Source organism: Vibrio cholerae, assembly GCF_008369605.1.
In the GTDB taxonomy this organism is placed as follows: domain Bacteria; phylum Pseudomonadota; class Gammaproteobacteria; order Enterobacterales; family Vibrionaceae; genus Vibrio; species Vibrio cholerae.
Map to the genome: position 1 here is coordinate 1,741,615 of NZ_CP043554.1, position 57,671 is coordinate 1,799,285.

Sequence of the window (57,671 nt, forward strand, 5' to 3'; positions counted from 1 at the left end):
TTGAGTGGGTTAAGTGTAAGACCGGATAACGCATCAACCAAGCTATCAGCGGAATAGCATAAATCGGTGTGATCAGTGCTGTGATGATTTGAAACGTTGGCAAATTATTCTCGGCACTCACCGAAGCTGAGGAGACCACCAAATAAATGATGCTCAATAGCGCAATCGGGGGACGTGGCAAATGCCAATGCATGGCCAGTAGATATGAGATGGTGGCCGTCATCAAATAAGGAAAGGTTTCGGCGATCACTTGGTTCGCGCGATACAAAATCAAAACCCATTCAGGACGGCCACCGCTAAACAGCTCGCCCATGCTGGCAATAAACAGGACAAAGGAAGAGATCATTAAGCACGGGATCAGCCACACCATCCCTTCACGAATCGAATGCATCGCTGAAACAAGGTATTGAGAAACCTTGGTTAACTCATTTTTTCTCACCGTGGGTAAGTACTTATTAAAACTCAGCATGCTAAAGAGGCTCAAGTGACGCGTATTAAAAACTTAGCACACTAATTTCTTTATCAATAAATGATTCAGCGGTTAAAACTTATACTTACTGCTTATTCTCAAAAAAGACTAACCAATTCGAAACTCGGTTTTTTGATATTGAGACACCAGCCAAGGACCAAAACTATCGAGTAAACCAACCACCGAGCGTTTGGGAATTGCACGGGGTTTTAGTAGCAAGCCAAGGCGGTCAATCTCAAGCTGCTTCTCTGGGTGATAGCGTAGGAAATGGGTACCGCATTCGATCGGGTCATCAAACCACTGCTTGTCGCGGTACATAATCAGCGAATAGCTGGCACGCAGTAGCTTTTTGGCCACCATCTGCTGAGCCATGATCTGCTCTTGCTCAGTTGCGGCTTTGGCAATTTTATCTCGGTAATAGGCAAGCCAATCCCCCACATCCATATTCCAATGCTTAGCAATTTCCCAGCTTGGCTCGTAATGGCCAAAACATTCGGCCAGATTATCGCCATACACACAAACACAGCAGTGGCGCAGCATGAAACCCCAAGAAAAAATCGCCTCTAAGGTCGCAACTTCCTCAACGGCTGCGATCTTAAAGGAGACATCGGTGATCCACGGGTAGCTTTTTTGAAAACGCCAACGGATGGTGTTGATTAAGGTCGCGCGGTTTTCTTCAAAAGAGCCATAGGTCACTACCACGACATCGAGGTTGGAGCGATTCGGCTTGGCCGTTTTTCGCGCCACGCTGCCGTAGAGGTAAATGCTGTGTAATGCCTGCCCTGCTCCTGCGCGCCAAAAGCGCACCAAATCGGCAATCGCGTTTTGATATTCAGGTTGAAAAGGTTGCTTGGGGTCAATCACCGGCAGAGTCATACCGCTCCATACTCGCTTAATTTGTACAGGCCTTATGTTCTATGATGCGTGACCATCAATCAATAGCAGACTTACCCCACTGGCGAGCAATCAACCAGTCAAACCTTAATTCTTAGCCACGGTGCACGCACCACGTCACGTAGCAGGGGGAGAGATATTCCTTTTCTCCCCTTCCTTTAGTTATAATGCTGCCACTTTTTACACGAAGGATATATTTCATGCCAAAGGCAAGTGAACTCAAAAAAGGTTTTGCCATCATTTCTAACGGTAAGACTCTGCTGATCAAAGATATCGAAGTGACCACTCCTGGTGGCCGCGGCGGTTCAAAAATCTACAAACTACGTTGTACTGACCTAAACACAGGCGCACGCGTAGATGAGCGTTACAAATCTGATGACGTTCTGGATACCGTAGAAATGAACAAACGTCCGATCTCTTTCTCTTACATTGATGGCGATGAGTATGTCTTCATGAACAATGACGACTACACCCCATACAACTTCAAGAAAGATGAAATCGAAGACGAACTGCTGTTCATCACTGAAGAAATTCAAGGCATGAGCGTAGTATTGGTTGACGGTGAAGCGGTTGCGATTGAACTGCCATCTTCTGTTGAAATGGTGATTGAAGAGACGGATCCATCAATCAAAGGTGCTTCTGCCTCTTCTCGTACTAAACCAGCGCGTATGCCAACTGGATTAGTGGTTCAAGTTCCAGAGTACATTGCAACGGGCGATCGTATCGTTATCAATACTGCTGAACGCAAATTCATGAACCGAGCGTAATCTTATGGCTGAGCTTATTTCTATCGACGACACCATTGATACCGCATACGACATTTTCTTGGAAATGGCGCCAGATAACCTTGAACCTGTAGACGTGATTCTGTTCACGGCGCAGTTTGATGATCGCGGCGCGGCTGAGCTGGTCGATGTCGGCGATGACTGGGATGACCAAGTGGGTTTCGAAGTCGATAAAGAAATCTATGCCGAAGTACGCATTGGTCTGGTGAACGAAGAAAATGATGTGCTGGACGATGTGTTCGCCCGTATGTTGATCAGTCGTGACCCAGATCAGAAGTTTTGCCATATGCTGTGGAAGCGTGACTAAACTTCTCAACGCCAGCTTTCGAGCTGGCGTTGCTCTTTATTGACATTCCAAGATGTTAGATTGAGACATAAACCCAAGCCTTATCACAAAAAATTCCGCTAAACTTAACTCAAGTGCAATCAAACTGTGAGTTAGACGATGCGATTCATCCCATTGCTTAGCCTTATTTGTACTCTGGTGACTTTTCCTAGTCTGGCGAATGAATACCGTTACGGCCCATTCATCAATTACGCCCAAGCACCTCTCGCCAGCCATTCCCTTACTCCACAGCTACGCGACGGATTTTCACTCCCGCGGGATAGCCAAGAGCTGTTTGGTGGATTTTCTGCTGCCAGTATCTGGAGTGATAGTCCGGGTTATGAGGGGGATTACTACCAAAACCAGTTCACCTTAGGTCTTAAATGGCAATTTGCACCCCGTTGGCAGGCGGAGCTGAGCTATCGGTTTAGTCAGGCGTGGGATAACCAGTTGGATTCGCTGACCATGGGCTTTCATGATCTATTTGGTCTGGATCAAAATGGGCGTGATAGTGTTGACAAACACCGTTTTCATATTGCCGTTCCAGAGCACAAGATTGCATGGGATGATTTTTCTGGCTCCACTCTCAGCAGCGCCTTTTCTGTTTACACGCAGTACCAAATCCACACTTCCGAGCAGCATGGTCTTTCACTCGGTGCTACGCTCTATTACAACCAAAATGGCTTATTACGCTTAAACCGTTTTGAGCAAGCACTGCAACTGAACTACACCTATCAGCAGGACGCGCATCGAATTTATGGCCTGCTCGGCGTAGTTCATCACAACAGTGCGACAGGCACGCTACCAACGAAAAAATCGACCCTCACTCTGGCAGCGGGTTATGAGTACCAACTCAATACCAAGCACCACTTGTTTAGCTCTTTTCATTTTTATCAAGGCACAGTGGAAAGCCCCAAGGAGCTTGAGAAACCCGCAACAGAATATGTGCTGGGTTATCGCTACGTAATGCCATCCAGCGCCTTGGAGCTTGCGTTAACTGAAAACGTCTTCAGCACCGATAACAGCACGGATATTGCGCTGCACATCAGTTATCGCTATCGCTTGTAGGCGTTATCACTCAGTAAAATCTGCGCAATGTGGCAACTTACACACAAAAAGTTGCAAAACTTCGATTTCAAAGAAATGATTTGTCTATGCAAATGATTTTTGAAAGAGTTGAAACTTGTCTCCACGCTATCTGCAAATCAAACAATTTATGCTCGACAACATCGAGTCGGGTCGTTGGCCAGTCGGTTATCGTACCCCCACTGAATTAGAGTTAACGGAGCAATTTGGTGTCAGCCGCATGACGGTCAACAAAGCGCTGCGCGATCTGGTCAGTGAGGGAAAATTACAGCGCCGCCCACGTTTAGGCACCTTTGTTTGTGCGGCAGAAGAGAAAGCCGAATCGCCTTTGCTGGATATTCGCAACATCGCGGATGAAATCCTCAGTCGCGGTAAGCAGTATCACAACAAAGTGGTTGAACAGCGTGCGCTGAACGCCGACGAAGCTGTCGCCATCAAGCTCGGTGTGATGGTGGGTAGCCCAGTGTTTTACAGTGAAATCATTCACTACGCTAACGATATCCCGATGCAACTGGAAGTGCGTTGGGTGAATAGTCGTTCGGTGCCACACTATTTGGATCAAGATTTTACCCAAATTACGCCCAACCAATATTTGTCGCAAAACTGTCCACTGAGCGCGATTGAGCATACTGTAGAAGCCATTGTGGCCGATGCGCATGTCAAACAAGCCCTTGCACTTGCGGCTAATGAACCTTGCTTGCTACTCAATCGCCGTACTTGGAGTGGTGATAAGCTGATTAGCTCTGCCCTGCTCTATCATCCGGGTTCGCGTTATAAACTCAGCTCGAAAATTCTGTTCAACCAATAGCCCCACATGATCACATTTTCGCAACATTCAAGTTGCGAACTTTCACGCTTTCCACTATTTATTTGTATATACATTTGAATTATCGATATCTGGATGGAAAGCGATGAATTGTGTGTTGACCGAAGCGCGTTTAGTAACCATGCAACCGGGCGTGCAAGGTTATCAGATAACCGAGCCGCAAACCCTCATCATTGAGCAGGGGCGCATTCAGCACATAGGCCAACATATTGACCTTCCCAGCGATGCGCATTCTATCTCGTGTGCCGGCAAATTAGTCACACCGGGATTGATTGATTGCCACACCCACTTGGTTTATGCCGGCAGCCGCGCCAACGAATTCGAGCTGCGTTTACAAGGCGTGCCCTACCAAGCCATCGCCGCCCAAGGTGGCGGCATTCTTTCTACCGTGAATGCCACTCGTAAGGCCAGTGAAGAAGCGTTGATCGAGCTGGCGCTACCGCGTTTGGATGGTCTGCTGCGTAGCGGTGTCACTTCCGTTGAAGTGAAATCTGGCTACGGTTTAACGCTCAAGGATGAGCTGAAAATGCTGCGCGCCGCCAAAGCGCTGGAGCAGCATCGCCGCGTCAAAATCACCACCACATTACTTGCCGCGCACGCACTGCCTCCTGAATTTCAAGGCCGTAGTGATGACTATATCGCGCATATTTGCCAAGAGATCATTCCTCGGGTTGCCGAAGAGCAACTGGCCACCAGCGTGGATGTGTTTTGTGAGTCGATTGGCTTTAGCGTGGCGCAAACTGAACGCGTGTTTCATGCTGCGCAAGCGCATGGCTTGCAAATCAAAGGTCATACCGAGCAGCTTTCCAACTTAGGCGGCAGCACACTCACCGCTCGCATGGGTGGGCTCTCCGTTGACCATATCGAATATCTTGATGAAGCGGGCGTGAAAGCATTGGCGCAATCGAGCACGGTTGCCACCTTACTTCCCGGCGCATTCTACTTTTTGCGCGAAACCCAAAAGCCGCCGATTGAATGGCTGCGCCAATATCGCGTACCCATGGCCATCTCTACCGATTTAAACCCCGGCACCTCACCATTTGCCGATTTGTCCCTGATGATGAATATGGGCTGTACCTTGTTTGGCCTAACGCCAGAAGAGACGCTGCGCGGTGTCACTTGCCATGCAGCGCAAGCCTTGGGTTACGCCGCAAACCGTGGACAAATCGTAGAAGGCTACGATGCTGATTTGGCGATTTGGAATATCGAACACCCTGCCGAGCTGAGCTATCAAGTCGGCGTTTCTCGCCTGCATGCTCGCATGGTGAATGGAGAGCTAAGCTATGAATCCTAATTTCACCACAGAGCACACTTGGCAAGGCCGCCATGATGCCGAAGATGGCCAAGCTGGGCGTCGTGTGCACTATATCGCTTGTCCCATTCAAGTGGGCGAGCTAGCGAACCAAGAGCCGGGTGTGGCGTTGATCGGTTTTGAGTGTGATGCGGGTGTGGAACGCAACAAAGGTCGCATCGGAGCCAAACACGCGCCCAACCTTATTAAGCAAGCACTGGCCAATCTCGCGTGGCACCATCCCACCCCCATTTACGATTTGGGCAACATTCGCTGTGAAGGTGATGCATTAGAGCAAGCTCAGCAAGAATGCGCGCAAGTGATCCAACAGGCTTTGCCTCACGCGCGGGCCATCGTACTCGGCGGCGGACACGAGATTGCTTGGGCAACCTTTCAGGGTTTAGCACAACATTTTCTAGCAACAGGCGTAAAGCAACCTCGGATCGGCATCATCAATTTTGACGCGCATTTTGACTTGCGCGCGTTTGAATCTGGGGTTGAAACAGCGTTCGTTCCAGTACGCCCAAGCTCAGGCACGCCGTTTAATCAAATCCACCATTTTTGCCAGCAGCAAGGTTGGGATTTTCATTACGCCTGCTTGGGAGTGAGCCGCGCCAGCAATACGCCCGCGCTATTTGAACGCGCAGATAAGCTAGGGGTTTGGTATGTTGAAGATAAAGCCTTTTCGCCTTTGTCACTCAAGGATCACCTGACTCAATTACAACACTTTATTGATGATTCTGATTACCTCTATCTCACCATTGATCTGGACGTGTTTCCGGCGGCCAGTGCGCCCGGCGTCAGTGCCCCTGCCGCGCGCGGTGTGAGCATAGAAGCGCTTGCCCCCTATTTCGACCGAATTCTTCATTACAAAAACAAACTGATGATTGCCGATATCGCCGAATACAACCCGAGTTTCGATATTGATCAGCACACCGCGCGCTTAGCCGCTCGTTTGTGTTGGGACATTGCTAACGCGATGGCCGAACAAGTGCAATCTATCCGTCACCCGTGAATCAAAAGGAGTCTCAACATGACACAGTCATCTGCACAAGGAACAAGACTGGACACTCAGCGCACCATTCGCGCCCCTCGTGGCACGCAGTTGCGCGCCAAATCTTGGCTCACTGAAGCCCCACTTCGCATGCTGATGAATAACCTCGACCCCGATGTGGCTGAACATCCTCATGCGTTGGTGGTGTATGGTGGCATTGGTCGCGCCGCGCGTAACTGGGAGTGCTTTGATAAAATCGTCGAAGTGCTGGAGCGCCTCGACGATGACCAGACTTTACTGGTACAGTCGGGTAAACCGGTTGGGGTTTTCCCCACCCACAAAAATGCGCCACGCGTGTTGATTGCCAACTCCAACTTAGTACCACACTGGGCAAACTGGGAACATTTCAACGAGCTCGATAAGCAAGGCTTGATGATGTACGGCCAGATGACGGCAGGTTCTTGGATTTACATTGGCTCACAAGGCATAGTGCAAGGCACTTACGAAACCTTTGTCGCGGTTGCGAAAAAGCATTTCAATGGCGATGCCAAAGGCCGTTGGGTTTTGACTGGCGGATTGGGCGGCATGGGCGGCGCGCAACCTTTAGCGGCGACGATGGCAGGATTCTCGATGATTGCGGTGGAATGTGATGAATCGCGCATCGACTATCGTCTGCGCACCGGTTATGTCGACAAAAAAGCCAACACGCTTGATGAAGCGCTGGCGATGATCGCCGATACCGATCGCCCAATTTCTGTCGGCTTACTGGGTAATGCCGCTGACGTCTTCCCCGAATTAGTCAAGCGCAACATCACGCCTGATGTGGTGACGGATCAAACCTCGGCACACGATCCACTCAATGGCTATTTACCACTCGGCTGGAGCATGGAAAAAGCCGCGCAGATGCGTCAACAAAATGAAGCTGAAGTCGTCAAAGCTGCCAAAGCTTCGATGGCGATCCAAGTCCGCGCCATGCTTGATTTGCAAGCTCGCGGCGCTGCAACGCTGGACTATGGCAATAACATTCGCCAAATGGCGCTGGAAGAAGGTGTTGCCAATGCGTTCGATTTCCCCGGTTTTGTGCCGGCCTATATTCGTCCACTCTTCTGTGAAGGGATAGGTCCCTTCCGTTGGGCGGCACTCTCTGGCGATCCGGAAGACATTTACAAAACCGATCAAAAAGTCAAAGAGCTGATCCCTGACAACCCACATCTGCATAACTGGCTGGATATGGCGCGTGAGCGAATCCACTTCCAAGGTTTACCGGCTCGTATTTGCTGGGTGGGTTTAAAAGATCGCGTTCGCTTAGGCTTAGCCTTTAACGAAATGGTGAAAAATGGCGAACTTAAAGCGCCAATCGTGATTGGCCGTGATCACCTCGATTCAGGCTCAGTCGCTAGCCCGAACCGCGAAACGGAAGGCATGCTCGATGGTTCAGATGCAGTCTCTGATTGGCCCCTACTCAATGCGCTACTCAACACCGCAGGCGGAGCCACTTGGGTTTCTCTGCACCACGGTGGCGGCGTCGGTATGGGGTTCTCACAGCATTCCGGTATGGTGATTTGCTGCGATGGCAGTGATGATGCCGCCGAACGTATCGCTCGTGTACTGCACAATGATCCAGCCACAGGCGTAATGCGCCATGCTGATGCAGGCTATGACATCGCCAAACGCTGCGCGCAGCAGCAAAAACTCGATTTACCTATGCTCAACGCCGAGCTGGCCAAACTCAAGTGAGGAAAGAAACCATGTTGCACCTGATGATCAAACCCGGCCAACTCAGCTTAAAACAGTTGCGTCAAGTGAGCCGCTCACCCGTGGTGTTATCCCTCGATCCAGAAGCGATTCCGGCGATTGCCGAAAGCGCCCAAGTCGTCGAACAAGTGATCAGCGAAGGACGTACCGTTTACGGCATCAATACCGGATTTGGCTTGCTCGCCAACACCAAAATTGCCCCGCAAGATTTGGAAACGCTGCAAAAGAGCATCGTGCTTTCTCATGCTGCGGGCATCGGCGAGCTGATGTCGGATGAAACCGTTCGTTTGATGATGCTACTTAAAATCAACAGCTTGGCGCGTGGCTATTCTGGTATCCGTCTTGAAGTCATCCAAGCTTTGATCGAGCTCGTCAATAACCAGATTTATCCTTGCGTACCGAAAAAAGGCTCGGTTGGCGCATCGGGCGATCTTGCGCCGCTGGCTCACATGAGCACAGTGTTGCTCGGCGAAGGCCAAGCACGTTACAACGGCAAAATCATTTCCGGTCTGGAAGCGATGAAAATTGCGGGGCTAGAGCCAATTACCCTCGCGCCGAAAGAAGGGCTCGCGCTTCTGAACGGTACTCAAGCCTCGACCGCATTTGCGCTCGAAGGACTGTTTGTGGCTGAAGATCTATTTGCCTCCGCCACTGTGTGCGGTGCGATGTCGGTCGAAGCCGCTCTGGGAAGCCGTCGCCCCTTCGATCCGCGTATCCACCGCGTGCGTGGGCACCGAACCCAAATGGATGCTGCAACGGCGTATCGTCACCTGCTCGATGTCAGCAGTGAAATTGGCCAATCCCACAGCAATTGTGAAAAAGTGCAAGACCCATACTCTCTGCGCTGCCAACCACAAGTGATGGGCGCTTGTTTGCAGCAAATTCGAAGTGCCGCTGAGGTGTTGGAAGTCGAAGCCAACTCGGTTTCTGATAACCCACTCGTGTTTGCCGATGATGGCGACATCATCTCTGGCGGCAACTTCCATGCTGAACCTGTGGCCATGGCAGCGGATAACTTGGCGCTGGCGATTGCTGAAATTGGCAGTCTCTCCGAGCGGCGTATGGCACTGCTGATTGACAGTGCGCTAAGTAAACTACCGCCCTTTTTGGTCGACAATGGTGGGGTTAACTCCGGCTTTATGATTGCGCAAGTCACGGCCGCCGCCTTAGCCAGTGAGAACAAAACCCTCGCGCATCCTGCGTCAGTCGACAGTTTACCCACTTCAGCCAACCAAGAAGACCACGTTTCCATGGCAACCTTTGCCGCACGCAGACTGCGTGATATGGGCGAAAATACTCGTGGTATTTTGGCGGTGGAATACCTTGCAGCCGCACAAGGATTGGATTTTCGTGCGCCATTGAAGTCCTCACCACGCATTGAGGAAGCAAGGCAGATACTGCGTGAAAAAGTACCGTTTTACGATAAAGACCGCTATTTTGCGCCGGATATCGAAAAAGCCAATGCTCTGCTGCAACTTGCCGTACACAACCGTTTAATGCCCGATCAACTGCTACCAAGCCAGCACTAACTGACTGAAAAATCGACATTTCAAGAGCCCTGCGGGGCTCTTATGCTTAAATCACTTGAAGTGGCAACTTTAAATAGCAAGAACATCTCCACTGGATAGACCAATGATCGTAAGATTCTGTCCTATAATGCGCGCAGTTTAGTTGAGATAGCGATAACCATGTTCCTGACTGCATACCATTCAAATCAACAGCACCAATTTCAATTTACTCGCCAACAGGCTAGCCACTTTGCCAAATTGGTCGCGGGTGATTTCAACCCCATCCATGACGAAGATAGTAAACGCTTCTGCGTACCGGGCGATCTGCTGTTTGCTGTATTGCTGCAAAAAGAAGGCATTAGCCAAAAGATGCATTTTGATTTCTCTGGCATGGTGAGTGATGGCGTTGCTCTACACATTGAAAATAAGTGTCAGCGTGAAAGCGCAGTCGTGGATGCCAGCGGCAAAGAGTATTTGCACATGTCACGTGAAGGTGAAGTCAACCGAAACCCTGCTTTTATTGAGCATGTGGTGACCAGCTATGTGCAGTTTTCTGGCATGAACTTCCCGCACATCATGGTGCCTTTGATGGAAGAGCAGCAGATGATGATCAACTGCCAGCGTCCACTGGTGATTTATGAATCGATGGAAGTGGAATTTACCCGTCTTGATCTCACTCATCCAGAAGTAGAATTTGCTGGCGCGACCTTTGATGTGGATGGCAAACGCGGCTTAGTGACACTCAACTTCGTATTTAAAGATGAAGGACAAGTGGTCGGTAAAGGCCTAAAACGTATGGTCGCCAGCGGTTTAAAACCTTACGACCAAGCGGAAATCGATGATCTCGTCAACCGTTTCAATGAGCGCAAAGAAGCCTTCCTTAGCCAGATTGAGCAAGCGGCATAATTCGCAGATCATCTAAATCTAATGCAAAAAAATAACCCGCGCACAGCGGGTTATTTTTTATTATGGTATTGCTAATCAAGCGTTTTTCCGTCTCATCAACAACGGGGCACAAAACAGCAAACCAAACCAGCCGATGGAACCGCCAGAAGAGGCACTTGGGGCAAAAGGCGAAGTATCCAGTTGAATACGAGACGTTGCACGTTTAGAACCTCCCGCATAGCTAAAGATCAACTCAAAGTCATACTGATATTGACGGTAGTGTTGCGCATCAACAGCCACTTCTACACTACAACTTTCACCAGTGGCTAGCGTCACTTTAGTACTGCACCCATCGGATAGCACACTAAAATCAGCGGGCAGACTTGAGAATGTGTTTCCTGTATAGGTCAGCGCATTAGCATCAAGGTTGGTATATGTAAATGATTGACTCACTTTACCTAATGGACGAATACCGAGATTGGCGACTTGATCATAGCTAAGCTGGTTAGTGTGCTTTGTGATCCAATCACGAAAATAACTGACGTTGGTATACACACCATAAGTGCCTGTTTTAGCGCATTGTTCATCACCCCAACTCACAATACCCAGTTGCTCTCGGCCCGTTTTAACTACAATTGGGCCACCAGAATCTCCCTGACATGAATCTTTCGTAAGACGAGCGGCACAAAAGTTGGTTGAATTAGGATCAGAAGAAATACCATTCTGCATAACAATTTGGCAAAGCGACTGCGAAATCAGGTCAACATCTACCTCTTGCAGTATCGGAGTAAATTGTGGCGGTTTTGATTGCACGGTAATCCCCCATCCAGCCACTGTTAAAGGAGTTAATGCTGGTAAAGACGTGCGTGTTGCAGGACCCGCTAAAGTGATAGCAGGCAAATTACTGGTTTGTACTAACTCGACAATCGCAATGTCATTCAATAAGTTACTGGGACTATAACTCAAATGACGGTAAATTTTTTGCGCGGCAATCCTTTCTCCTTGAGAAGAGTTATTCAGATCATACGCACCAATAATGATATCCACACTAGCAGCACTACGACTATCAAAACAGTGAGCAGCAGTTAAGACATATCGTCCACCTAAGAAACTGCCGCCACAAAATTGCCCTTGATAAGCATCTGCACCGCGTTTAACCAGAGCCACAATCGATGGCCATTCGGCAGAGTTTGCATTTGAACCATTAATAATACGAGATGAAATATCTGCTGTGGATTCCGCATAGAGCAGTGTAGAGAAAAGAGAAAAACCGATAAAACACGACAGCAATTTAGAAACCTGATGCACAACTCAATCCTTTCATTAATCAGAAATTATCATTTGATAGCTCGTTATATCCCAACGACTTGGAACGATAGGTAGGCGACAAGTCAGTGACAAGTTTGTTGGGAACAAATTGCGCCGCGCGCCAGCCACTACCACTGCAACGTCAAGTAGGAAGGTTATCCTACGCACAAATCTATAAACCCCAGAAATGTTTCAAACTCTTTTTTCACAAATATGTGAATTTTAGCTAAAAATGCTAAGTAATCGGACATTACAACCAGCGTCTCACTCGCTTTTTGTAATGTAGATAGGCTTCGCCAAACTTGGCTTCTAGAATCCGCTCTTCAGGCTCGATTTGGTATTGATTCATGTACAACAGAAAGCCGCCAACTATCACCAAGCTAAGAGCGTTCTCTTGCCAGTAAGCAAGCCCAAACAGCAGGAGCAGTAAGCCGAGATACATAGGATTGCGGCTGAGTGCAAAAACGCCGCTGTCTACCACAGTGGCCGCGAGATCCGGAGCCATGGGGTTCACCGTCGTTTTAAAACGACGAAACTCCAACAAACCTGCAATCCCCCAGAAACCTGAGCTGCAAAAACAGAGCGCCATGACTAGGCTTGGCCACGGTAGTGTAATGGTTAACGTTGGAAAGAGAATGGAAGAGAGATGGATGAGCGCCAAGGCCACCAGAAAAACCGCGACTGGAGGAACCTTTAATTCTAAATTTTTCATAATCACCTCAATTCAACTGAATGAAAAAGCCCAGTGGAGTCACTGGGCATTCTGTTTATAGCAAGTGTAACAGAGCCTGCAACGGATGCTTAGGTTTGATTTGCTCAAACCGTTTCACTTGGCTACGACACGAGTAACCAGTCACCAAACAGCGTTCTTTCGGTAGCGACGCTAATGCGGGTTGCCAACTCAAATCGTAAATATCGCGAGACATGGTTAATTTATCCACCTCATGCCCAAAGGTACCCGCCATACCACAGCATCCTACCGCCACCGCATTGAGCTGCGTACCAAAGTGGCGGAAGATTTCCACCCACTCTTTTTCTGCATTCGGCAGCTTAGTTTTCTCCGTACAGTGCGCTAATAGATACCAAGGCTGTGCATCGGTTGCCTGAGGCGTAAACTGCGACAGGCGTGGTTTGAGCCATTCATGAACCGTCAGAACCGAAAACTCACCGCGATCTTTGCCTAATATTTCAACATACTCATCGCGATAACAAAGCACCAAAGCAGGATCTACACCCACGAGCGGAATATTGAGATCCGACACTTGAGTCAGAAATCCCGCGCTATTCGCTGCCGTCGAACGAAATTGGCGTAGAAAGCCTTTAATATGTTGCGCTTTGCCATTGGGTTTAAACGGCAGCAATACTGGTTTTTTGCCTAATTTAAGCAGTAGGGCGACAAAATCTTCGACCACATCCGCATCGTAATAACTGGTAAACGGATCTTGCACGATCAACACATGTTGCTCGCGCTCTTCTTGCGATAACCCCGCCAAACGCTGCATATCAAACAGGACGACGGGATGACGGCGTAAACGCTGTGCGAGTGTCGGTACCGACAAGAGTGGCGCATCAACATAACCCACCGTTTTAGCGGTTAATTTTTGCACCGAAGATTGTGCTAACACGCTATTTACCAGTTGCGGAGCCTTCGCCATCACAGGTAATAAGGTTTCGATATTCGCGACTAAATAATCTTTGACTGGGCGCGGATAACGGCTGTGATAGATATTCAGAAACCGCGAGCGGAAACTGGGCACATCCACCTTAATCGGACACTGGCTTGCACAGGCCTTACAGGCCAAGCAACCATTCATCGCTTCGTACACTTCATGCGAAAAGTCGTACTCTTTATCTTTGCTAAAAGCATGACGAACCCGATCCAGCATAGATTTAATTGTTGGAGAGGATTCGAGCGTGGCTTTTTCAAGATCGAGAATATCAATGCCTTGCTCTGTCAGTTGGCGTAACCATTCCCGCACTAATCCTGCGCGCCCTTTCGGCGAGTGGCGACGATCCGCCGTCACCTTCATTGAAGGACACATCGGGGAGCTAGTTTCGTAGTTAAAGCACAAACCGTTACCGTTACACTCCATCGCTTGCTTAAAGCTGTCGCGCACTTTGACGTCAATTTGGCGATCGTAAAAACCGCGTTTAGTGTCGGAGACTTTCACCAGCTCAAACGGTGTATCGAGTGGGGTACAAATCTTGCCCGGATTCATCTTATTGTGCGGGTCAAACGCCGCTTTCACACGACGCAGTTCAGTGAACAGCTCCTCACCAAAAAATTCAGGGCCATATTCCGAACGATAGCCTTTGCCATGCTCACCCCACATCAAGCCGCCATATTTAGCGACGAGCTTAACCACTTGGTCGGAGATTTCACGCATCAACAGTTCTTGTTTGGGATCGCACAAGTCAAGCGCAGGACGCACATGCAATACGCCCGCATCCACATGCCCAAACATGCCATAAGCCAGATTTTTGGAATCGAGTAGCGCGCGAAATTCAACGATAAAATCGGCTAAGTTCTCTGGCGGCACACAGGTATCTTCGGTAAAGGCTACCGGTTTAGCGCGGCCTTTGGCTGCGCCGAGCAAACCCACCGCTTTTTTACGCATATTGTAAATGCGGTTGATGCTCGCTAAATCACTACAGACTTGATAGCCAATAATTCCCGCTTGTTGGTTGGCCATCATCTCATCAAGGCGCGCGGTTAATTGTGCGACTTGCTGATTAATCTGCGTGCTGTCTTGGCCAGCGTATTCGACCATATTGATGCCTTGCATCTCTTTGCCCGGCACATCGGTCAGCAAGTCTTTTACGCTGTGCCAAATAATGTCTTCTTTGGCAAGATTGAGCACTTTCGAGTCAACGGTTTCTACCGACAAAGCTTTCGCTTCAACCATCAAAGGCGCATTACGCAGTGCGGAATCAAAGCTGTCGTATTTCACATTCACTAACGTGCGTGCTTTGGGGATTGGCGTTAAATTGAGTTTAGCTTCGGTAATAAACGCCAGTGAGCCTTCAGCGCCACACAACACCCGGGTGATATCAAAGCGATCTTCGGCTTCATTCAGGGCATTTTTTAAATCGTATCCGGTCAAAAAACGGTTGAGCGGCGGAAATTTCGCGACAATTTGCTCACGTTTGGTACGGCAAACCTGCTCCGTGACTTGCATCGCTTGCGCAGCAAAGGTATTGGGAGCAGGCAAACCTTGCGAAAGATCGGTTTCCAGCAAAGAACCATCGGCAAATACCGCTTGCAGCGAGAGTACGTGATCCGACGTTTTGCCATATTGTAGCGACCCTTGCCCTGAAGCATCGGTGTTAACCATGCCGCCAAGCGTCGCGCGATTACTGGTCGAAAGATCGGGAGAGAAGAAAAAACCGTGTGGGCGTACCGCATCATTGAGTTGATCTTTAATGACGCCCGCCTGCACTCGTACCCATCCCTCTTGCGGGTTAATTTCTAAGATACGATTCATATGCCGAGACAAATCAACGACCACCCCTTTGGTCAGCGATTGACCATTCGTGCCCGTACCGCCACCACGAGGTGAAAAAGTCACTCTCTCAAATTCTGGTTTTGAACTAATCTTTCCTATAAGAACAACATCAGCGGTGGATTTAGGATGTACGACCGCTTGAGGCAATTGTTGGTAGACGCTGTTATCCGTCGCTACCGCAAGACGGCTGGAGTATTGGGTTTCAATATCGCCGGTAAATCCTGCGGTTTTTAACTCGTGTAAAAAAGTTAAAACCACCGGATCAACGTCGGATTGGTGATGGAGTCTTGGTAACATTTGCTTCCTGCCCCTACTACGCTGATCCAATCAGCTTTGGGTTATTGTTAGATTTTAAAGAGTAATCTTTGAATTCGGTCACTTTACAACATTTAAAATGGTGATCAAATCAGAATCTGAGTGCCAGAATGCGGTGAAACAGAATTTTTTCAACTTTGTTATCACCGAGCCATTCTGTTATTTCGCTTATTTAGAACTGTATGGAAAAAACGATGAAAAAAAATCAAATAGTAACAACGGAAGATATCCTACTCATGCTGTGCCAATCGGTTTCTACGGTTCTCACGTCCGCAACGAATTCACCGATTCACTATTCCGCAATGGTACAAAAAATTAATAAAACCTCGCTGAAACCAGATTTCGGCTGTTTTGTGTTGTTTGATGGCGGTTTTACTGGCCTTGTTGTGATCAACTTTACCGCCAAAGCTGCGCTTGAGGTTTACACCAATTACATGCGTAACATGGGCATGCCAGAAGAAGAACTCGCGGTATTACACACCTCCGATGAAGTTGGCGATGTATTGGGTGAGCTGATGAACCAGCTTGTCGGTGACTTCACCAACAAAGTGCGTAAAGAGCTGCAAACCAACATTACCCAGAACCAGCCTAAGATGCTTTCGTTGAACAAACAGGTGCTTTTATCTGTAGATACCAACCTTGATCGTCCACAGGCGCGACGTGTGACATTTTCAACAGCCAATAACAACATCTTTTATCTTGAACTGGCGATGGACAAAACCGAGTTTATCCAACTCGAAGAGTTCGACGTTCAGGAAGATGAAAGCCCTGACGATATTCTGGCCGCAACACAGAAACAGCAAAAATCACATTCAGTTGCTAACCACTCCGAAGAAGACAGTGCGTCTGCCGATTTGTTGGATCAGCTCGGCATCTAATCTAACCCCTTCTCAAAAATCGTTTAGCGTATCAGGCTATCTTGTAAGAGATGGCCTCTTCCCTTTTCCTTAGCCGCCAAAAACGCTAGAATGTCGGACTTTTCTTAAGCCGTACCGAATCTATTTTGCTTGCTAATGGATAAACAAAAAGCCCTTAAAAAAATCGCAAAATGCCTTGAGCTAGGTAATTCCGCCAATATTAATGAAGCCGCAAACGCGATCAAAATGGCGCATAACCTCATGCTCAAGTATGGTCTCGACAAAGACGATATCGAGTTCATCAAAATGGGCAAGACACAGTCAACCCATTTGCTTCCGGCTGCCATTTCTTCTGGGATTTTGCGAGTGATCCGAGGCATCAATACCCGATTCGGTGTGGAAGCCGTATTGCTCAACCATAAAGGCTTAAAACGCGTTGAATTCATTGGAGAAGCAGATCGTGCCATCTTCGCGGCTTTTGCTTTTGACATTATCTATCGCGAAATGAACGAGCAAACAGGCCAATTCCGTAACAGTTTTGCTGGGACCGGAACCTCTTCACTGGAGGTGACACGCCGAGTTAACTCGTTTGTTTCTGGCTGGATTGAAGGCGCTTTAGAAAAATTACCCATCATCACTCCGGACGAAGACTCCATGAACAAAATCAATAGCTATATTGATAAGGAATTTGAGAATATCGACCGTGAAACCTTCAAACAGCAATTGCGTGAAGCGATGAAAAATCTGACGGAAGATTATGAGACGGGACTCAAAAAAGGTCGCCGCGTCTCAGTCAATCGCCCGATTCACGGCGCGCAAGCCCCAAAATTACTCAAATAAGCATTTGTAAGAGATTGGTAAAATGCGCACCCCACTGATTGACGGGGAACGAGAATTCTCGTCTATTGCGCGAAATATCATTCAATAAACGGAGAGAATGTGTTGAACAAAACCACTTTGCTGTTAGCCGCAGTCGTCGCTTTGTCTGGCTGTCAGGCTACCCAACGCCAAAATGCGACAACCGGAGAAACAGAAACCAACGCCACCACTAAAGGTGCATTATTAGGCGCCCTAGCCGGTGCAGCCGTTGGTTTAGCGACAGGTGACGATGCCAAAGAGCGCCGTAAGCATGCCTTAATCGGTGCAGCTGGGGGCGCTGCAGTCGGCGGCGGTATCGGGTACTACTTTGATCAGCAAGAAGCAGAGTTACGCAAAGCATTACTGGATTCCGGTGTTCAAGTGGTACGGGTAGGTGAAAATCAACTGATGCTACGCATGGAAAACGGTATTGGCTTTACCAGCAACTCTTACCAACTCGATAGCTATATCCATAAAACTTTACGCGGTGTCGCGCGTATTCTGGTCGAATACCCAGATACCAGCTTAGTGATTGAAGGCCATACCGATAGCACAGGCAGTGATACCACCAACCAAGTGCTTTCTGAGAAGCGTGCCGAGTCAGTGCGTTCATTCCTGTTATCTCAAGGGGTTGCAGCGGGGCGTGCAATTGCTCGTGGTAATGGTGAGCGTTTCCCTCTATGCTCAAATAACACCGCAGAAGGACGCGCTTGTAACCGCCGCGTCGAGATTCAAATTCTGCCACTCAAATAGTGTTTAAACGCTCATTAGCTTGAAGTTGCAGCCATAACGGCTGCACCTTCAACTAAACAGCGAATTGACCGAACGTTTCATTTTCAGGGAAAGAAAGATCATGCGTTTGCGGAGTTTATGGCTGTTTTTGCTATTTTCATTGCCACTGGCGGCCGCTGATGATGTCACAAGACTCACCCAACTTGCCCAAGAGCAAAATCCGCAAGCTCAATATCAACTCGCTTTGGCTTATCAAACCGGAAGTAGCACCCCACAAAACCTGAATGAAGCGTTTTACTGGTTTTTACAATCCGCTGAATTGAACCATCCACCCGCCATGGCCCAAGTCGCCAACGCATATCTGACAGGCCAAGGAGTGGAAAAAGATCCACTGCAAGCCCAATATTGGCTTATCAAACTAGCTCTGGCTGGAAATCCTCAAGCGGGTACGACCTTAGCCAAGTGGTATGAACAACATCCCACCGCGATTGCGGCGCTCGATCTGGCTGAGATTTGGTATCGAGTCAACGCCAATCAGGACCCAGAATCTGAGCAAGGATACGCGCGTCTACTGGAACAAAAATTCAATCAGCAACGCGAAAGACAGCTCAACAGCATAGGTCAATTGGATAACCTGATTGATCGGGATCTTGCCCGACCCGCCAGCGCACTACCCGTTAATAAAGAAGCGCAAACCATCACCAGTGATTGGCTATTGCCGACTTTGGTGGCGCTCATCTTATTACTCACCATCATCACGATCCGCATGATATGGCGCAGACAACGCAACCATATCGTCGCGGTAAAACACGTTGACTACGAAGGGAAATGGAAAGAGCAACAGTTCATTATCAAAAGGCAAAAACAGCAGTTAGACCATCTCTATCAAGAGTGTAAACGGCTACAACAGAACCAAACCAGCGACCTTAACGGCCAAAAAGTTGCGATGGCCTACGCCTTAATGGGTTTTCACCAAAACCAACGGCCTGACGTCAAAATGATCAAGCTGCGCTACAAACAGTTATCGAAAATTTATCACCCTGACCTGCATGGCAGCGAAGAAGAGATGAAGCGCTTAAATAGCGCGGTAAAAATCGTGATCGATTCAGTTAACAAATCGTTACAGAAACAAGCATAACATCTGAAAATTCCGACTCAAGGCTTGAAAAATCAGCCTATGCGCAATCGATCTCCTTCTCATCCATAATTACAAATAGTTAACTTTTTTTATTTAGACGTGCCATAATCCGCGCGAAATTTACGCCTGATTTAGGTGGGAGAGAAGACAATGTTTAGCGTAGAAGGCATCTGTGATTGGTGTAAACAGCCAAAACTACTGACAAGACATGAATATGTGGATGGTAAAGCACATCATTCTTGTGAAAACTGCAATGAGTTTGCCCGAATGGATGTAAGGCAATTTAATTTAGCCGAGATGGCATTCCGAGAAAAACAACAAGCAGCTCGATAAACTGCATCCCCTTAAACTTGAAAAAGCGCCTTCTGGCGCTTTTTCTGTTTTCTCCGCACATACCTGTATAAGCTGCCGCACGGCTTCCGTGGCATTGCTCACAAAAACCGCATATACCTACTTTTTTCCACCTTTATCAACAAGAAATAAAACCAATACAAATCAAACAGATAACAAAAATCATCGTGTAGCAACGTGAATTTCTGTGCTTTTTTTATCCAAAAACCAGTTGCAAAAACAACCAACCAATAATACTGTATTTACATACAGCATGTATGGAGAGACAGTATTATGCTACACACTGAATTCAAACATTTTGGCTTACATAACTCGCCCACACTCAGCGCATTACGTGCAAAGAATGATCTGGGCGAGGCAAACCTGATGCTGCGACTGGCCAGTTTGTCAGAGCGCCCACAATGGATTCTCTATACCGCTCAATGTCAACGTCCGAACCGTCAATCACTCCATGAGCATCAGATCGATTGTGGCAAGGTTATCCATCTCAAAGCATCAACATGCCACTCTGAAGCAGAGATTGTCGCAAAAGCGATTGCCTGCCGAACCGCCAGTGCGATTGTGGCATCCAATGCGATAGATAGCGTGACTCAAAAGCAGTTGATTCACTTTGCCAAGCAGCATGGCTGTGAGCTGTTTTTTATTAAGCAAACCACGCATTCACTGCACTGATCCATAAACCACCTTTACTTAAACAATCTGGCAGGGATAAATTTAAGCAAACGTTTGCTTTTTGTCTGGCAGCATAAATTAGTTCTGGTATCATGCGCTCAGCCCGCGGTTTTTCACTCAGCGAAATCGCTAAAACGATGTTTGAATTCAGATAGGAATGTCTCAATGAGCCTTGCAGATCAAGTCCTTGCCGTCAATGACGACCTCCCCATTCGTACCCATCAGCCAGTACATAGCGGTAAAGTTCGCTCGGTTTACTGGCTGACTGAGCAAGACAGCCGACGCCTAATTAAAGAAAAAGGTTATCCGGTTGCAGAAGATGCCCCGCTGGCCATTATGGTCATCAGTGATCGTATTTCAGCCTTCGATTGCATTTGGCACGCGGAAGGCGGTGTCCATGGTGTACCGGGTAAAGGTGCGGCGCTCAATGCTATCTCGAATCATTGGTTCAAACTGTTCAAACAACATGGTTTGGCAGAGAGTCATATTCTCGACATTCCTCACCCTTTTGTGTGGATTGTACAAAAAGCCCGTCCTATCAAAATTGAAGCCATCTGCCGTCAATACATTACTGGCTCAATGTGGCGTGCTTACACCAAAGGTGAGCGCGAGTTTTGTGGTATTACCCTACCAGAAGGTTTAGAAAAGGACAGCCAACTGCCAGAGCTACTGATGACTCCGTCGACCAAAGGTATTCTGCGCGGCATCCCCGGCGTGCCAGAAGCCGATGACGTGAATATCTCGCGCCAAGATATTGAAGCCAATTACGCAGCATTCAACTTCAATCAACCACAAGATATTGACCATTACGAAACTCTGCTCAAGCAAGGTTTTGCTGTGATCAGCGAAGCGTTAAAAAGCGTGGGACAAATCTTTGTCGATACCAAATTTGAATTTGGCTACGTAGCAAATCAACAAGGACAGCAAAAACTGATCTATATGGATGAAGTAGGCACCCCTGACTCATCACGCATTTGGGATGCGCAGCAATATCAGCAAGGCAAGATTGTCGAAAATTCCAAAGAGGGATTCCGCCAATTTTTGCTGAACTACTTCCCAGACCCAGACATTTTACTCAACAAAGATCGCATGCCTGAACGTGAAGCGCTCGCGCGTGACAATGCTTTACCGCTGGAAGCGTTAATGGATATCTCGCGGACCTATTTGGGTATTGCTGAAAAGATCACGGGGCAACCTATCCATCTGAGTAATCAGCCAAAACAGGAAATCATCGCAATCCTAGATAAAGAATATGGGCTGATTGAAAGATAAACTCCATCTGCGGCTTTTGTTATGCCTCGCTGCTTTGAATCATAAGCCAGCGGCAAGCACGAGCCAGCAACGGATGAAAAACTAAGGGGCTTATTTGCTTGAACTACTTGGCGTTGCAGGTACACGGCAAGTAGCAAGGGTATAGCCCCTTAATTGCACTCCTACTGAGTGTTCTTCTACTCACCGCACCAGAGAAGTTCTTTAAAGCTTGATCAAAAACTCTTCTTGATTGGTAGATTCAATATGCGCTGCGCTTTTGCTTTGAATCGTGGTTAACTGCTGCTCATCCAAGGCGTAAGGCATGACTAAGGTTAATTCATCAATGCCTTCTTGTTTGGCTAATTTCACTAAAGTGATCACATTCGATTCATCACTCGAACGGGTGGAAAGCTCTTTGAGCGCGACATCCCACAGGCGTTCTTGCGGACTCTGTCCCGTTTTGATCGCATCGAACCAGACAATTCCAAACACTGGAGCAAAAGAGCTGATGGCTTCCGAGAAAGTCCACTTTTTCGCACAGGATGCCCCCAAAAAGGTGGTGTAATCGAACACTGCGCTAATCCTTGCTTTTTCCATTTTGTCCCCCGACGCCATTGGCAACACAGTGCTGCAACTATTGACCAAGCCTTGCTATATAGCAATACGATATAAAAAAACGGTCTGTTATGATGCGCAATCGGTTTCAAAGGCTATATAAAAACCAATTTAGTAACACTGTACCTACATTTTTAAAATGATATGTGCCTTGTTGATTAATATTTTCCTATTCAAACAAAATCGTGCTGCCGAACAATGATTCCTTCTTATTCGATGAAGCGCTAGACGCTGTTATTCCCTTGCTTAACTCGTTGCACATAAATCCCTCACTCTAAACCGATAAACCTGTTTTAAACACTGTGCTTGCGCACAGAAGCAGGATAATCAACAGAGGCAAGCCGTTTGTCTATTTACAATCCAACCAGCAAGTCGGTATCATTTTCGCGTTTCACTTCTACCCTACCAATCAATAGGCCGAACATGAATAACGATAAACGTCCGCTGTATATTTCCTACGCAGGCCCAGCTCTTCTCAGTACTCCTCTGCTCAACAAAGGTAGTGCCTTTAGTGCGGAAGAACGTGCTTCTTTTAACCTAGAAGGTTTACTGCCCGAAGCGACGGAAACCATTCAAGAACAAGTGGTACGCGCATACCAACAGTACCGTGGTTTTGAAAGCGACATGGATAAACATATTTATCTGCGCAACATTCAAGACACCAACGAGACCCTATTCTACCGCTTGGTGCAGAACCATATTTCCGAGATGATGCCAATCATCTATACCCCGACAGTGGGTGCGGCGTGTGAGAACTTCTCCAACATTTATCGCCGTGGCCGTGGCTTGTTTATCTCTTACGCTAACCGTGATCGTATCGATGACTTGTTGAACAATGCCGCCAACCACAACGTCAAAGTGATTGTGGTGACCGATGGCGAGCGTATTCTCGGCCTTGGCGACCAAGGTATCGGCGGTATGGGGATTCCTATTGGTAAACTGTCACTTTACACCGCTTGTGGTGGCATTAGCCCAGCGTATACGCTTCCTGTGGTTCTGGATGTGGGTACGAATAACCCGCAACGTCTTGCTGACCCTATGTACATGGGCTGGCGTCATCCACGTATCACTGGACCTGACTACGACAACTTTGTTGAAGAGTTTATGCAAGCCGTGCAACGTCGCTGGCCAGATGCATTGATCCAGTTTGAAGACTTTGCCCAAAAGAACGCCATGCCACTGCTTGAGCGTTACAAAAATCGCGTGTGCTGTTTTAATGACGACATTCAAGGCACAGCGGCGGTCACCGTCGGCTCACTGCTTGCTGCCTGTAAAGCGGCGGGTAGCCAGCTTTCACAGCAACGTATTACCTTCTTGGGCGCGGGCTCTGCAGGCTGCGGTATCGCGGAAGCGATCATTGCGCAAATGGTGTCTGAAGGCATCAGCGATGAGCAAGCGCGCTCACAAGTTTACATGGTGGATCGCTGGGGTCTGCTCGAAGAAGGCATGCCAAATTTGCTCGACTTCCAACAGCGCCTAGTGCAGAAAAAAGCCAACACGCAACATTGGACAACGGAAAACAACGGCTACTCGCTGCATGATGTGATCCGCAATGCCAAACCGACCGTGCTGGTTGGTGTGTCTGGTGCGCCCGGTCTGTTTAGTGAAGAGATCATCAAAGAGATGCATCAGCACTGTCCACGCCCTATTGTCTTCCCGCTATCTAACCCAACAAGCCGCGTTGAAGCTCTGCCGAGCGATATTATCCGTTGGACTAACGGTGAGGCTTTGGTCGCGACAGGTAGCCCGTTTGATCCTGTGCTGCATGAAGGCAAAACTTACCCAATTGTGCAATGTAACAACAGTTATATTTTCCCGGGTATCGGTTTAGGAGTTTTGGCAGCAAACGCACGCCGCGTTACCGACGAAATGCTGATGGAGTCGAGCCGTGCACTGGCAAGTTGCTCACCGCTTGCCATCAATGGTCATGGACCATTATTGCCGCCTCTGGAATCTATCCACTCTGTTTCGAAGAAGATTGCTTTCGCAGTAGCGAAAAAAGCGATTGAACAGGGTGTGGCTCCAGAAGTCACCGATGAAGCGCTGGAAGCCTCAATTGAACAACATTTCTGGCAACCAGTTTACCGCCGTTATAAGCGCACTGCGTTTTAATTTATGCGGAGAAGCCCCTGCAATCAGGGGCTTTCTAATCTCATGCAACTATTTACTTATCTTGCTCCTGCAGGTCAGGCTCTACTCCCCTACCTGAGCGAAATCTCGATTGCACTGGTCGCATGCACTTTGGTCATGCTCGGTGGTGAGATCAATGCCTTTTTGCGTAGAGCATTACGGAATCAACATTTTCTGGTGCGCACGTTAGCGTTTATCTTTATTAACGCGTTTGGATACGGTTTAATCATCGTCAAGGCCAGCCCTTACGTTGCTCGGACACTCGCGCAACTGGAATCCGGCATGATGCTGACCCTTATCGTAAGCTGCTTTGTTGTGATAGGCCTATGGGCACAAAGAAACCATCAAATCTAACTCTGCGCGCCGTCGTTTTCTCTGCGCTGGCTCACCTGCGAAGATTACCTTGGCGTAAACTAAGCCAAACTTTGCTGTGGCTGACTATTGGGGTTGTCGCAGGCTTACTCGCGATCGATCGCTGGGTCAGTTGGCAAACACAAAATAACATTATTAATGATGCGCAAAATACTCCGCCTTTTCAGGTGGCTGTGGTATTGGGCACCAGCAAATACATAGGTAAGACTCTCAACGAGTACTACACCAACCGGATTGATGCGGCGATAGCGCTTTATCAACAAGGAAAAGTCCGCAATTTTCTGCTCAGTGGTGATAATGCACACCGTTCGTACAATGAGCCGTGGACGATGAAACGCGATTTACTGCGCGCAGGCATTCCAGCAGAGAATATTTCGTTAGATTATGCGGGGTTTCGTACTCTCGATTCGATTGTGCGCGCGAAGGAAATCTTCGATACCGATAATTTCTTGATCATCACTCAGCGCTTTCATTGTGAGCGCGCGCTGTTTATTGCCCGCTACCAAGATATTCAAGCGTCATGCCTAGCAGTACCGGGGCCAAGCAGCCACTCTGGTTTTAAAGTGCGGTTACGAGAAGTGTTTGCGCGCGCTTATGCGGTCTTTGATCTGTTCGTGTTGGATACTCAGCCTAAGTTTCTCGGTCCCAAAGAACCGATCATCGTTGAGAGTGACACCGAGTCAACGTCAAATGACACCTCATCGAATAGCGCTGAATAAATCCTTCTCGATAAGCAAGTCCCTGAATGTTGTCGCGTACCCTGCGGCAACATTCTTAGTGATTGAATTTAGGCTAGATAGACACGACTTGGTGCCGTCCTCACCCTTTTTCTCCATCACTGCTTTTGGCCATTAATCCATAGTGAACTTCGATTCGATTGCGGCCAAGCCGTTTGGCTCGGTATAACGCTTCGTCGGCGCGTGAAACGGTTTCCGTAATCCGCTCGTCGCCCATTTGGGCAATACCGATACTGCACGTGATCGCGCCTCCGTGTATCCAACTGTGGTCGGCGATTTTAGCTCGAAGCCGCTCTGCAAGCTCAATCGCTTGCTCAAGGGTTGTCTGCGCGCAAAACACCACAAACTCTTCCCCACCCCAACGCACTAATTTATCACTTTCTCGGATTTCAGGGCTGATGACCAAAGCAAACTCACGCAGCAGATCATCCCCTAGACTGTGTCCGTACACATCGTTGACTTGTTTGAAGTAATCAATATCGATGAACAGTACGCTAACGTGATTGAGTTGCCAGCGCACTAAGCGCGCTTGATCTTGCAACCAATCACGAATGCCATGCCGATTAATGGCTCCCGTCAATGCATCACGATGCGCCATTTCGACGAACTTTATGTTTTGCTCATGCAATGAGTGATTCAAACGCTGTAAGTGCTCTTGGCGCATACGAGCACGTAAAACCTCACGGCGATTACGACGAATTTCGAGCGCAGAGAGCCATGCTCCTGCCACCGCCCACATGATCAACATGGCAAGAAACAGCTTCTCTCCAGCCACATAATCCCCAATCAATTCCACTTGATGCACGGTCAATTGATATTGCCCTAGTGGACTGGCTGAACCGGTCGCAAATTCAATTTTATTGACGTTGGAAAACTCAGGAGCGGAGTGTTCAATGGCAATACGATTATCAACCAACCACCACGTCATTACTTGCAAGCTGCGAATGGGAATATCAATCACACCTTTCCCAACGCCCGGCACAAACTCTAATCCGTTGTATTTATGAGTATATTCATCATCAAGCTGAGAGTAGATCGGATTGAAATTACGTAAATACAGACGCATTGCCGCAGGCTCTGCAGCGGGGCCTTGCAAGTCCACGTTAAGACGTATGGTATGGATATCACTCAAATCGAGGCCACGTTGAGGGTCGGGATTAAGGTGAATAGAGATGCCACAATATGGCCACGCGTAGCGACTGGCATTCAATTCACAGTCCACTTTGGCAGTATTGCCATTGAGGGATAAGGCGCTGGTCGATGTGCCGCCAGCGGTTTGATCGTTGGTGGTGAAATAGGCATAGTGCTGAGGTTCAATCAACACTCGTTTCGCAGAACCAAACTGCCAGTACAGCAATACGGTCACAATCGTGACCGCGACTAACCCTAATAACACTCTTGGCAGCACTTTCACAACCTACTCCAGCGTCAAGCCACATCATTAACACACTCTCTCTATAATACAAGACGCCCAATAAAGAGAGATTGCTTCCAAAAAAATAGCGGTTAGATGCGGTTTTGTCATCGACTAGAGTATTTCAAGGTTTCTTTTTCAGAGGCATTTCACCTTTTGCTAAAGCTTCAAGTAGGATGGGTATACCCTTCCCACTGAGTCAATATCAGTAGAAAAGGCATATCGCTAGAAGTGAAAGATATCTAGAAGGGCTTACGACTTATGCAAGCTGTGGCAAGCCATCGCGTAGAAGAGCAAATAGATGGTCAATTTCTTCTGTGGTGTTGTAGTGCATCAGACCGATGCGTAGTACTCCACCGCTTGACTCAAGTCCTAATTGACGAACCAGCCCAAGCGCATAGAAATGCCCATTCCATACGCACACATTCTGTTCGCCGAGCATTTTCGCCATAGACTGCGGTGTACAGCCTGTACACGTCAGCGCAAATGTCGGTGTTCGCTTCGCGGCATCTGCTAGCTGCAAACCATGCAGTTTCAGCGCTGGCATATCACTGAGCTTTTGCAAGAAATACTCACTGAGGCGCTGTTCATGCTGCTGATATTGCTGATAGCTCTCAACCAAACGTTCACGTAATCGAGAATTCGGGTCACCCCACTGCGCCAAATATTGCACCGCAGCAATAACGCCAGCCAGCCCTTCAAAACTGAGCGTTCCGGTTTCAAAACGTCCCGGCCCTTGATTGGTTGCGGGCTCAACTTTATAAGGCAGAATCGTGTTTTGCCACTGCGGCGCTACATACACAATCCCGACGTGAGGGCCAAAAAATTTATAGGCCGAACAGGCCAGAAAATCACAACCCAGCGCCTGCACATCCGGCAGGTGATGCGGCAGATAGTGCACCGCATCGACATACACCATCGACCCGACCTGATGCGCCGCCTCAATAATAGCTTCAAGTTCAACCAATGATCCCGTGGTATTGGAAGCAAAAGTCACTGCCACTAAACGGGTGCGTGGATTAATCAACGAAAGCAGATGCGCTTGATCTAAGGTGCAGTCCGCCGTATTGACGCGAGCCTGATGCACTATTGCGCCTTTGTCTTGAGCCGCTTGTTGCCAGCTAGAAACATTCGAATAGTGATCCAATGCGGTGACAATCACCTCATCGCCCACTCGCCAATCACGGCTGATCGCACGGCTAAACTGGAAAGTCAGCGACGTCATGTTTGCCCCAAAGACAATCGACTCTGGGTTGGGGGCATTGAGCAGCGCTTGCAAATGCTCACGAGCACTTTGCACTAACTCCACGGTTTTCTGGCTCGAAAAGTAGTGCCCACCAAGATTGGCATTGTAACGACCTAAATAAGCCACCATGGCATCCAGCACCGATTGTGGCACTTGTGAACCACCTGGCCCATCGAAAAACACCACAGACTTATCATTGACGATTTGCGCTAGCGCAGGAAACTGCTGACGCACTGACTCAGGAGTGAAGCGCATGGCGGCCATCCTTCGCAGTCAAAACAAAAACATCCATATGCCCTTCTTGTTGATGATCCACCGTGCGGATCGGGCAAGCGTTGTGCCACAGTTGGCTATCGGCCAACATCGCAACTTCGCCATTTTCCAATACTTTACGGAAAAATGGCGCTTCATGACTACTGAGATAGAGCATGATTTCGCCACCCACAATGTTGTGGCGATCAATGCCAACAATCGCAATATGATCAAACCCATCTTGGTGCACCCCTTCCGGCGCGACTAAGGTTTCATCGAATACCGCAGCGATCCGCATCTGATGGATCTCAATTTCCTGCCCATCGGGAAGTGTGTTGGCTTCCATAAACAGCGCGCACAACTCACGCATACCGTCACTTTTTAAAGTAGTACTGAGTAACGGTTCGAAACGGCGCACCACATTGCCTTGAAAATGGTTAATTTGATCGGTCTGCATAAAGTCATGCTTGTCCAACTCAACCACTTGCCCATCAATAAAGCGGATCACGGAGTAACGACGTAGCCGATACTGCCCGTCCGCATGATTGGTATGCGGTAACTGCGCAAAAGAGGGAGCGAGTTGATGAATCGCAGAATGACTCAGTTTAGTGATATGTAGGGTATTGGGGTGAGAACGTAACATCATCGACTCCTTAATGGGTTAGTCATACCACCATAAATTTCACATTTTATTTACAATTAAGACTAATCGATTATTTTGCAAAAACAATATTTTTTGACTCAATCAACCATCAGGATTGAAATTTTGTTTTTATATTCTTTATAAATTGAAAATATCAGTGTCTACATCCAAAAGCGCAACCTGAAGATAGGCAAAACCAGAGGCTTTCACTACCTTATGGAAAATAAGGAAGATTGACAGCCTATTAGCATAAAACCATGCATCATGGATCCCGCTCTAACATGAGAATCAGGTGGAACCGACACGAGCTAGCTTCACGTCGTAAGAGCATAAACAATTACGATTTATGCTCAGCGAACCACTTTTATTCGCCATCCATATTCCCTACAATCGAGTCCAATTATTTTCATTGGCTTGCGTCTTAGTTCCGAATTCAAGCCATGAGTTAACTCCCTTTCGTCCTTATCGGAGTACTTCATGAGTAACGTGAAACACAGCAAACTTCTTATCCTTGGCTCCGGCCCTGCGGGTTACACAGCCGCGGTTTACGCTGCGCGCGCCAACCTAAAACCCGTGCTGGTCACTGGTATGCAGCAAGGTGGTCAGCTCACCACGACGACAGAAGTCGAGAACTGGCCAGGCGATGCCGAAGGCTTAACTGGCCCAGCACTGATGGAGCGCATGAAAGAGCACGCTGAACGTTTCGATACTGAAATTGTTTTTGATCACATTAACTCGGTTGATCTCTCTTCTCGCCCATTTCGTTTGACAGGCGACAGCCAAGAGTACACCTGTGATGCCCTCATCATCTCTACTGGTGCCTCTGCTAAATACCTCGGTTTAGAATCAGAAGAAGCGTTCAAAGGTCGCGGTGTATCCGCTTGTGCGACCTGTGATGGTTTCTTCTATCGCAACCAGAAAGTCGCCGTTGTCGGTGGTGGTAATACTGCGGTTGAAGAGGCTCTTTACCTATCGAATATCGCCTCAGAAGTGCATCTGATCCACCGCCGTGACAGCTTCCGTAGTGAAAAAATTCTGATCGATCGTCTGATGGATAAAGTGGCGAATGGCAACATTGTTCTGCACACGCACCGCACTTTGGATGAAGTACTGGGCGATGAGATGGGCGTGACAGGCGTGCGTTTGAAAGATACCCAGTCAGATATGACGGAAAACTTGGATGTGATGGGGGTATTCATTGCCATCGGTCATCAGCCAAACTCGCAAATTTTCGAAGGTCAGCTTGAAATGAAAAACGGCTACATAGTCGTCAAATCTGGCCTTGAAGGTAATGCAACCCAGACCAGTATTGAGGGTGTGTTTGCCGCGGGTGATGTGATGGATCATAACTACCGTCAAGCGATTACCTCTGCCGGAACCGGGTGTATGGCAGCACTCGATGCTGAACGTTACCTAGATAGCCAGGGTAAATAACTTACGCTTCGCGTAACGCCAGTTTTTATTTTTGCCAAGCCCGACGGGTATAACCGCCGGGCTTTTCTTTGTATACTGGCGGCCTATTACAATTATTATTCTCATTAAGCCTTTTCAAAATGGACAAGAAAAAACAGCGTAGCTTGAATCTCTGGCTCAAGCAGCAAAGCAAACTGGCTAAGCGCTGGCTCGCAATAGCTGTTGGGTTGGGTGTGTTATCAAGCCTATTTCTGGTGGCGCAAGCCGCACTCCTTGCATCAATTCTGCATCAGCTGATTATTGAACAGGTCGATAAACATCTGCTCATTCCACACTTCTTTGGCTTGGCTGCACTCATTGCCGTGCGTGCGCTCTGCTCTTGGGGACGCGAAATCGCTGGTTTTCGTTGTGGAGAAGAGATCCGCCGTTATATTCGACAGCTAATCCTAGACAAGTTACGCGACTTGGGGCCGGCCTATATCAAAGGCAAACCGGCCGGCTCATGGGCAGCCTTAATGCTTGAGCAAGTCGAAAACATGCACGACTTCTTTGCTCGCTATCTCCCTCAAATGTCTCTTTCGGTTTTCGTACCGTTTGTGATCCTTGCGGTCGTCTTCCCAGTGAACTGGGCGGCAGGACTGATTTTTTTGCTCACGGCGCCATTGGTCCCACTTTTCATGGCGTTAGTCGGAATTAAAGCCGCCGATGCCAGCCGGAAAAACTTTAAAGCTCTGCAGCGTTTATCCGGGCATTTTTATGATCGCTTGCAAGCCCTGACCACCATTCGTCTATTCGATCGCACCACAGCAGAAACCGAGCACATGCGCGGCGCTTCAGAAGTGTTTCGCCATCGCACTATGGATGTACTGCGGATCGCGTTCCTCTCTTCTGCAGTATTAGAGTTTTTCACCTCGATCTCCATTGCACTGACCGCCGTGTACTTTGGCTTTAGCTACATTGGTGAACTCAACTTCGGTTATTACGGCGCGAGTGTCACTCTGTTTGCTGGGTTATTTGTGTTAATCCTTGCTCCGGAGTTTTATCAGCCGCTGCGCGATCTCGGAACCTATTACCACGCCAAACAACTCGCGGTGGGCGCAGCCGAATCGATCGTCGATTTTCTGCAAACCGAAGTGGATACCTTACACAGTGGCGAGCGTCATCTCACCGATAATGACGATATTGAAATTATCGCCAATGAACTGGTCGTTCTTAGTCCACAAGGCAAACGCTTAGCAGGCCCGCTCTCATTTACGTTGCAAAGCGGCAAAACTACCGCTCTCGTCGGGCCAAGTGGCGCAGGCAAAACCAGCTTAATCAATACCATTTTGGGCTTTATGCCCTACCAAGGCAGCTTAACCATTAACGGCATTGAACTGCGCGAGTTAGATCATGCGCAGTGGCGACAAACCATCAGTTGGGTTGGGCAAAATCCTCTGCTGCTGCACGGCACCATTCGCGACAACGTGACGCTAGGCAAACACAATATCGCCGATGAGCAAGTCACACAGGCTCTGCAAGCAGCTTATGCCCAAGAGTTTGTTGAGCAGCAGGGTTTGGATTACCCGATCAGTGATCGCTCTGCGGGGCTTTCCGTGGGTCAAGCCCAACGCATCGCCCTCGCTCGCGCTATTTTGCAAAATGGCCGCTTTTGGTTACTCGATGAACCCACGGCAAGCTTAGATGCGCGCAGTGAGCAATATGTGATGCGTGGACTGACCGAAAGCATTCAGCAACGCACTGCGTTATTTGTCACTCACCAGTTGCAACCGCTGCAATCGGTCGAGCAGATCTTAGTGATGGAAAATGGCTTGCTGGTACAAGCAGGACATTTTGAAGACTTAAGCCAGCAATCTGGTTTATTTGCCACTATGTTAGCCGCTAACCAAGCGCTACAAGCTGCCAACAAAGGGGATCTCGATGCGTGACCTGCTGCCTTACCTAAAACTGTATAAAAAACACTGGTTCGGTCTTACCCTTGGCATGCTGCTGGCGTTGCTGACCGTTCTCGCTTCGATTGGACTGCTGACGTTATCCGGCTGGTTTTTGTCTGCGGCCGCCGTGGCCGGACTCAGTATTGCCCGAGAGACCTTTAACTACATGCTACCCGGCGCCTTTGTGCGCGGTTTTGCCATGGGACGCACCGCGGGGCGTTGGGGCGAGCGTGTCGTTACTCACAACGCCACCTTCAAACTGCTCACTGATTTGCGAGTGTTTTTCTTTGAGAAACTGACACCGCTTATCCCGGGACGTCTGAGCGCGGTGCGCGATGCCGATATGCTCAACCGCATCGTGGCCGATGTGGATGCCATGGACCATGTCTATTTACGTTTAATCAACCCAGTCACGGTCGGTGTGCTGGGTATTGCGGCTCTCACCGCACTGATTGCTTGGTTTGATCCGCAGCTTGGCATGACCTTAGGTACCATCTTGCTACTGGTTCTGCTAGTGTGGCCCACGCTTTTTTACCGCTTGGGGAAAAAGAATGGTCAACACTTAACGCAGAATAAAGCGGAATTGCGCGTTCGCACGCTAGATTGGTTACAAGGTTACAGTGAACTAACCATTTTCGGCGCAGAACAAACCTATCGTCAGGCAATCTTAACGGCGCAAGACAAACTGCTTCGTAACCAATACGTTAACGCACAAGTCTCAGGACTGGCTCAATCGTTACTATTGCTTGCCAATGGTTGGACACTGGTACTGATGATCTGGCTGGCCGCCGATGGCGTGGGTGGGCAAACTCCGGATCCGCTGATTGCACTGGTGGCTTTTGCAACCATGGCCAGCGTCGAGTTATTGATGCCTATTGCCGGCGCATTCCAGCATTTGGGGCAGACTCTCACCTCGGCTCGCCGCTTAAATGAGATCATTCTAGCCAAACCTGAGGTCGAGTTTACCGCGCAACCAACCGCGCATAATGGCCAATACAACATTGAATTCAACGGCGTCCACTTTGCTTACCAAGCGAATAAACCCAAGGCCATTGATGACTTTACTTTGACTCTCGCTCAAGGTCAGAAAGTGGCGATTGTCGGCCAAACTGGCTCAGGGAAATCGACCTTAATTCAACTCCTTTGCCGTTATTGGGATGTACAGCAGGGTCAGATCACGATTGGTGGAACAGACATTCGAGAATGGCGAGAGAGCGATCTTCGTGCCGCCATCAGCGTGGTGAGTCAACGGGTGGATATTCTCAATGGCACGCTGCGCGATAACCTGAAATTGGCGAAACCGGACGCAACCGATGAAGCGCTCAGTGATATTCTGCAACAAGTCGGTCTAGAGAAATTGCTACAAGATGCCGCGCTCAATACTTGGCTTGGCGAAGGTGGCCGTCAGTTATCCGGTGGAGAAAAACGTAGGATCGGCATTGCGCGAGCACTACTGCATAACGCTCCAATCTTACTGCTTGATGAACCGACCGAAGGGTTGGACAAGCAAACCGAGCAGCACATCATGCAACTGTTGCATGGTCATTTCGGTCACAAAACCGTGCTGTTTATCACTCATCGTCTGGTCAACCTTGAACAGATGGATGCGATTGCGCTGATTGAACAGGGCCAGTTGGTCGAATATGGTCATCACCATACTCTCCTCGCCCAGCACGGTCGTTATCACAAGTTGACACAAAAGCTGTAACGCTTCCCGCCTCTCTTCACTGAGGGCCGTAAGCACAAAACGCAGAGCACCATGTCAAACAATAAACAGCGTCAGACAATAAACAGCAAAAAGCCAGTCAACATGACTGGCTTTTTTTATAAGCGACATCGCTCGAAGAAAGGCGGGCACTTATCCGCGCGGCTTACGCGAGCTTTGTTGCTGGTTAGCCACTTTATTGCGCGTGCTCGATTCACCACCCGGCTTACGGCGCGCAGGGGCTTTTCCACTACGACCCGGAGTAGCTGAAATTCGCTCTTCGTGACGACGTACTGCACGACGAATTTTCTGGCTACGGGTACGCTCACGCTTACGCGTTGCGGCATCAGGCGCCATGTTCAGCACCGTTTCTTTCTCTGGACGCAGTTCTACCAACTCACGCAGGTAGTTCACTTGCTTGAGATCAAGCTCCATCCAACCGCCGCGAGGCAGTTTTTTGTCGAGGAAAATATCACCGTAACGTACGCGCTTCAGACGGCTTACTGTCGTACCTTGTGATTCCCACAGACGACGCACTTCACGGTTACGACCTTCATTGATTACCACGTAGAAAGTATGGTTGATGCCTTCGCCACCGGCGTACATCACATCTTCAAAACGCGCCATACCATCTTCCAGCTGCACACCACGTACTAGATTGCGAACTTTTTCTTCCGTCACGTCACCAAAGACGCGAACCAGATATTCACGTTCTACCTGACGGCTTGGGTGCATTAAACGGTTAGCTAGTTCACCATCAGTGGTAAACAGCAGCAAACCTGACGTGTTGGCGTCCAAACGGCCAACAGAAATCCAGCGTGAACCACGAATTTTCGGCAGACGGTCAAATACCGTACGGCGACCTTCTGGATCATGACGGGTACACAGCTCGCCTTCTGGTTTGTAATAAGCCAGAACTCGGCAGATCACCTCTTCTTGCGCTTTCACAGACACAACATGTCCATCGATGCGCACGACAGCGTTATCATCTTCTAGGCGTTCGCCCAGCACAGCTACCTTGCCATTAACACTTACACGCCCAGCTCGGATCAGAGCTTCAAGCTCACGACGAGAACCATGACCAGCACGTGCTAAAACTTTTTGTAACTTTTCGCTCATTTATCTACCTATGTGTCGTCTTCTCAGACGTCGAATGACGGGTTGCGATGTTAAAATCGCGGCCGCGTAGTATCGCAAATTTTGTGGATAAAAGCACCCGTTTTGTCAGCGATTCACGGCCACCTCATTCAACTACTGAAACGGGGTCGGATCACCGGCTCCGACACGCGCCACTACCACTTCATCATCGCTAAAATCAATCACTGTCGTGGGTTGCTGACCTAAATAGCCACCATTGAGGATCACATCCACCGCATGTTCTAAGCGATCGCGAATTTCCTCGGGATCAGACTCAGTAAAATCGTTGCCCGGCAGGATCAGCGATGTCGACATGAGTGGCTCGCCGAGCGCTTCCAGCAGATCCAAGGCAATTTTGTTATTCGGTACCCGGATACCTATGGTCTTTCGCTTCTCATTCATCAGACGGCGCGGAACCTCTTTGGTTCCTTTGAATATGAAGGTGTAAGGTCCCGGTGTATTGTTTTTCAACAAACGAAACGCCGTGTTATCCACACGCGCATACAGCGAAAGCTCAGACAAATCGCGGCACAACAGCGTAAAGTTGTGCTTATCGTCGAGACGGCGAATTTGACAAATGCGTTCCATCCCGTGCTTATTTTCAAGCTGGCAGCCCAGTGCGTAACCAGAATCGGTTGGGTAAACCACTACCCCACCATTGCGAATAATCGCGACCGCTTGGTTGATCAGGCGGGTTTGAGGGTTCTCAGGATGAACATAAAAAAACTGGCTCATGGTTATTCCTCTTCATCGAGTCTCTCGACTCTATTGCTTGGGGATAAGCCCCAATCTTTCCATACAGGTTCTACTCCGGCAGGTAACCAAAGGTTTCGGCCCAACTCCATCCAAGGAGAAGGATAGTGAAAGTCACTGCCTTGGGAGGCGAGTAGTTGGTATTCCATTGCGTAATCACCCAAGGTTCGTTTTTCCTGTGGTGATTGCTGCGGCTGGGCCACTTCCATAGCATCGCCACCCGCTTCAACAAACGCGGTCATTAAGCGCTTAAGCCATTTCGCCGTCAAGTCATATCGTCCCGGATGCGCTAATACGGCTTGTCCACCTGCGGCGTGAATCGCGCTCACTGCTTCACTCATTGAACACCAGTTAGGCGGTACATAACCCGGATTATCACGAGTGAGGTATTTCTTAAATACTTGCTGCATGTTGGTAGCGTAACCATTATCCACCAACCATTTGGCAAAATGGGCACGCGTGATCGGCGCACCATCGGCAATATGTTGAACCTCTTCTAACACTCCCTCACGCGTCGCTTTTTGTAAACGATGGGCGATCAGTTCAGCACGCTCAACTCGACGTTGCTGCTGCCGCGCAATCAGCTGCCCCAATGCCTCACTGTTTGGGTCGATGTTTAAACCGACAATATGAATGTCTTTATTTTGCCAAACCGTTGAAATCTCAATGCCGTTCACTAATTGTAGCGGATATTGCTGCTGTGCAATGTAAGCACGGGCATCCGCCAATGCAGCCACGGTATCGTGGTCTGTGATCGCCAAAACATCAATCTCAAAGCTGACGGCGCGATCGATCAATTGTTGATAAGTAAACCGTCCATCAGAAGCGGTGGTATGACTATGCAGGTCAATTCTCATATTTTTTATTTGCCTGATTTTTAGGCTTGACTTTTTATCGTCGCACTAGTTAACTAGTACGCAAATGCAAGACTCTCTGTTAGGGCTCACTATGTTACAAGAATTTAACCCAAACCATAAACCCAATTTCAGTCCAGCAGATGCTGAACTGGCTTGGTGGCGCACTTGGACAAGTTCTTGGTGGGCTCACGTGTATTTCTAAGTTTAGATACTCACACACCTAGCCCGCCAACTTGAGCGGGCTTTTTATTGGTTTTTTCCACCTATCACTGCTGTTTAGCTACTTTCTCATCGCGGTGATCAGTGCACAATCGAATCATGGTTAAGGAGGTCTTATGAATAAGGCCATCAACATAAAGAAAACCGCGCCGCTTGAGGTGCTACACAGTGAACTGCCTTATACGCAAGATCCTACGGCTTTATTTCATGCTCTTTGCGCTGGGCGCAGCGACTGCCTACTACTGGAATCTGCAGAAATCGACTCCAAGCAAAATTTGAAGAGCCTTCTGTTAGTGGATGCTGCCGTGCGCATTGTGTGTGAAGGCCATCAAGTGACCTATCATGCGCTCAGTGCAAACGGCCAAGCGCTGCTCAACATCATTCATGGCAACCTAACAGATCGGATTCCTTGCAAAGTAGAGAAAGCGAAACTGACCCTCACCTTCTCTACACCCTGTGATACGTTGGATGAAGACTCACGCTTGCGCGAAGCGTCTTCTTTCGATGCGCTACGTTTAGTGCAGCACAGTTTTGATCTCACTGACCACGGTAAATTTGCGCTGTTTTTAGGTGGCTTATTTGCCTACGATTTAGTGGCTAACTTTGAGCCGCTGGGTGAAGCACCAGCCGACAATCAATGCCCTGATTACGTGTTTTATGTCGCGGAAACTCTGATGGTGATTGATCATCAGCGTGAAACTTGCCAACTGCAAGCCACCCAATTCCAACCAGGCGATGCGCTGCACAGCCAACTCAAAAGCCGGATGCGTGAAATTCGTGCGCAAGTGAATCAAAAATTGCCTTTGCCGAGTGCGCAATCTTTATCTGATGTGGAAGTGACCACCAATATTAGCGATGCAGCGTTTTGCGATATCGTGCGTGACCTCAAGCAGTACGTGGTCAAAGGCGATGTGTTCCAAGTTGTGCCTTCGCGCCGTTTTCGCTTACCTTGCCCTTCACCACTCGCAGCTTATCAACGGCTGAAACAGAGTAACCCAAGCCCTTACATGTTCTACATGCAAGATGAACGCTTTACCCTGTTTGGCGCATCCCCCGAAAGCGCGCTCAAGTATGAAATGCACACCAACCAAGTGGAAATCTACCCGATAGCAGGGACTCGCCGCCGCGGTAAGCGCGCCGATGGCAGCATCGATTTTGACCTCGATAGCCGCATTGAGCTTGAACTGCGCACCGATAAAAAAGAGAACGCCGAGCACATGATGCTGGTTGACTTAGCACGCAACGATGTCGCGCGCATTAGCCAAGCCGGTACTCGCCATGTCGCTGACTTGCTGCAAGTAGATCGCTACAGCCATGTGATGCACTTGGTGTCGCGCGTGGTAGGTCAGTTACGTGAAGATTTGGATGCTCTGCACGCTTATCAAGCTTGCATGAACATGGGCACGCTGACTGGCGCACCGAAAATTCGCGCGATGCAGTTAATCCGCGATGTGGAACAAGCGCGTCGCGGCAGCTACGGCGGTGCGGTAGGTTATCTCACGGGTGAAGGCGATTTGGATACCTGTATCGTGATCCGTTCCGCTTATGTGGAAAACGGCATCGCCCAAGTTCAAGCTGGCGCGGGTGTCGTTTACGACTCTGACCCACAAGCCGAAGCCGATGAAACTCGCGGCAAAGCGCAAGCGGTAATCTCCGCCATTTTATATGCTCATCAAGGGAAGGAATGATCATGGCCAATATTCTGTTTATCGATAACTTTGACTCCTTCACTTATAACTTGGTGGATCAGTTTCGCTCACTCGGCCATGTGGTCACGATTTATCGCAACAATCTTTCTGCGGATGCTATCGAGCAAGCGCTGCAGCAACTGGATAATCCTGTGGTTGTGTTATCGCCCGGCCCAGGAGCACCTTCTGAAGCGGGCTGTATGCCAGAGCTGCTGCAACGCCTGAAAGGCAAGGTACCGATGATTGGTATCTGCTTAGGGCATCAAGCCATCGTCGAAGCCTACGGCGGTGTGGTTGCTGGCGCGGGTGAAATCATCCACGGTAAAGTGTCGATGATGGAGCACCAAAACCACGCGATTTATCGCGGTCTCCCTTCACCGTTGGCGATCGCACGTTACCACTCACTGGTCGCCACGCAAGTTCCATCAGCACTGACCGTGACGGCAGAAGTGAACGGACTCGTGATGTCGGTGGTTAATGAGGCTGACAAAGTCTGCGGCTTTCAATTTCACCCAGAATCGATCATGACCACCCACGGCGCTACCTTGCTGGCCAATGCCATTGATTGGGCATTGTCTTCAACGCCAGCGCAGACTCAATTCGCGTAACCGCACAGGGAGAGAATGTTATGCAAACCATTATTAATAAACTCTATGAACAGCAAGGGCTCACGCAAACCGAGAGCCAACAGCTTTTCGACCAAATTATTCGCGGTGAAATGGATCCAGTATTGATGGCGGCGGTACTGACTGCGCTGAAAATCAAAGGCGAAACGCCAGATGAAATCGCGGGTGCGGCTAAAGCCCTGCTCGCCAACGCCAATCCATTTCCGCGTCCTGATTACGACTTTGCCGATATCGTCGGTACCGGTGGCGATGGCTCAAACACCATCAACATCTCAACCACCGCCGCATTTGTCGCCGCAGCGTGTGGCGTGAAAGTCGCCAAACACGGCAACCGTGGGGTATCGAGCAAATCCGGCTCTTCCGATCTGCTCAGCTCATTTGGGATCAACCTTGCCATGAGCGCGCAAGATTCGCGTCAAGCCTTGGATGATCTCGGTGTCGCTTTCTTGTTTGCCCCTCAGTATCACAGCGGTGTGCGCCATGCGATGCCGGTGCGTCAAACCATGAAAACTCGCACCATTTTCAACATCTTAGGCCCCCTGATTAACCCTGCCCGTCCCAATATTGAATTGATGGGGGTTTACAGCAAGGATTTGGTTCGTCCTATTGCGCAAACCATGTTACAAATGGGTCTGAAACGCGCAGCGGTGGTGCATGGTTCAGGTCTGGATGAAGTCGCGATTCATGGCGAAACGCAAGTAGCAGAAATTCGCCAAGGCGAATTGATTGAATACACGCTCACTCCGGAAGATTTTGGTGTTAGCCGTTACCCACTGGATGCGATCCGTGGTGGAGAGCCAGAAGAGAATCGCGCCATCATCACCCAGATCCTAACGGGCAATGGCACAGCAGCACAAATGGCGGCAGTGGCAGTCAACGTTGCACTTCTTCTGCGTCTATTTGGTCAAGAAGATCTGAAAGCCAACACCCAACAAGCGATCGCCGTGATGAAATCGAGCCAAGCCTATGGATTGGTTCAGCAGTTAGCACAACGAGGTTAAGTAGAATGTCCGAGCAGTTGTCTGAGCATATTTCCGTACAAACCGCGCAAATGGCGCAAGTGCTGGTCAAAATCGTCAATGATAAATACCAATGGATTGAGGAGCGCAAAGCCAAGCAACCTCTTGCGAGCTTTCATCCATTACTGACTCGCTCAGAGCGCGATTTCTATCAAGCCTTGAGCGGCGACAACACCGTATTCATTCTCGAATGCAAAAAAGCCTCACCGTCGAAGGGGCTGATCCGCGAAGCGTTTGATCTCGATTACATCGCCTCCGTGTATGGCGAGTACGCCAATGCCATTTCGGTACTGACCGATGAAAAGTATTTCCAAGGTCGTTTTGAATTTTTGCCACAAGTGCGTGCTCAGGTAACTCAGCCTGTCTTGTGCAAAGATTTTATGGTCGACCCGTATCAGGTTTATCTGGCGCGTCATTATCAAGCCGATGCGATTTTGCTGATGCTATCTGTGCTCAATGATGATCAATATCGTGAACTGGCCGCTGTGGCGCACGACCTTGGTATGGGCGTGCTCACCGAAGTCAGCAACGAGCAAGAACTGGAGCGCGCGATTGCTCTGCAAGCGAAAGTCATCGGCATCAATAACCGCAATCTGCGTGATTTGACCACCGACCTGAATCGCACCAAGCAGTTGGCGCCGCTCATTCCACAAGGCACCATCATTATTTCCGAATCCGGTATTTATACCCATCAGCAGGTGCGTGATTTGGCCCAATTTGCCAATGGTTTCTTGATTGGTAGCTCACTGATGGCGCAAAGCAATCTTGAACTGGCGGTACGAAAAATTGTACTCGGCGAACACAAGGTGTGCGGTTTGACTCATCCTGATGATGCGGTGAAAGCCTACCAAGCCGGTTCCGTTTTTGGTGGACTGATTTTTGTTGAGAAATCCAAACGCTTTGTCGATGTAGAACAAGCGCGCCTGACCATGAGCGGCGCACCGCTACAGTATGTCGGCGTGTTTCAAAACCACCCAACGGCGCAAGTCGCCGACATTGCAACCAAACTTGGCTTATTTGCGGTGCAACTGCACGGTGAGGAAGATTCTGCGTATGTAAGCGAACTGCGCGCAGCCCTTCCAGAATCCATTGAAATTTGGAAAGCCTATGGCGTGGCTGATGCCTTGCCAGAGCTACTGCCAGAGCACATCGACCGACATCTGCTCGATGCAAAAATCGGCGAACAGAGTGGCGGCACAGGACACAGTTTTGATTGGCGCTTGCTGCCCAAACATAGCGACCTGATGCTCGCCGGTGGACTGAGCGCCGAGAATGTCGCCCAAGCGGCGCAACTTGGCTGCCGCGGACTGGATTTCAACTCTGGCGTGGAAAGCGCTCCGGGTAAAAAAGACGCCAACCAGTTACAACAGGTTTTCCAACAGTTACGGAATTATTAGATTATCAGCATGGCAACATGCATAAGAAAGGAATGTAAGCATGGCTAAATTAAACGCCTATTTTGGCGAATTCGGTGGGCAGTTTGTGCCACAAATTTTGGTTCCGGCACTCGATCAACTGGAACAAGCTTTTATTGATGCCCAGCAGGATGATGCTTTTCGCGCTGAATTTATGAGCCTACTGCAAGAGTACGCGGGTCGCCCCACGGCGCTGACACTCACGCAAAACATCACCAAAGGCACCAAAACCAAACTCTATTTGAAGCGTGAAGATCTACTGCACGGCGGCGCGCACAAAACCAACCAAGTACTTGGCCAAGCCTTGCTGGCTAAACGTATGGGTAAGAATGAAATCATCGCCGAGACCGGCGCGGGCCAACATGGCGTGGCGACGGCATTAGCCTGCGCACTGCTTGGTCTGAAGTGCCGCGTTTACATGGGTGCGAAAGACGTTGAGCGCCAAAGCCCGAACGTGTTCCGTATGCGCTTGATGGGCGCCACCGTGATTCCTGTTCATTCAGGTTCAGCAACGCTAAAAGATGCGTGTAACGAAGCGCTGCGTGACTGGTCAGCCAGCTATGAAACTGCGCATTATCTGCTCGGTACTGCGGCGGGCCCTCACCCATTCCCAACCATAGTACGTGAATTCCAACGCATTATTGGCGAAGAAACCAAAAACCAAATCCTAGCGCGTGAAGGTCGTTTGCCCGATGCGGTGATCGCCTGTGTTGGCGGCGGCTCAAACGCGATTGGTATGTTTGCCGATTTCATCGAAGAAGAATCGGTGCGTTTGATTGGTATTGAGCCAGCTGGTAAAGGCATTGATACCCACCAACATGGCGCGCCACTTAAGCACGGTAAAACCGGCATTTTCTTCGGTATGAAAGCGCCCTTGATGCAAGATGAACATGGTCAAGTGGAAGAGTCTTACTCTGTCTCTGCGGGGCTAGATTTCCCATCGGTGGGTCCACAACATGCTTACCTCCACGCGATTGGCCGCGCCGAATACGAAAGCATTACCGATGATGAAGCGCTTGATGCGTTCCAAGCGTTGGCACGTAACGAAGGCATTATTCCAGCGCTGGAGTCTTCACACGCTCTCGCGCATGCAATCAAAATGGCGTATGCCGAGCCAGACAAAGAGCAGTTGCTCGTGGTTAACCTTTCGGGCCGAGGTGATAAGGATATCTTCACCGTACACAAATTACTTGAAGACAAAGGAGCGTTGTAATGAACCGTTATCAAGCCCTATTTCAACGCCTAAGCGCCGCGCAGCAAGGCGCTTTCGTTCCTTTCGTGACCATTGGTGACCCAAACCCCGAGCAGTCACTCGCCATCATGCAAACCTTGATTGATGCAGGAGCGGATGCGCTTGAGCTTGGCATGCCGTTCTCTGATCCTCTGGCCGATGGCTCGACGATTCAAGGGGCGAACTTACGTGCGTTAGCGGCAAAAACCACCCCAGACATCTGTTTTGAACTGATCGCGCAGATCCGTGCGCGTAACCCTGAGACTCCGATTGGTTTACTGATGTATGCCAACTTGGTGTACGCACGCGGTATCGATAATTTTTATCAACGCTGCCAAAAAGCTGGCGTGGATTCGGTACTGATTGCCGATGTACCCACCAACGAAAGCCAGCCTTTTGTGGCGGCCGCAGAGAAATTTGGCATTCAACCAATCTTTATTGCGCCACCAACGGCCAGCGATACAACCTTACAAGCGGTGGCTCAACTCGGTAAAGGCTACACTTATTTGCTTTCGCGCGCTGGGGTGACTGGGGCTGAAACCAAAGCCAACATGCCTGTGCATGCCCTGCTTGAACGTCTGCAACAATTTGATGCGCCACCAGCACTGCTAGGTTTTGGTATTTCAGAGCCCGCTCAAGTTAAACAAGCGATTGAAGCTGGCGCAGCGGGAGCCATTTCCGGATCGGCGGTGGTAAAAATCATCGAAACGCATTTGGATAATCCAGCTAAGCAGCTGACTGAGCTGGCAAACTTCACTCAAACCATGAAAAAAGCAACAAAAATTTAACTTACATTATCTTAAATCAGCGGCGCACCCTTTGGTGTGCCGCATCACTTCATTAACAACTCCACTTAAACAAAAGACATTTCAATCAAAAATCAATTCAAGACTTCACATAACCAAAATCAATAGCAAACGTTTTCTTTGCAGATAAAAACGCCAGATTACTCTCGTTTTACTCCGCTATTGAGAAAACGCTCGATGTGCTTATTGCTAAATGTAAACATTCCGTGTAAAAAGCAGGAGCAAAATTTTTGCCCATTTAGTGATATGACACTAGTGGCTAACACTAGGAATTTACAATTTATTAGCACAGAGGTTATGGAAGTGTTAAAGACAAAGGGTTTACTAAACAACATCGGCGTGCAAGTGGTGATCGCCATGCTCGCGGGTACCGCAGTCGGTGCAGCAATGGGTCACGATGCGACGCTATTTGCTCCACTGGGTGCGATTTTTATTAATCTGATCAAAATGCTGGTGATTCCTCTGGTGGCTGTGGCACTGATTTCTGGTGCAGCTGGTCTGGGTGATAGCCATTCTGCTGGCAAGGTCGGTGCAGTGACGTTAAGTTACTTTGCTATTACCTCTGCCGCCGCCGTAGCTCTGGCATTGATCATGGGTGAACTGTTCCAACCGGGTGTCGGAGTCGATGTTTCTGGTGTAGAGAGCATGTTCTCTTCTGAATACGCTGCGCAAGGTGAGCTCCCCACTTTCTGGGCAACCATCATTGGTATGATCCCAACCAACGTTTTCCAGTCACTGAACGAAGCGAACATTCTACAGATCTTGGTTTTCTGTCTGTTTTTAGGTATTGCGATTTCTAAGCAAGCCAAAGAAAAACGTGACCCAGTGATCAACGCGGTGAACACCATTGTTGATGCCATGGTGTGGATGATCAACAAAGTGATGCTGATTGCGCCGATTGGTGTATTTGGCTTAATGGCCGATGCCGTGGGTACTTTTGGTTTCAGCGCGCTGATGGTGGTGTTTAAGCTGTTCGTCGTTTACGTAGCGGCGATTGCGATTTTTGGCTTTGTGGCTTACCCAGTCATGATCCAACTGTTTAGTAAAACGTCGGCGAAGAAATTCATTCAAGCGATGAAAAAGCCACAAGCGGTTGCACTGTCTACGGCCTCTTCTATGGCGACACTGCCTGTCACTATGGATACGGTGAAAAACGATCTGGGTGTGCGCAACTCAACGGCTTCTTTCGTACTGCCTTTGGGCGCGACCATCAACATGTCAGGTAACGCGATCTACTACGGTCTGGTGGCGATCTTCTTTGCTCAGCTGTTCAATATTGAACTCAGCATGGGCGCTTACATTGCGATCATCGTGACGGCGACTTTGGGTGCGGTTGGTCAAGCGGGTGTTCCGGGGCCTTCATTCCTTGTGGTGGCGGTTCTGCTCTCTGCTGGTATTCCTATTGAAGGTCTACCACTGCTGTTTGCACTGGATCGTATCTTTGACATGATCCGTACTGCGCTCAACATTACCGGCGATGCGGCTTGTGCAGTGATTGTGGATTCGATGATCACAGAAGAAGCGGCGGCTGAGCTGGAAAAACGTGAAGCTTAATCGCTGATCATTATCATTCATAAAAAAAGCCAGACATTAACTGTCTGGCTTTTTCTTTATTGAGTCACGGGCAAATTATCCCGCGAAGGAGATGGGTTCGCTTAACGTCCCAACGCCTCTTTATAGTGCTGGCGACAGACTGAAACATACTTATCATTACCGCCAATCGCCACCTGATCCCCTTCGCTGATGGCGTTGCCATGCTCATCGGTACGGATCACCATGTTGGCTTTGCGTCCACAGTGGCAAATGGTTTTCAGCTCAATCAATTTATCCGCCCATGAGAGCAGATATTTACTGCCTTCAAACAGCTCACCGAGAAAATCGGTACGCAAGCCGTAACACAATACAGGGATATCCAGTTTATCCACCACTTCGGTCAGTTGGTAAACCTGCTCTTTAGAGAGAAACTGGCACTCATCCATCAAAATACAGTGACGAGGTTCAGCCTCATGCAATGTTGCGATCACGTGCAACAGATCGGTATCGGCATGGAAAAGGTGTGCTTCGGCCTCAAGGCCAATCCGAGAACTCACTTTGCCAACACCAAACCGATCGTCGATCGCGGCGGTAAAAATCAGTGGGTTCATGCCACGTTCTTGGTAGTTAAACGCCGATTGCAATAAGGTGGTCGACTTACCCGCATTCATTGCCGAGTAATAAAAGTACATCTGAGCCAAAGAAGAAATCCTGTTTGTATCATTTTACTGTCTGCGCTCTCGTGCCGCGCAGGTTAAAAAAAAGGGTGGCTAATGCCACCCTTTGCAAGGCGTTGATTACGCTTTGTCTTTCGTTGCAAGCTTGACCGCAATCGCCAGCTCTTCGAGAGCGGCAGGGTTTGCCAAACTTGGTGCATCGGTCATTAGACACGCGGCGGCTGTCGTTTTCGGGAAAGCGATAACATCACGGATGTTTTCCGTGCCGCACAGCAGCATCACCAGACGATCCAGACCAAATGCCAGACCTGCGTGTGGTGGCGTACCAAACTTCAGCGCATCGAGCAGGAAGCCAAACTTGAGACGTTGCTCTTCTGGCGTGATACCCAGAATGTCAAATACAGCAGATTGCATTTCTGCGTTGTGAATACGGACTGAACCACCACCGACTTCGTAGCCGTTCAATACCATATCGTAAGCGTTTGACAGCGCCTCTTCTGGGTTGGCTTTCAACTGCTCAGGAGAGAGGTTCAGAGGGGATGTGAATGGGTGGTGCATTGCTGCCACGTTACCTTCATCATCGCTTTCGAACATTGGGAAATCCACGACCCACAGTGGAGCCCACGCAGATTCATTAGTAATGCCCAACTCTTTACCCGCTTTCAGACGCAGTGCGCCTAGGGCTTCAGCAACCACTTTTGCAGAATCGGCACCGAACAGAATGATATCGCCAGTTTGTGCTTGAGTACGCTCGATAATCGCTTGAATGATCTCTTCAGTGAGGAATTTCGCCACTGGAGATTGAATACCTTCCATGCCCGCAGCCAAATCATTCACTTTCAGCCATGCCAAGCCTTTCGCGCCGTAAATAGCCACAAATGCGGTGTACTCATCAATTTGTTTACGGGTCAGTGCTGCGCCACCTGGGATGCGCAGTGCAGCCACGCGGCCTTTTGGATCGTTCGCTGGACCAGAGAAGACTTTGAAATCGACGTCTTTCAACAGATCCGCCACGTCCACCAGCTCCATTGGGTTACGCAGATCTGGCTTGTCTGAACCGAAACGACGCATCGCTTCGCTGTATGGCATGATTGGGAAATCGCCCAGATCCACATTCAGCAGTTCAAGCCACATTTCACGAATCATCTTCTCCGTCACGGCACGCACTTGTTCTGCGGTCATAAAAGAGGTTTCAATATCGATCTGGGTGAATTCTGGTTGACGGTCAGCGCGCAAATCTTCGTCGCGGAAACATTTTACGATTTGGTAATAACGATCAAAGCCAGACATCATCAGTAGCTGTTTAAACAGCTGTGGTGATTGTGGCAGTGCGTAGAAGCTGCCTTTGTGTACACGGCTTGGTACTAGGTAGTCACGCGCACCTTCTGGTGTCGCTTTGGTCAACACTGGGGTTTCGATATCAAGGAAACCGTGTGTATCCAAGAAACGGCGTACAAAGCTTGAGGCTTTCGCACGCAGTTTAATGCGGTCACTCATCTCTGGGCGACGCAGATCCAAGTAACGGTACTTGAGGCGTTGCTCTTCTGAGTTCTTTTGGTTGAAATCGAGCGGCAGAACGTCTGAACGGTTAATGATCTCAAGGCTACGTGCCAACAGCTCTACTTCACCGGTTGCCATCTCTTTATTGACTTGGCTTTCTGGACGCGCACGCACTTCACCGGTCAATTTGATACAGAATTCGCTACGCAGTTGGTTAGCCACGGCGAATACATCCGCCATATCCGGATCCACTACTACCTGAACAATACCTTCACGATCTCGCATATCAATGAAGATCAGACCGCCTAAATCACGACGGCGATTAACCCAGCCGCACAGCTCTACAGTTTGTCCTACCAAGGACTTGTTCAGGTGACCACAATAATGGCTACGCATAGTGAATTTCCCAATCTCAATTAGTCATCAAATTTAACGCTGAAAGGTCGTGGAGTACTCGACAGACTGCCTATTCAGCAAAGTTCCATTTATACGCCGAAAGAGATTTAAGATCGACCTTCCCACGTACAATTTGTTGTCTTTTCTTACCCCTTGCTGCTTTTTAACGCAATAATCCCGTCAACCGGAGATTAAAGGCTAACCAGAAGGGAAAAATAGGCGCTGATTATAGCGCTAAAATCTCGTATTCTTCAAAACTCTCGTGATGATGATTTAAGGAGCCCGAGCAGAGTGACGTCCTCTCTTCCCTTGCGACTCGGTTTAACCCTGTGGTCTCACCCTGCATGGCAGAGTGAGTTTTATGGCAGCGGCACGCAAGCTTCTGAACGCCTTGCGAAATACGCCAGCGTTTTTCACACCGTGGAGGGGAATACCACCTTTTACGCGTCGCCCTCGCCCAGTACTGTGCTCAACTGGCGCGCGGCCACTCATGATGACTTTCGCTTCACCTTTAAGCTGCCAAAAAGCATTACCCACCAGCATTTACTGCGTGATTGTAAAGAAGAGCTGCTGAGTTTTTTGCGTTTAATGCAGCCCTTGCACGACCGAATTGGCATGTGGACGATTCAGCTGCCCGCCGCTTTTGGGCCTGAACATCTGGCGCAATTGAAAAACTTTCGAGACTGGTTTCCAGTCGATTTTCCACTGGGTGTGGAGGTGCGTCATCTGGCCTTTTTTGGCAAAGGCGAAGCGGAAAAAGCGCTCAATCAATGGCTGATTGAACAAAACATTGATCGCATCATTATGGACAGTCGCCCCGTTTTTTCGGCGCTGCCGAATACCGAAGCGGTGATTGATGCGCAGCAGAAAAAACCGAAAGTGCCGGTGCATGCGATTGCCACCGCCAAGCATCCGATGATCCGTTTTATCGGCCATCCTGAGATTGAGGCCAACCTACCCTTTTTCGGTGCTTGGCTACATAAACTGCCCGAGTGGATTGCCCAAGGTAAGCAGCCTTATCTAATGATTCATACACCGGATAATGATTTCGCGCCTCAGCTGGCGGTGCAACTTTACCAACAATTACAACAGGCTATCGCGCTGCCTGATCTGGCGCCGTTTCCCGCGATGCCCGAACAACCACAACTAAGCATGTTTTGAACTCACAATCCGGTACGGCTGATTTACCCTAAAGGCGATGTGTTTAATGACAGACGCTGCGATTTTTCATAAAATACGCGCCTTTTATTGAGCCAGCGCCACAAGAGCTGGCACAAGACGCTGCCATGAGGTCTGCTATGAACCCAAAAGATACTCTCTTTTCCGCACCCATCGATAAAATCGGTGATTTCACCTTTGACGAGCGCGTGGCTGAAGTTTTTCCAGACATGATCCAACGTTCGGTGCCGGGTTACAGCAACATCATCTCTGCGATTGGCATGCTGGCGGAGCGCTTTGTAAAGCCTCATTCCAAGATTTACGATTTAGGCTGCTCACTGGGTGCGGCAACCCTTTCTATGCGCCGCCATATCAAACAAGAAGGCTGCCAAATCATTGCGGTCGATAACTCAGCGGCCATGGTGGAACGCTGCAAGCTGCACCTCAACGCTTATCGCTCGGACACACCAGTGCAGGTGATCGAAGCGGATATTCGCGATATCGCGATTGAAAACGCCTCCGTCGTAGTGCTCAACTTTACCTTGCAGTTTCTCGCGCCGGATGATCGCTACGCGCTGCTAGAAAAAATCTACGCCGGATTACGCCCGGGTGGCATTTTGATCTTATCGGAAAAATTTGTGTTTTCGGATCAAGAAGCCCACGAGCTGCTGATCGATTTGCACCACGATTTCAAACGTGCCAACGGATACAGCGAGCTGGAGATCAGCCAAAAACGCAGCGCGATTGAAAATGTGATGCGCCCTGATTCCATCCAGACCCACAAACAGCGTTTTGCCACACTGGGCTTTTCAAGCTTTGAGGTCTGGTTCCAGTGCTTTAACTTTGGCTCTATGTTCGCCATTAAGTAAATCGCTTATTTTGTTAACTATTTTTGTCATTTATCTTCATGTTAGCGACTCTCTGCGCCACGCATGATCCTGAAGTCATGTGCAGAGAGCATAGTTTAGGTATTTAGCCCCATGTTCAACTTTGCCAACGTTTACCAACAGATCGCTCAACATCCGCAGTTACAGTTGTGGCTCAACACCCTGCCTCAGCAATTGACGGATTGGCAAGCTAAGCAGCACGGTGATCTCGATCGCTGGATGCGTAACCTCAAGAAAATTCCGGTCGGTCAACCGGAGGTGATTGATCTGAAAAATGCGGTAGCGGCACACAATCATCAGCCACTCGCGCAAGGTGAACGGAAGAAATTGGAAGCGGTGCTCAAAACCTTTCACCCTTGGCGTAAAGGTCCTTACCATCTGCACGGCATTCATATTGATACCGAATGGCGATCCGATTGGAAATGGGATCGCTTACTGCCACACATCTCGCCACTGAAAAACCGTTTGGTACTTGATGTGGGTTGTGGCAACGGCTATCACATGTGGCGCATGCTGGGTGAAGGGGCGCAGCAAGTGTTCGGCATTGACCCTTCCGAGCTGTTTCTGATCCAGTTTGAAGCGGTACGTAAACTGCTGGGCGATGACCAACGCGTTCATCTCTTGCCACTCGGTATTGAACAGATGCCGGAGCTCAACGCCTTTGATACTGTGTTCAGCATGGGCGTGCTTTACCACCGTCGCTCACCACTCGATCACCTGCTGCAACTGAAAAATCAGTTGGTTGCTGGCGGTGAATTGATCCTGGAAACCTTAGTCGTAGAAGGGGATGAACATACGGTACTGGTGCCGTTTGATCGCTACGCCCAAATGCGCAACGTCTATTTCTTCCCTTCTGCACTGGCTCTTAAAGTGTGGTTAGAAAAGACAGGGTTTGTCGATGTGCGTATTGTCGATGAAAATATCACTTCACTCGGTGAGCAGCGTACCACAGAGTGGATGACACACAATTCACTGCCCGATTACGTTGACCCACAAGACCCAAGCAAGACCATTGAAGGCTATCCGGCGCCGCGACGTGCCATTCTGATTGCCAAAAAGCCATAATTGACACAGTTTTAACTCGCTTATTCGGGTATCACGTTACCCTTGGTAAAGGATGCGCTAAGCATCCTTTGCTATAACTTATCTATACAATCACTCATTAGAAAATAATAAGGTCGCAAATGTTTAAGCGAATTGCACCCTTTGCCGCATTGAGTTTGCTTTCGGGCTGCGCACTCACCAATGGCGATGAATACCATCAAGCGACGCTCTCCGCGATTCAAAGCTCTGAAGCCAATATGACCCAAAAAATGACGAACTTAGAATCACAAATGGGTCTGCAGAATGATTATATTGAAAGCCTTGAAAAACAAATTACTGAGCTAAAAACTCAAGTTAGCCAAATTAAACTGCCACCACCCCCTGCCCCGAAACGAGTCTCCACTGCGAAACCGTCTAATGATCAGAACACCGCTATCAGCAAGCCTCGCCATGATGTGGTGCTGGGCGAAATTGAGAGCGTCACCATTGATGCGATTAAGCAAACCTTTGATGCTCGTATCGATACGGGTGCCGCCACCTCATCACTGAACGCCGTCGATATTGAAGAATTCGAACGCAATGGCAAAAACTGGGTGCGTTTCCACCTCGCTGATGAGAAAAACCCTAAAACAGAGGCTAACTGGATTGAAGCGCCCGTCTTGCGTTATGTGCGTATTCGTCAATCCACCAACGAAAATACCGAGCGCCGCGCCGTTGTCGAGCTTTGGGTAAAACTGGGCTCTATCCATGAGAAAGCGCAGTTTACCCTCGCCGACCGTTCGCAAATGACACATCCCGTGCTGCTTGGCCGCGAGTTTATCCGTGATATCGCCCTAGTCGATGTCAGTCGCAAATACATTCAGACCGAACAAAAATAGGCGAGACGATGACTTCGAAAATTCCTTTTTATATTTCTGTCTTTCTGCTCTTTGCTACAGGTATCACATTGAGTGTTTTGCGCCACCAAGATTATGGTGTGCCATGGACCCCCGGCGAAACTCGTCAAGTCTGGGATATTGAAGCGAGGATCGAGTTTGCAGCACAAGGGAAAGAGGCCAAAGTTTCCCTTGCCGCACCGCTCACGCAAGAAGGCTATACCCTGATCAACGAAACCGCGTCCTCCCCGGGCTACGGCATTTCTTACCTGAATACCGAATCAGGTCGCCGTATTGAGTGGTCGATTCGTCAGGCGAGCGGCCCGCAAACCATCTACTACAAAGCGCAATTTCTGGTCGACCCACAAGCCAAAGCAGTACAAATTCCGCCAACACAACCGATCACAAAACCCGCCTTTGATGGCCCCGAAGAGTCAGCGGCTATCGCCTTGATCGACAGTGCTTCGCAGCGCTCAGCAGATCACGTTACCTTTGCTCGCGAGCTGATTAAAGGACTCAACGATAGCGAGAGCCAAAACGCCTCTTTGCTGCTGAATAAAATGAGTAAAGTCGATGCCACGCAAAAACTGCTCTCTTACGCACTCGTACCCAATAAAGTGGTCGGTGTGATCCAGTTAGAAGATGGTCGCCGCCGTCAGTCGATTCAGCATATGAATGAAGTGTGGAATGGCAGCGCTTGGATCCTGTTTAACCCAGAAACAGGCACCCAACCAACACATCCGAATCTTCTGGTGTGGGATGAATCCAACGTCTCTTTACTCGATGTGGTCGGTGGGCAAAATAGCCAAGTCATGTTCAGCATGATTTCGCAAAAAGTCACGCCTCAACAAGCCACCGACAGCAAAGTCGAGGCAGACGGTTTACTCAATCTCTCAATCCATAGCTTGCCGCTTGAAGAGCAAGCCATGTTCAAGACCATCATGCTGATCCCGATTGGTGCCTTGATCGTGGTGTTTTTGCGCGTGATTGTCGGACTCAAAACCTCGGGGACTTTCATGCCCGTTTTGATCGCGGTGGCCTTTGTACAAACCCAGCTCACCACGGGTATTGTCGGCTTTTTGCTGATTGTAGGTACTGGCTTAATCATTCGTAGCTACCTCTCCAAGCTCAATCTCTTACTGGTTGCACGGATTTCAGCCGTGATCATCACCGTGATTTTGATTATTTCGGTGTTTACTGTGGTGGCGTTTAAAGTCGGTTTAACCGAAGGCTTAACCATCACTTTCTTCCCGATGATTATTCTGTCGTGGACCATTGAGCGGATGTCCATTCTGTGGGAAGAAGAAGGCGCTAAAGAGGTGCTGCTGCAAGGCGGTGGCTCACTGTTTACCGCTATTTTGATCTATCTGGCGATGACCAACACGTATGTACAACACTTAACCTTTAATTTCATTGGGTTACAGCTGGTTGTTCTCGCGGCAATCCTACTGTTGGGAACTTACACCGGTTATCGAATTTCTGAGCTGCGTCGCTTCAAGCCTTTGGTGGAGGAGAAGTAATGGGGTTCTCCTTTTCGTTCTCGGATTACACCTCCCCTTTTAAGCTACGCCGCAAAGGTATCATGGGGATGAATAAGCGTAACCACGCTTATATCGGACGTTACAACGATCGTTCCAAGTACCCTTTGGTGGATGACAAGCTCAAAACCAAGCTGATCGCTCAACGGGCTGGGTGTACGGTTCCAAAGCTCATCGGCGTGATCAGCAATCAAGCCGAAGTGAAACACATCCATGAAATGGTCAAAGACTGGCCGGGGTTTGTGATTAAGCCTGCGCGCGGCAGCGGTGGGAAAGGCATTTTAGTCGTCACCTCCCATCAAGCCGGTGTGTATACCAAACCCTCAGGTTCGACCATGAATAAAGAGGATGTGGAACGCCACATCAGTAATGCCCTCGCCGGACTTTTCTCTCTTGGCGGCAAAAACGATGTAGTAGTGGTCGAAAACTTAATTCAGTTTGATGACTGTTTTGAGGGTTTCAGCTATGAAGGCGTACCCGATGTACGGATTATCGTGTTCAAAGGTTATCCGGTCATGGCGATGATGCGCCTTTCCACTTCCGCTTCGGATGGTAAAGCCAACTTGCACCAAGGTGCGGTCGGCGTGGGAATTGATATTGCCACCGGTAAAGCGGTGCGTGCCGTGCAATTTAATAAACCCGTTACTCATCACCCCGATACAGACAAAGAGCTGGCCACCTTAGTTGTCCCACACTGGGAAAGATTGCTGACATTAGCAGCCAGCGCTTGGGAGATGACTGGATTAGGCTATCTCGGAACCGATATGGTACTGGATAAAGAAGAAGGCCCCATGGTGTTAGAACTCAATGCGCGTCCCGGACTCGCGATTCAGATTGCTAATGGCGCAGGACTCTTGCCTCGTTTGCAGCACATTGAAAGTTTAGGTTCTTCACTGATCTACCCAACACCCGCCGAGCGTGTAGCGTATGCAGTGCGTAAGTTTGGGGTTCACTCACCGATAGCGCAGTAGTCCTGATTTTATTTACCGCGCCAACATGACAAAAGGCTTCCGAATGGAAGCCTTTTTCTTGAGCTATCAACCACATGCCATTAAGCGTATTGCGCTTCAAACTCTTTCATAAAATCGACCAGCGCTTGCACACCCTCTAGCGGCATCGCGTTATAGATAGAGGCACGCATCCCCCCCACAACACGGTGTCCTTTCAATGACACCAAGCCACGCGCTTCAGCCAGTTCCAAGAAGGTATCGTCCAACTCGGGTTTCGCCAGTTGGAATGGGACGTTCATCAGCGAGCGGTTGTCTGGATGGATCTCGTTACGGTAGAAATCGGATGAATCAATATAGCCATAAAGCAGCGCCGCTTTTGCACGGTTCACTTCTTCAATCGCTTTGACGCCACCTTGTGCTTTCAACCATTGGAAAACAAGGCCGGAGAGATACCAAGCAAAGGTAGGCGGGGTATTAAACATCGACTCTTGCTCAGCAAGAATTTTGTAGTTCAGTACTCCCGGTAACAGATCGCTAGCCAAATCCAGCAAATCATCGCGCACGATGGCGATACAGATCCCCGCAGGTCCAATATTCTTCTGCGCGCCAGCGTAAATCACGCCGTATTTCGATACATCAATTTCACGAGATAAAATGGTCGAAGACATATCGGCAACGATCGGTTTGTCTGTGACAGGCAAGTCGTTGATTTCAATACCATCAATCGTTTCATTCGGGCAGAAGTGCACATAGGCAGCATTGTTCGCAATGCGCCATTCGCTCGCAGGTAATACGGCAATTTTGCCTTCTTTTTCAATTTTGGCGTCAAAAACATCGACGGTGCAGTATTTTTTCGCTTCTTTCACTGCGCTCATCGCCCAGTAACCGGCATCAATGTAGGTTGCCGTCTCTGCATCCCCGAGCAAGTTAAGCGGTACAGCAGCAAACTGTGCACGCGCTCCGCCTTGGCAAAACAGTACTTTGTAATTATCTGGGATATTCAGAAGATCGCGCAGATCGCGCTCAGCCTGCTCGGCCACTTGAATGAATGGCTGACTACGGTGGCTAATTTCCATCACCGAAGTGCCAAGATGATTCCAGTTTACAAACTCCGCTTGTGCTTGCAGCATCACAGCCTTAGGCAAGGCGGCGGGACCCGCACTAAAGTTATAAACCGTATCGGTGTTGTGCTCCATGTGTTCATTGCTCCTGCTAACGAAAAGTGTTGTGATTAATACCACTTTTTACGCCAGATAAAAAGCGAGAAAAGAGGCCTTAACGCCTCTTTCCCCAAGCAACGAACGACCGCGCGAGTTTTTAGCCTTGCGACATCATCAGCGGCATTAACAACATGACGAGTGGCATGGTTTTTCCGTTCGGGAATACCACATTACCCTCTTTGATTTCCGCTTGTAGGGTGTAGCCTTTATCATCTTGAGTCATCATTTCCATCATCATGAGCTGGTCAATCCCTTGTGCAATAAATGGGAAAGCCGCCACCAACTGGTTGGAAATATACGTTTTAGTCTGCCCGGTCAGTGCTGGGATGACCGCCATCGGATCTTGCAGTAGATTTTCCGTCCCTTCAGGCACATTCAGTCGCCAGTTCGATGCAAAATCACCACCAGAAATATTGGCCGAGAAGTTATCCACTGAAACGAAGAACCCTTTACTGAACAGTGCTTCTACTTGTGGCAAGATCTGCTCAACATCCTGCTCGGTCATCTCTGGCGCACCTTGATAAAGTTTAGACAGCGCTTTGGTGGCCGTGGTATCCAAATCCCCCAACGTGAAATCTAAAGCGAACTCTTTAAACTCGCCGCCGCTGTATTTGGCATCGGCAATCTTCATTTTGTGAGCCGTGGTAAAACGAGTCTGTGTGGTATCCAACCCTGAAGTGAAATGGTAAGTAAAACCACCCATATCAAACTCCGTTTGTCCCTCTTGGTTGACACTCAGTTTATCCAGCTTGAAATTCTGTGCGCCTAGCCACAAACCATCACTCTCTTTACCTTGACCGTCACCGGTGATCTGGCTGAGTACCATCTGCGCTTGGTTTTCAAAATCCAAAATGATCTTTGGTACATTCAGTTGGAACGTCATTTCACCCAATGTCGTTAAAGAACCGCTCATTTGCGCCGGTTCAATGGTCACTGCGACAGGCTCTTCACCTTGGAATACGTAGTTCCACTGTTCCAGCTTCACCGTGTAATCGGTGTTACCGTTTAACTTGGTATTCGAAAGAATCTGCAGTGGAAACTCAGGGAATTGCGGCAGTGTTGATACCGCTGACACCCCCATCAGGCCATGAGTCAGTGTACTGTCGACTAAAATTTCGGTCGGAATACCTTCTGCTTCTAACTGCGCCACAATCGTCGAGTCTGTGATTTTGTAACGCGTCTGCATTTGTGATGACAGATAACCGCGCTGATAGTTAACCAGTTCAGCCTTGGTTGAGGAGCTTTCAAAATTGTTGAGGCCATCTTTGATCGCAGATTCACCGATTTGGCCCACCGCGAGTGGCCAACACAAACCTAGCGCAACAGCCCCACCCACTGCACCGATCATTTTTATTGATTTCATAGTCGAATATTTCCTTGGGATTGAGTTTCCTTAGTTTAGGTGACGAAACTCGTACAAGATACAAATAATTGTCAACATTTGTGCAAACAACGGGAAAAGTATGAATCAAATCAGAGTATTGAATTGCAACAGTCTTGATTGGAAATTCTCCAACTCTGCTCCCACTTCATCAGCGCCATCCCTGCTAAAGTAACGGCGTGAACCCTTGCCAGAGAAAAGGTTGTGAATCGCTACGCCCTGCTCATTTTAGATAACAATCCATTCAGTATTGAACAATGGCGTCAAGAACTGTCTGGTTTTGCCAGTAAATTCGACCTATGCAGCGCTGAATCCATTGATGAAGCTCAGCAGTGGCTTGAATTTATTGAACAACGTGAACAGATCGCCGCGTTAGTTATCGCCAGTCATCACGAAGCGCTCAATGGTGCGGATTTTTTGATTCGATTAGATAAAGTGGCGCACACCAAACACGCTCGCAAAGTTCTGGTAAGTGGTGGACAAGATATCCAAGC

At 48.9% G+C, this 57,671-nt stretch carries 53 protein-coding genes and 1 other annotated feature (2 of these 54 only partly in view); of the genes, 37 read left to right on the forward strand and 16 right to left on the reverse strand.

Features of this window, described 5'->3' with window-relative positions:
• Both F0316_RS08070 and F0316_RS08075 read right to left on the reverse strand, forming a co-directional pair.
• Window positions 1–469 carry the beginning of a PTS sugar transporter subunit IIC/EAL domain-containing protein gene (locus F0316_RS08070; RefSeq protein ID WP_172625994.1) on the reverse strand. 1,631 nt of this gene lie to the left of the window's left edge, so only the first 469 of its 2,100 coding nucleotides appear in the window; its start codon is at window positions 467–469; its stop codon lies beyond the left edge, outside the window.
• A gap of 108 nt (window positions 470–577) precedes the next feature.
• Window positions 578–1,345, reverse strand: a complete 768-nt coding sequence (locus F0316_RS08075; RefSeq protein ID WP_000174734.1) for a nucleotidyltransferase domain-containing protein — start codon at window positions 1,343–1,345, stop codon at window positions 578–580.
• A 218-nt stretch (window positions 1,346–1,563) separates the two neighbouring features.
• On the opposite strand from F0316_RS08075, the gene yeiP reads away from it, so the two are divergent.
• The 9 genes from yeiP (at window position 1,564) to F0316_RS08120 (ending at window position 10,839) form a co-directional block, all read left to right on the forward strand.
• Window positions 1,564–2,130, forward strand: a complete 567-nt coding sequence (gene yeiP, locus F0316_RS08080) for an elongation factor P-like protein YeiP (RefSeq protein WP_001123591.1) — start codon at window positions 1,564–1,566, stop codon at window positions 2,128–2,130.
• A gap of 4 nt (window positions 2,131–2,134) precedes the next feature.
• Complete coding sequence (locus F0316_RS08085; protein ID WP_000818872.1) at window positions 2,135–2,455, forward strand: HI1450 family dsDNA-mimic protein; 321 nt, start codon at window positions 2,135–2,137, stop codon at window positions 2,453–2,455.
• 138 nt (window positions 2,456–2,593) lie between these two features.
• Window positions 2,594–3,541: a DUF3187 family protein gene (locus F0316_RS08090; RefSeq protein ID WP_149560390.1), complete on the forward strand. Its 948-nt coding sequence runs from the start codon at window positions 2,594–2,596 to the stop codon at window positions 3,539–3,541.
• A 115-nt stretch (window positions 3,542–3,656) separates the two neighbouring features.
• A complete protein-coding gene (hutC, locus tag F0316_RS08095) occupies window positions 3,657–4,367 on the forward strand; it encodes a histidine utilization repressor (protein ID WP_033928387.1) in 711 nt (236 codons plus the stop codon).
• A 103-nt stretch (window positions 4,368–4,470) separates the two neighbouring features.
• Window positions 4,471–5,679, forward strand: a complete 1,209-nt coding sequence (hutI, locus tag F0316_RS08100; RefSeq protein WP_149560391.1) for an imidazolonepropionase — start codon at window positions 4,471–4,473, stop codon at window positions 5,677–5,679.
• Window positions 5,669–6,691, forward strand: coding sequence for a formimidoylglutamase (gene hutG, locus F0316_RS08105; RefSeq protein ID WP_149560392.1), 1,023 nt, complete (start codon window positions 5,669–5,671; stop codon window positions 6,689–6,691). The genes hutI and hutG overlap by 11 nt, the downstream gene beginning before the upstream one ends.
• A gap of 18 nt (window positions 6,692–6,709) precedes the next feature.
• Complete coding sequence (gene hutU / locus F0316_RS08110; RefSeq protein WP_149560393.1) at window positions 6,710–8,407, forward strand: urocanate hydratase; 1,698 nt, start codon at window positions 6,710–6,712, stop codon at window positions 8,405–8,407.
• A gap of 11 nt (window positions 8,408–8,418) precedes the next feature.
• Window positions 8,419–9,954 carry a histidine ammonia-lyase gene (gene hutH, locus F0316_RS08115; RefSeq protein WP_148553711.1) on the forward strand — a complete coding sequence of 512 codons (1,536 nt, stop codon included), beginning with the start codon at window positions 8,419–8,421 and terminating at the stop codon, window positions 9,952–9,954.
• Between the two features lie 159 nt (window positions 9,955–10,113).
• Window positions 10,114–10,839: a DUF3581 domain-containing protein gene (locus F0316_RS08120; RefSeq protein WP_148553710.1), complete on the forward strand. Its 726-nt coding sequence runs from the start codon at window positions 10,114–10,116 to the stop codon at window positions 10,837–10,839.
• A 75-nt stretch (window positions 10,840–10,914) separates the two neighbouring features.
• Here the strand turns inward: F0316_RS08120 and vesB are convergent, their stop codons facing one another.
• From vesB to ydiJ, 3 genes are all read right to left on the reverse strand, one after another.
• Entirely contained in the window at window positions 10,915–12,126 is a 1,212-nt protein-coding gene (gene vesB / locus F0316_RS08125; RefSeq protein ID WP_059260372.1) for a GlyGly-anchored extracellular serine protease VesB, read from the reverse strand.
• A 250-nt stretch (window positions 12,127–12,376) separates the two neighbouring features.
• On the reverse strand, window positions 12,377–12,838 hold the full coding sequence (locus F0316_RS08130; RefSeq protein WP_000792733.1) for a methyltransferase family protein: 462 nt from the start codon (window positions 12,836–12,838) through the stop codon (window positions 12,377–12,379).
• Window positions 12,839–12,893: 55 nt separating this feature from the next.
• The gene (gene ydiJ, locus F0316_RS08135) at window positions 12,894–15,929 is read right to left on the reverse strand and encodes a D-2-hydroxyglutarate dehydrogenase YdiJ (RefSeq protein WP_172625995.1); all 3,036 of its coding nucleotides are present in this window, start codon (window positions 15,927–15,929) and stop codon (window positions 12,894–12,896) included.
• Between the two features lie 212 nt (window positions 15,930–16,141).
• Here ydiJ and F0316_RS08140 point away from each other — a divergent pair, with 212 nt between their 5' ends.
• The 7 genes from F0316_RS08140 (at window position 16,142) to F0316_RS08170 (ending at window position 21,827) form a co-directional block, all read left to right on the forward strand.
• Window positions 16,142–16,825 carry a DUF3334 family protein gene (locus F0316_RS08140; protein ID WP_000742113.1) on the forward strand — a complete coding sequence of 228 codons (684 nt, stop codon included), beginning with the start codon at window positions 16,142–16,144 and terminating at the stop codon, window positions 16,823–16,825.
• Window positions 16,826–16,960: 135 nt separating this feature from the next.
• The gene (locus tag F0316_RS08145; protein WP_000360767.1) at window positions 16,961–17,644 is read left to right on the forward strand and encodes a DUF2786 domain-containing protein; all 684 of its coding nucleotides are present in this window, start codon (window positions 16,961–16,963) and stop codon (window positions 17,642–17,644) included.
• 102 nt (window positions 17,645–17,746) lie between these two features.
• Window positions 17,747–18,415 carry an OmpA family protein gene (locus F0316_RS08150; RefSeq protein ID WP_001927630.1) on the forward strand — a complete coding sequence of 223 codons (669 nt, stop codon included), beginning with the start codon at window positions 17,747–17,749 and terminating at the stop codon, window positions 18,413–18,415.
• Between the two features lie 100 nt (window positions 18,416–18,515).
• Window positions 18,516–19,532 carry a J domain-containing protein gene (locus F0316_RS08155; protein WP_001239595.1) on the forward strand — a complete coding sequence of 339 codons (1,017 nt, stop codon included), beginning with the start codon at window positions 18,516–18,518 and terminating at the stop codon, window positions 19,530–19,532.
• Between the two features lie 150 nt (window positions 19,533–19,682).
• Window positions 19,683–19,865: a hypothetical protein gene (locus F0316_RS08160; protein WP_000493165.1), complete on the forward strand. Its 183-nt coding sequence runs from the start codon at window positions 19,683–19,685 to the stop codon at window positions 19,863–19,865.
• Between the two features lie 291 nt (window positions 19,866–20,156).
• Window positions 20,157–20,555 (forward strand): hypothetical protein, encoded by a 399-nt coding sequence (locus tag F0316_RS08165; protein ID WP_001914771.1) that lies wholly within the window; start codon window positions 20,157–20,159, stop codon window positions 20,553–20,555.
• A gap of 165 nt (window positions 20,556–20,720) precedes the next feature.
• The gene (locus tag F0316_RS08170; RefSeq protein WP_149560395.1) at window positions 20,721–21,827 is read left to right on the forward strand and encodes a phosphoribosylaminoimidazolesuccinocarboxamide synthase; all 1,107 of its coding nucleotides are present in this window, start codon (window positions 20,721–20,723) and stop codon (window positions 21,825–21,827) included.
• 201 nt (window positions 21,828–22,028) lie between these two features.
• On the opposite strand, the gene F0316_RS08175 is transcribed toward F0316_RS08170, so the two are convergent.
• Window positions 22,029–22,379: a hypothetical protein gene (locus F0316_RS08175; protein WP_000460959.1), complete on the reverse strand. Its 351-nt coding sequence runs from the start codon at window positions 22,377–22,379 to the stop codon at window positions 22,029–22,031.
• 465 nt (window positions 22,380–22,844) lie between these two features.
• On the opposite strand from F0316_RS08175, the gene F0316_RS08180 reads away from it, so the two are divergent.
• Genes F0316_RS08180 through F0316_RS08190 form a run of 3 tightly spaced genes read left to right on the forward strand, consistent with a single transcriptional unit; the run spans window position 22,845 to window position 25,642 of the window.
• Window positions 22,845–24,533, forward strand: a complete 1,689-nt coding sequence (locus tag F0316_RS08180) for an NAD-dependent malic enzyme (protein WP_001058123.1) — start codon at window positions 22,845–22,847, stop codon at window positions 24,531–24,533.
• 42 nt (window positions 24,534–24,575) lie between these two features.
• A complete protein-coding gene (locus tag F0316_RS08185) occupies window positions 24,576–24,905 on the forward strand; it encodes a DUF3392 domain-containing protein (RefSeq protein WP_001175901.1) in 330 nt (109 codons plus the stop codon).
• Window positions 24,878–25,642 carry a SanA/YdcF family protein gene (locus F0316_RS08190; RefSeq protein WP_000536856.1) on the forward strand — a complete coding sequence of 255 codons (765 nt, stop codon included), beginning with the start codon at window positions 24,878–24,880 and terminating at the stop codon, window positions 25,640–25,642. Before F0316_RS08185 ends, F0316_RS08190 begins: the two co-directional genes overlap by 28 nt.
• A gap of 100 nt (window positions 25,643–25,742) precedes the next feature.
• On the opposite strand, the gene F0316_RS08195 is transcribed toward F0316_RS08190, so the two are convergent.
• The 3 genes from F0316_RS08195 to F0316_RS08205 form a co-directional block, all read right to left on the reverse strand.
• A complete protein-coding gene (locus tag F0316_RS08195; protein WP_149560396.1) occupies window positions 25,743–27,074 on the reverse strand; it encodes a GGDEF domain-containing protein in 1,332 nt (443 codons plus the stop codon).
• Window positions 27,075–27,333: 259 nt separating this feature from the next.
• On the reverse strand, window positions 27,334–28,575 hold the full coding sequence (locus F0316_RS08200) for a cysteine desulfurase-like protein (RefSeq protein ID WP_172625996.1): 1,242 nt from the start codon (window positions 28,573–28,575) through the stop codon (window positions 27,334–27,336).
• Window positions 28,559–29,215 (reverse strand): 2OG-Fe dioxygenase family protein, encoded by a 657-nt coding sequence (locus F0316_RS08205; protein WP_000946297.1) that lies wholly within the window; start codon window positions 29,213–29,215, stop codon window positions 28,559–28,561. Before F0316_RS08205 ends, F0316_RS08200 begins: the two co-directional genes overlap by 17 nt.
• A 477-nt stretch (window positions 29,216–29,692) precedes the next feature.
• Between F0316_RS08205 and trxB the strand changes: the two genes are divergently transcribed.
• The 3 genes from trxB (at window position 29,693) to cydC (ending at window position 34,270) form a co-directional block, all read left to right on the forward strand.
• On the forward strand, window positions 29,693–30,649 hold the full coding sequence (gene trxB / locus F0316_RS08210; protein ID WP_000073135.1) for a thioredoxin-disulfide reductase: 957 nt from the start codon (window positions 29,693–29,695) through the stop codon (window positions 30,647–30,649).
• 119 nt (window positions 30,650–30,768) lie between these two features.
• Window positions 30,769–32,556, forward strand: coding sequence for a heme ABC transporter permease/ATP-binding protein CydD (gene cydD, locus F0316_RS08215; RefSeq protein WP_002043697.1), 1,788 nt, complete (start codon window positions 30,769–30,771; stop codon window positions 32,554–32,556).
• Entirely contained in the window at window positions 32,549–34,270 is a 1,722-nt protein-coding gene (cydC, locus tag F0316_RS08220; protein WP_059260366.1) for a heme ABC transporter ATP-binding protein/permease CydC, read from the forward strand. Before cydD ends, cydC begins: the two co-directional genes overlap by 8 nt.
• Before the next feature lie 150 nt (window positions 34,271–34,420).
• On the opposite strand, the gene rluB is transcribed toward cydC, so the two are convergent.
• The 3 genes from rluB to rnm all read right to left on the reverse strand — a co-directional run bounded on the left by rluB (window position 34,421) and on the right by rnm (window position 37,014).
• Window positions 34,421–35,386: a 23S rRNA pseudouridine(2605) synthase RluB gene (gene rluB, locus F0316_RS08225; RefSeq protein WP_001291245.1), complete on the reverse strand. Its 966-nt coding sequence runs from the start codon at window positions 35,384–35,386 to the stop codon at window positions 34,421–34,423.
• Window positions 35,387–35,518: 132 nt separating this feature from the next.
• The gene (locus F0316_RS08230; protein ID WP_000077260.1) at window positions 35,519–36,139 is read right to left on the reverse strand and encodes an L-threonylcarbamoyladenylate synthase; all 621 of its coding nucleotides are present in this window, start codon (window positions 36,137–36,139) and stop codon (window positions 35,519–35,521) included.
• Window positions 36,140–36,141: 2 nt separating this feature from the next.
• Window positions 36,142–37,014 carry an RNase RNM gene (rnm, locus tag F0316_RS08235; RefSeq protein WP_001217214.1) on the reverse strand — a complete coding sequence of 291 codons (873 nt, stop codon included), beginning with the start codon at window positions 37,012–37,014 and terminating at the stop codon, window positions 36,142–36,144.
• A 64-nt stretch (window positions 37,015–37,078) separates the two neighbouring features.
• Between rnm and F0316_RS08240 the strand changes: the two genes are divergently transcribed.
• The 8 genes from F0316_RS08240 to F0316_RS08275 all read left to right on the forward strand — a co-directional run bounded on the left by F0316_RS08240 (window position 37,079) and on the right by F0316_RS08275 (window position 45,572).
• Window positions 37,079–37,216, forward strand: coding sequence for a hypothetical protein (locus F0316_RS08240; protein WP_001880954.1), 138 nt, complete (start codon window positions 37,079–37,081; stop codon window positions 37,214–37,216).
• Window positions 37,163–37,265, forward strand: a sequence feature (Trp leader region). (Overlaps the previous gene by 54 nt.)
• Window positions 37,266–37,349: 84 nt before the next feature.
• On the forward strand, window positions 37,350–38,921 hold the full coding sequence (locus F0316_RS08245; protein WP_001030224.1) for an anthranilate synthase component 1: 1,572 nt from the start codon (window positions 37,350–37,352) through the stop codon (window positions 38,919–38,921).
• Window positions 38,922–38,923: 2 nt separating this feature from the next.
• Window positions 38,924–39,529: an aminodeoxychorismate/anthranilate synthase component II gene (locus tag F0316_RS08250; RefSeq protein ID WP_172625997.1), complete on the forward strand. Its 606-nt coding sequence runs from the start codon at window positions 38,924–38,926 to the stop codon at window positions 39,527–39,529.
• A gap of 20 nt (window positions 39,530–39,549) precedes the next feature.
• Window positions 39,550–40,548, forward strand: a complete 999-nt coding sequence (gene trpD / locus F0316_RS08255) for an anthranilate phosphoribosyltransferase (RefSeq protein ID WP_149560398.1) — start codon at window positions 39,550–39,552, stop codon at window positions 40,546–40,548.
• 5 nt (window positions 40,549–40,553) lie between these two features.
• Entirely contained in the window at window positions 40,554–41,963 is a 1,410-nt protein-coding gene (gene trpCF, locus F0316_RS08260; RefSeq protein WP_149560399.1) for a bifunctional indole-3-glycerol-phosphate synthase TrpC/phosphoribosylanthranilate isomerase TrpF, read from the forward strand.
• 40 nt (window positions 41,964–42,003) lie between these two features.
• On the forward strand, window positions 42,004–43,194 hold the full coding sequence (gene trpB / locus F0316_RS08265) for a tryptophan synthase subunit beta (RefSeq protein WP_119788674.1): 1,191 nt from the start codon (window positions 42,004–42,006) through the stop codon (window positions 43,192–43,194).
• Complete coding sequence (gene trpA, locus F0316_RS08270) at window positions 43,194–44,000, forward strand: tryptophan synthase subunit alpha (RefSeq protein ID WP_149560400.1); 807 nt, start codon at window positions 43,194–43,196, stop codon at window positions 43,998–44,000. The genes trpB and trpA overlap by 1 nt, the downstream gene beginning before the upstream one ends.
• Window positions 44,001–44,315: 315 nt before the next feature.
• Window positions 44,316–45,572 (forward strand): dicarboxylate/amino acid:cation symporter, encoded by a 1,257-nt coding sequence (locus F0316_RS08275; RefSeq protein ID WP_057552585.1) that lies wholly within the window; start codon window positions 44,316–44,318, stop codon window positions 45,570–45,572.
• 101 nt (window positions 45,573–45,673) lie between these two features.
• Here the strand turns inward: F0316_RS08275 and F0316_RS08280 are convergent, their stop codons facing one another.
• Entirely contained in the window at window positions 45,674–46,252 is a 579-nt protein-coding gene (locus F0316_RS08280; RefSeq protein WP_001880948.1) for a thymidine kinase, read from the reverse strand.
• Window positions 46,253–46,348: 96 nt separating this feature from the next.
• Window positions 46,349–48,124: an aspartate--tRNA ligase gene (aspS, locus tag F0316_RS08285; RefSeq protein ID WP_001256502.1), complete on the reverse strand. Its 1,776-nt coding sequence runs from the start codon at window positions 48,122–48,124 to the stop codon at window positions 46,349–46,351.
• A 291-nt stretch (window positions 48,125–48,415) separates the two neighbouring features.
• Here aspS and F0316_RS08290 point away from each other — a divergent pair, with 291 nt between their 5' ends.
• The 6 genes from F0316_RS08290 (at window position 48,416) to F0316_RS08315 (ending at window position 54,597) form a co-directional block, all read left to right on the forward strand.
• Window positions 48,416–49,285, forward strand: a complete 870-nt coding sequence (locus F0316_RS08290; protein WP_001893878.1) for a DUF72 domain-containing protein — start codon at window positions 48,416–48,418, stop codon at window positions 49,283–49,285.
• A gap of 137 nt (window positions 49,286–49,422) precedes the next feature.
• Window positions 49,423–50,151: a carboxy-S-adenosyl-L-methionine synthase CmoA gene (gene cmoA, locus F0316_RS08295; RefSeq protein WP_001068374.1), complete on the forward strand. Its 729-nt coding sequence runs from the start codon at window positions 49,423–49,425 to the stop codon at window positions 50,149–50,151.
• Between the two features lie 111 nt (window positions 50,152–50,262).
• Window positions 50,263–51,234 carry a tRNA 5-methoxyuridine(34)/uridine 5-oxyacetic acid(34) synthase CmoB gene (gene cmoB, locus F0316_RS08300; protein WP_149560401.1) on the forward strand — a complete coding sequence of 324 codons (972 nt, stop codon included), beginning with the start codon at window positions 50,263–50,265 and terminating at the stop codon, window positions 51,232–51,234.
• Window positions 51,235–51,353: 119 nt separating this feature from the next.
• Window positions 51,354–52,091, forward strand: a complete 738-nt coding sequence (locus tag F0316_RS08305; RefSeq protein ID WP_000476328.1) for an ATP-dependent zinc protease family protein — start codon at window positions 51,354–51,356, stop codon at window positions 52,089–52,091.
• Between the two features lie 8 nt (window positions 52,092–52,099).
• Complete coding sequence (locus F0316_RS08310) at window positions 52,100–53,608, forward strand: inactive transglutaminase family protein (RefSeq protein ID WP_000202052.1); 1,509 nt, start codon at window positions 52,100–52,102, stop codon at window positions 53,606–53,608.
• Entirely contained in the window at window positions 53,608–54,597 is a 990-nt protein-coding gene (locus F0316_RS08315) for an alpha-L-glutamate ligase-like protein (RefSeq protein WP_149560402.1), read from the forward strand. Before F0316_RS08310 ends, F0316_RS08315 begins: the two co-directional genes overlap by 1 nt.
• Window positions 54,598–54,677: 80 nt before the next feature.
• Here the strand turns inward: F0316_RS08315 and serC are convergent, their stop codons facing one another.
• A complete protein-coding gene (gene serC, locus F0316_RS08320; RefSeq protein WP_000400869.1) occupies window positions 54,678–55,772 on the reverse strand; it encodes a 3-phosphoserine/phosphohydroxythreonine transaminase in 1,095 nt (364 codons plus the stop codon).
• Window positions 55,773–55,893: 121 nt separating this feature from the next.
• A complete protein-coding gene (locus F0316_RS08325; RefSeq protein ID WP_149560403.1) occupies window positions 55,894–57,159 on the reverse strand; it encodes a DUF945 family protein in 1,266 nt (421 codons plus the stop codon).
• A gap of 222 nt (window positions 57,160–57,381) precedes the next feature.
• Here F0316_RS08325 and F0316_RS08330 point away from each other — a divergent pair, with 222 nt between their 5' ends.
• Window positions 57,382–57,671, forward strand: partial view of an ATP-binding protein gene (locus F0316_RS08330; protein ID WP_148548854.1) — the start only. 1,666 nt of this gene lie beyond the right edge of the window; 290 of the gene's 1,956 nt are visible here — the first part of the coding sequence; it begins with the start codon at window positions 57,382–57,384; the stop codon falls past the right edge of the window.

What these genes read in the sequence shown, in the direction of transcription:
- F0316_RS08075 (WP_000174734.1), bottom strand. Translation starts at nt 1,345, where the DNA reads ATGACTCTGCCGGTGATTGACCCCAAGCAACCTTTTCAACCTGAATAT.
- yeiP (WP_001123591.1), top strand. Translation starts at nt 1,564, where the DNA reads ATGCCAAAGGCAAGTGAACTCAAAAAAGGTTTTGCCATCATTTCTAAC.
- F0316_RS08085 (WP_000818872.1), top strand. Translation starts at nt 2,135, where the DNA reads ATGGCTGAGCTTATTTCTATCGACGACACCATTGATACCGCATACGAC.
- F0316_RS08090 (WP_149560390.1), top strand. Translation starts at nt 2,594, where the DNA reads ATGCGATTCATCCCATTGCTTAGCCTTATTTGTACTCTGGTGACTTTT.
- hutI (WP_149560391.1), top strand. Translation starts at nt 4,471, where the DNA reads ATGAATTGTGTGTTGACCGAAGCGCGTTTAGTAACCATGCAACCGGGC.
- hutG (WP_149560392.1), top strand. Translation starts at nt 5,669, where the DNA reads ATGAATCCTAATTTCACCACAGAGCACACTTGGCAAGGCCGCCATGAT.
- hutU (WP_149560393.1), top strand. Translation starts at nt 6,710, where the DNA reads ATGACACAGTCATCTGCACAAGGAACAAGACTGGACACTCAGCGCACC.
- hutH (WP_148553711.1), top strand. Translation starts at nt 8,419, where the DNA reads ATGTTGCACCTGATGATCAAACCCGGCCAACTCAGCTTAAAACAGTTG.
- F0316_RS08120 (WP_148553710.1), top strand. Translation starts at nt 10,114, where the DNA reads ATGTTCCTGACTGCATACCATTCAAATCAACAGCACCAATTTCAATTT.
- F0316_RS08130 (WP_000792733.1), bottom strand. Translation starts at nt 12,838, where the DNA reads ATGAAAAATTTAGAATTAAAGGTTCCTCCAGTCGCGGTTTTTCTGGTG.
- ydiJ (WP_172625995.1), bottom strand. Translation starts at nt 15,929, where the DNA reads ATGTTACCAAGACTCCATCACCAATCCGACGTTGATCCGGTGGTTTTA.
- F0316_RS08140 (WP_000742113.1), top strand. Translation starts at nt 16,142, where the DNA reads ATGAAAAAAAATCAAATAGTAACAACGGAAGATATCCTACTCATGCTG.
- F0316_RS08145 (WP_000360767.1), top strand. Translation starts at nt 16,961, where the DNA reads ATGGATAAACAAAAAGCCCTTAAAAAAATCGCAAAATGCCTTGAGCTA.
- F0316_RS08155 (WP_001239595.1), top strand. Translation starts at nt 18,516, where the DNA reads ATGCGTTTGCGGAGTTTATGGCTGTTTTTGCTATTTTCATTGCCACTG.
- F0316_RS08160 (WP_000493165.1), top strand. Translation starts at nt 19,683, where the DNA reads ATGTTTAGCGTAGAAGGCATCTGTGATTGGTGTAAACAGCCAAAACTA.
- F0316_RS08165 (WP_001914771.1), top strand. Translation starts at nt 20,157, where the DNA reads ATGCTACACACTGAATTCAAACATTTTGGCTTACATAACTCGCCCACA.
- F0316_RS08170 (WP_149560395.1), top strand. Translation starts at nt 20,721, where the DNA reads ATGAGCCTTGCAGATCAAGTCCTTGCCGTCAATGACGACCTCCCCATT.
- F0316_RS08180 (WP_001058123.1), top strand. Translation starts at nt 22,845, where the DNA reads ATGAATAACGATAAACGTCCGCTGTATATTTCCTACGCAGGCCCAGCT.
- F0316_RS08185 (WP_001175901.1), top strand. Translation starts at nt 24,576, where the DNA reads ATGCAACTATTTACTTATCTTGCTCCTGCAGGTCAGGCTCTACTCCCC.
- F0316_RS08190 (WP_000536856.1), top strand. Translation starts at nt 24,878, where the DNA reads ATGGGCACAAAGAAACCATCAAATCTAACTCTGCGCGCCGTCGTTTTC.
- F0316_RS08200 (WP_172625996.1), bottom strand. Translation starts at nt 28,575, where the DNA reads ATGCGCTTCACTCCTGAGTCAGTGCGTCAGCAGTTTCCTGCGCTAGCG.
- F0316_RS08205 (WP_000946297.1), bottom strand. Translation starts at nt 29,215, where the DNA reads ATGTTACGTTCTCACCCCAATACCCTACATATCACTAAACTGAGTCAT.
- trxB (WP_000073135.1), top strand. Translation starts at nt 29,693, where the DNA reads ATGAGTAACGTGAAACACAGCAAACTTCTTATCCTTGGCTCCGGCCCT.
- cydD (WP_002043697.1), top strand. Translation starts at nt 30,769, where the DNA reads ATGGACAAGAAAAAACAGCGTAGCTTGAATCTCTGGCTCAAGCAGCAA.
- cydC (WP_059260366.1), top strand. Translation starts at nt 32,549, where the DNA reads ATGCGTGACCTGCTGCCTTACCTAAAACTGTATAAAAAACACTGGTTC.
- rluB (WP_001291245.1), bottom strand. Translation starts at nt 35,386, where the DNA reads ATGAGCGAAAAGTTACAAAAAGTTTTAGCACGTGCTGGTCATGGTTCT.
- F0316_RS08230 (WP_000077260.1), bottom strand. Translation starts at nt 36,139, where the DNA reads ATGAGCCAGTTTTTTTATGTTCATCCTGAGAACCCTCAAACCCGCCTG.
- rnm (WP_001217214.1), bottom strand. Translation starts at nt 37,014, where the DNA reads ATGAGAATTGACCTGCATAGTCATACCACCGCTTCTGATGGACGGTTT.
- F0316_RS08240 (WP_001880954.1), top strand. Translation starts at nt 37,079, where the DNA reads ATGCAAGACTCTCTGTTAGGGCTCACTATGTTACAAGAATTTAACCCA.
- F0316_RS08245 (WP_001030224.1), top strand. Translation starts at nt 37,350, where the DNA reads ATGAATAAGGCCATCAACATAAAGAAAACCGCGCCGCTTGAGGTGCTA.
- F0316_RS08250 (WP_172625997.1), top strand. Translation starts at nt 38,924, where the DNA reads ATGGCCAATATTCTGTTTATCGATAACTTTGACTCCTTCACTTATAAC.
- trpD (WP_149560398.1), top strand. Translation starts at nt 39,550, where the DNA reads ATGCAAACCATTATTAATAAACTCTATGAACAGCAAGGGCTCACGCAA.
- trpCF (WP_149560399.1), top strand. Translation starts at nt 40,554, where the DNA reads ATGTCCGAGCAGTTGTCTGAGCATATTTCCGTACAAACCGCGCAAATG.
- trpB (WP_119788674.1), top strand. Translation starts at nt 42,004, where the DNA reads ATGGCTAAATTAAACGCCTATTTTGGCGAATTCGGTGGGCAGTTTGTG.
- trpA (WP_149560400.1), top strand. Translation starts at nt 43,194, where the DNA reads ATGAACCGTTATCAAGCCCTATTTCAACGCCTAAGCGCCGCGCAGCAA.
- F0316_RS08275 (WP_057552585.1), top strand. Translation starts at nt 44,316, where the DNA reads ATGGAAGTGTTAAAGACAAAGGGTTTACTAAACAACATCGGCGTGCAA.
- aspS (WP_001256502.1), bottom strand. Translation starts at nt 48,124, where the DNA reads ATGCGTAGCCATTATTGTGGTCACCTGAACAAGTCCTTGGTAGGACAA.
- cmoA (WP_001068374.1), top strand. Translation starts at nt 49,423, where the DNA reads ATGAACCCAAAAGATACTCTCTTTTCCGCACCCATCGATAAAATCGGT.
- cmoB (WP_149560401.1), top strand. Translation starts at nt 50,263, where the DNA reads ATGTTCAACTTTGCCAACGTTTACCAACAGATCGCTCAACATCCGCAG.
- F0316_RS08305 (WP_000476328.1), top strand. Translation starts at nt 51,354, where the DNA reads ATGTTTAAGCGAATTGCACCCTTTGCCGCATTGAGTTTGCTTTCGGGC.
- F0316_RS08310 (WP_000202052.1), top strand. Translation starts at nt 52,100, where the DNA reads ATGACTTCGAAAATTCCTTTTTATATTTCTGTCTTTCTGCTCTTTGCT.
- F0316_RS08315 (WP_149560402.1), top strand. Translation starts at nt 53,608, where the DNA reads ATGGGGTTCTCCTTTTCGTTCTCGGATTACACCTCCCCTTTTAAGCTA.
- serC (WP_000400869.1), bottom strand. Translation starts at nt 55,772, where the DNA reads ATGGAGCACAACACCGATACGGTTTATAACTTTAGTGCGGGTCCCGCC.
- F0316_RS08325 (WP_149560403.1), bottom strand. Translation starts at nt 57,159, where the DNA reads ATGAAATCAATAAAAATGATCGGTGCAGTGGGTGGGGCTGTTGCGCTA.